Source organism: Paenibacillus sp. FSL H8-0259 (genome assembly GCF_037963255.1).
Lineage (GTDB): Bacteria > Bacillota > Bacilli > Paenibacillales > Paenibacillaceae > Paenibacillus_AQ > Paenibacillus_AQ phytohabitans.
This window is the reverse complement of record NZ_CP150147.1, coordinates 4,727,829-4,785,499: the sequence shown is the minus strand read 5'-3', so window position 1 is coordinate 4,785,499 and position 57,671 is coordinate 4,727,829. Positions and strand designations below refer to the sequence as shown.

Here is a 57,671-nt window from a genome sequence, read left to right as displayed (position 1 = left end):
TGGGCTGCGGATGGTGTGCTGGAGCAGCGCAACGGCGGTTTCACGGAGAAGGGGAGGAAGCTGATCGAGTGGTGCAACGGAAGCGGTATGCTGCTGGATGTGTCCCATCTGGCACCGGCAGGCTTCTGGGAGCTGGCGGAACGCAGTAAACGCCCGTTCATAGCTTCACATTCCAATAGCGCGGCCATCTGCGGCCATCCCCGCAATTTGAGTGACGGGCAGATTCAGGCGCTGATTGCGGTGGACGGGCGGATGGGATTAACCTTTGTCCCCTGGTTTGTACGTGACGGGGGAGGGGCGAAGATTGATGATATGCGGAGGCATATTGAACATGTCTGCGCGCTGGGAGGCTCGAAGCAGCTGATGTTCGGCTCAGATTTTGACGGCATTGAGATGTGGGTCGAGGGCCTTGAGCATCCGGGCAAATATGCGGAGTTTACTGACTTGCTGCTGAGGTACTATCCCGAGGATGAGGTGAAAGGCTGGTTGTGCGGGAATGCGCTGACTTACCTAAGAACGCATCTGCCTTCTTCTGCGGGAGTGAATCCGCTGTCCCCACCAGAGGGATTATAAAATGGCAAAACTATGACAATCCGTTTCTCGGATCGTAAAATGTCGAAAAAAAGGCGCTCATTGTGATGAGGGTCTTTTTTTTTAAGGGTAATAAGATGTATAATGTTCAGTGGCTTGTACAGATACTAGAGAAAATACAAGGAGTGACTTAAAAATGAGCAAGACTGTATCCGTAGGTGTGTCGGCCCGACATATTCACCTTACGCAGGAGCATGTGGAAGCATTGTTTGGCGCAGGTTATCAATTGACTGAGTTCAAACCCCTTTCCCAACCAGGACAATTCGCAGCAAATGAGCAAGTAGCAGTAATCGGTACCAAAGGTAAGTTCGACAAAGTGAGAATTCTCGGCCCGGCCCGTCCGGCTTCCCAGCTGGAAGTATCGCGCACAGACGCATTCAGCCTCGGCGTGAAGGCACCTGTACGTGAATCCGGCCATATTGAAGGAACACCAGGCATTACTATCAAAGGTCCAGCCGGTGAAGTTGAACTGGAGACAGGTGTCATTGTGGCAGCCCGTCACATCCACTTCCACACTTCTGAAGCAGAAGCTTGGGGCATTGCCGACAAGCAGCTCCTGAAGGTACGCCTTGGCGGCGAACGCGGCCTGGTGCTGGAGAACGTAATCGCCCGTGTATCCGACAATTTCAAGCTTGATATGCATATCGACACCGACGAAGCTAACGCTGCAGGTGCCAATAACGGCGATACTGCTGAAATCGTAGATTAGTCTTATAATATTATTGCAAGGCAACGGGCAGGGGAGAAATCCTCTGCTTTTTTTGTGCTTTTGTCGAATAAAGGGTTTTCGTTGTTGTTGTGGAATAAGAGTAGCATCTGGGAAAATATTCTTGTATGTACCAAAAGCCGGTATCTGGTGTTCAGCGGGTGGTTGCCAAAATGCATTCAGAAAGAAGGCGGAGCAATGAACCAGAAGGAATCGAGTTCAACTTCAACCGATGAGGCAGCAGCCGGAACAGTGGTGTTATCGGAATTTATGGCGGAAAGAAACAAGCGGTTTGAATTAGCACAGGTACTGGCAAATGTGGGGTACTGGGAATATGACCGGATTTTGCAAAAAATAACGTGGTCGAAACATATGTATGCGATTTATGGTCAGGCGCTGTCTTCCGGAGTGGATTTAGATAATGTATTTGCCAGGGTCCATGAGGAGGATGCAGGGCGGGTAAAATTGGCTTTCTCTAATTCCCTGGAGTCCATGCAGTCCTATCAAATAGAATATAGAATTATCCGCCCGGACGGAGAGGTCCGTTATGTCGCTGAAAGTGCGCGGTTTTGGGACAACGAGGCGATTGGGACTGTTCAGGATATCACGGAAAAGACAGCTTTGCAGCTTCAACTGATTGAAGAAGGCCAATACTACAAATCACTGTTTGAAAATAATACGGATGCGGTATATTCCAGCAATCTTGAAGGTATGATTCTGTCCTGCAATGCAGCTATGAACGGACTGTTTGGATATACCGAGGGCGAGCTGGTCCATGCCAGCTTTGAACGCCTGATTGATCCGGAGCAGGTCAGCCTCTCCAGAAAGGTTATTGCAGAAGTGATAAATACCGTAAGCCCGCGAAGCTATGAGCTGACAGCCAGGCATAAGGATGGCACGGCTATTGATATTTTTGTAACGAATATTCCTGTAATGATTGCTAATGAGCTGGTGGGTATCTATGGCATAGCCAAAAATGTAACAGAACAAAAGTCCATGGAGCGGCATCTGCTGGAAGCGGAGGCTAAATACCGGAGTATAGTGGAGCAGTCGATAGTAGGTGTTTTTATTGTTCAAAATGGAATATATATCTATGCTAATCCTCATCTTGAACGAATGCTGGGGAACGTTAATTTGATGGGACGGCAGGTATTGGATTCCATCTACCCGGGGGACCGCGATACGGTATCCACCAAGATGCTGGGTTTAACGGAAGGGCAATTTAACCGCACTATGATACATAGAGCCGTCAAGCCGGATGGCAGCCTTATTTATTGTGAAGTACATTACACCCGGATATTACACATCAATGAGGATGCAATCGTTGGCACTGTCCTGGATATTACCGAGCGGAAGGAAACGGAGCAGGAAACAGAGTATTTGGCGTATCACGATTATCTGACGGGGCTTCCCAATCGGCGGATGTTTGAAGAGCAGCTGGATCAACAGTTAAGACTGGCATCATTTTATAATAAAAAGCTTGCGGTGCTCCTGATTGATCTGGATCGCTTTAAGGCCGTCAATGATATTCTGGGGCACACTATAGGTGACACATTGCTCAAACAGTTTGCCGTCAAACTGCAGGAAAGCCTTGAAAATGGATGGGTGGCGTACCGGTTAAGCGGGGATGAGTTCTGTATTATTCTGCCGGAAGTGGAGAGCCACCGTGAAGCGATTTTTCTGTCCGAGTCCATTATCAGCCGTACCAAGGAAGATTATTTAATAGCAGGCTTTGAGCTTAATATCACGCTGAGTATGGGGATCAGTATTTTCCCGGAGGATGGGGATTCGGTTGATAGGCTCCTGCTGAATGCAGATTCGGCTCTATATCATGCCAAGTCACAGGGGAGGGACCAGGCCCAGTGCTATTCCTCATCGCTGAACATTCAGTCTTTCAAAATATTCACCATGACCAATGATCTGCGCAAAGCCCTGGAGAAACAGGAGCTGTTCCTGCAATATATGCCGCGAGTGGATACGCAGACCCGGGAAATTCTCGGTGCCGAGGCGCTGATCCGCTGGAATCATCCGGACTGGGGGCTGGTGTCGCCGGCGGAGTTCGTCCCGATTGCAGAAGAGAGCGGACTTATAGTGCCTATCGGAGAATGGGTGCTCCGGGAAGCTTGCCGGCAGAACAAGCAATGGCAGGAGATGGGGCTGCCGCATATTACGGTATCTGTTAATTTCTCGGTGCAGCAGCTGTTCCAGCAGAATATTCTGCAGACGATTGATGAAATTCTCGCCGGGTCCGGGCTGGCTCCCGAATATCTGGAGATTGAAATCACGGAGAGCTCCTTCATGACCAATGAGAGGGAAGTCATTCAATTGCTGGAGGAGCTTAGAAAACGGAAGATTAAAGTTTCACTTGATGACTTTGGAACGGGGTATTCTTCTTTATATATGCTTAAGCGGTTAGCGCTGGATACGGTGAAAATTGACAAGGCCTTCGTGGAAGAAATTTTGACTGACCCTGTAAACCAAAGCATTATTGAGTGCATTCTGAATCTGGCCAAGGCGCTAAAAATGAATGTTGTAGCTGAGGGTGTGGAGACGGAGGCGCAATATGAGTATTTAAAGGAGCAGCAGTGTGATGAGATACAGGGTTATTATTTCAGCCGTCCGGTTGAACAGGAAGCCTTGGGAATGCTGCTTCGTGAGAAGTATATAGCCAACCCGAGGCCGGGAGTAACAGAAATCCCGCCAGTCAGTAACCGCCGGGAATACTTCCGCGTAGATTTAGCCAATCCGCTTGTTGCCGGAATGACGATAAGTACGTTTAAGGGCAGGGAGGTAGATCTCGGAAGTACCGAGGTATATCTGACCAATATCGGGCCGGGCGGATTGAAATTCGTGATGGGCTATAAGCTGCCGGTGAACGACAATATTCTGCTTAAGTTTGAAACCGAGATTCTGCATCAGCCAACCCATCTGTTGGGCAAAATTGCCTGGACCCACGAATTGGAGAATGGCGCGGTGTATGAGTACGGTGTCCAGTTTCAGATGGAGGAAAGTGAACGGCTCGGGCTGATCCGGAATCTGAATAACCTGGCGATCCAAATCCGTGAAGGCACGCCTGCGCATACCCGGATATTCCTGGGCGACCCGGTGAAAAGCATTAAAGAACAGCTGAAAAAAGTCCGGCTGTAACAGATAAATATCGGTTTGGAAGAGGAGCGATGAAAGTATCGCTTCTTTTTAATGGCTAAACGTGTTATCATTATGTGTTATGACTTTGACGAGCGCTATGTGGAGACGCCGCAGATGATATATACAGTGATTAATGGCTTGCTAATATATGTACTCAAAATTAAGGAGATAAAATGACATTTAACGATTTGAACTTGATTCCCCCGATTCTCAAGGCACTGAGCCTGGAAAACTATACATCCCCGACTCCAATTCAGGAGGAATCCATCCCTGCGGCCTTGGCCGGCAGAGATATTCTGGGCTGCGCCCAGACGGGTACCGGAAAAACCGCAGCTTTTTCATTGCCGATTATTCAGCTGCTCAGTCAGCAGCCGGCCAGAACCGGCGGAGCGAAACGTATCCGTTCCCTGATTCTGACTCCGACCAGAGAGCTAGCTCTGCAGATCTCCGAGAATATTCAGGCGTACAGCAAGTTCACAACGATCCGCTCGACAGCGATTGTCGGAGGGGTATCCCAGAAGGCCCAGGAACGGGCGCTTAGCCAGGGTGCAGATATTCTGATTGCTACACCGGGCAGACTGATCGATCTGATCAGCCAGAGACATGTGGATCTGCAGCATGTGCAGATCCTCGTGCTGGATGAAGCGGACCGCATGCTGGACATGGGCTTCATTCATGACGTGAAGCGGATTATTGCCAAGATGCCGGCCAAGAAGCAAACGCTGTTCTTCTCGGCAACGATGCCGGCAGAGATCTCCCAGCTGGTGAAGACATTGCTGGTGGACCCGGTGAAAATTGAGATTACTCCGGTATCTTCGACCGTAGACAGAATCGAGCAATCGATTTATTTGCTGGAGAACGGCAATAAGCAGAATCAGCTGAACCGTCTGCTGCAGGATCCTTCGATCGTGTCCGCGCTCGTCTTCACCCGCACCAAACGCGGAGCTGACCGGGTAACCCGCGATCTGACCCGGATCAATATTACCGCTCAGGCCATTCACGGCAACAAATCGCAGAATGACCGCCAGAATGCGCTGAGAAACTTCAAGAGCGGCGCGACACGTGTGCTGGTGGCTACAGATATCGCCGCCCGCGGGATTGATATTGATGAGCTGTCCCATGTCATCAACTTCAACCTGCCGAATATTCCGGAAACCTATGTTCACCGTATTGGCCGGACCGGCCGTGCGGGAATGAGCGGAGTTGCCATCTCGCTGTGCGAAGCTGAGGAAATTCCATACCTGAAGGATATCCAGAAGCTGATCGGCAAGGTGATTCCGGAAGTGAAGGATCATGCTTACCCGATGTCCAAGAGCAATCTGGCATTGCTGGCAGACCGTCCAGGCAAAGCACCGGCCAAACCGTCGCAGAAAGCCAAAACGAATCCGGCACGCAAGCCGAAATCGGAATGGTTCTCGCAAGGCAAGCAGGGCGGCGGTAACGGCGGAGCGAAAAGCGCATCGGGCAGTGGCTATGCGGGCAGCGGAGCGAAAAGCGCGTCGGGTAGTGGCTATGCGGGCAACGGAGCGAAAAGCGCGTCGGGCAGTAGCTATGCAGGCAGCGGGGCTGGCAGCAGCCGGCCTGCTGGCGAGTCCGGCAATAGAGCAGGCTCCGGCAGCCGGCCGGGCGAAAGATCTGCTGCCCGTCCAGGCGGCAACCAGAGCAGCAAGCCGGCTGGAGGCCAATACGGCCGTTCCAGCCAGTCCGGCAACAGACCTGGCAACCGTCCTGCGGCCAAAGCAGGCAGATCTCAATAACTTTTTGAGATGAATAATGTAAAGATAAACAGCAGCCTTCCCTTGGGAGGCTGCTTTATTTGATTTGAGGTAAAACCTTTGCGGATGCGCAATGTATTCGGTTTATCGTATACAATTGGTTCGTTTACCCTTGCGGATGCGTAATGTATTCGGTTTATCGCATACAATGGGTTCATTTAGCTTTACGGTGACGCAATGTATTCGGTTTATCGCATACAATTGGTTCGTTTACCTTTGCGAATGCGTAATGTATTCGGTTTATCGTATACAATGGGCTCGTTTACCTTTGCGGATGCGCAATGTACTCGGATTATCGCATACAATGGGTTCATTAACTCTACCGTTCGTGGTTTTCTGCATACTTTAGCCATATTCCCTTCACCCATTGCGTATTGAGAAACTGTAAGGAAGCGTCTCGTAAAACATTACTTACTCGTCAATCATTATTAGTAGAAGAGCACGCAAAAACCGCCGCTTTCCAGTCCCTGACTGAGAAGCGGCGGTTTCGCCGATGTTGCCTTTATTGTTACTATAATGAGCAGAAGAAGTTACCCGGCGAGATAAGCACCCAGCTCTTCGCGCAGCGCAGCGCTGATGGAGGTCATCGGCAGGCGGAGCGTGTCGGAGGAGATCTCGCCGCGTGCACTGAGCAGCCATTTGATCGGCGCCGGATTGGATTCCTTGAACAGCAGCTTCATCAGCGGCACGAGCTGATCAAAGGCAGCCCGGGCGGCCTCTACCTGGCCGGCTCTGTACTGCTCATAGATGCTGAGATAGGAGGCGGTATGTACATTGGCCGAGGCCAGCATGCCACCGGCAGCTCCGCAGCCCAGCATATCGAAGAAGTTCAAGTCATCGCCGCAGAGCACGGGCTTGGAGCCGTGGCGGGACAGCTCGGAGACCAGCACCGGAGAGCCGGAGCAGTCTTTTAACCCGACAACGTTGTTCATCTCCAGGATCGTACGGGCGGTGTCTACGGACATGCCGACTCCGGCGCGGCCGGGAATATCGTAGGCGATGATCGGAAGGCCGACCTCAGCTGCCTTGCGGAAATGGGCGATAATGCCTTCCTGCGAAGGACGGCTGTAATAAGGGACAACAACCAGTGCGGCATCGGCACCTGAGTTCGCAGCAAGCTCTGTGCGGGTGACAGTGGACATTGTATCATTGGTACCCGTGCCAACCACGAGCGGGATGGAAGTGTTCTTCAAAAGCTCACGTGATGCATCCACGAGTGTCTGCAATTCCTGTATGTTGACTGTCGGCGATTCTCCAGTGGTTCCATTAACGACCAGACCATGAATACTGTTCTTGATGATGTTGTTCACATACCGCTGATACGACTCCAGATCAATCTCGCCGGCGGCATGGAACGGGGTTACCACGGGAACATAGATTCCATAAATCTGTTCTTCTGTTAACATGAATATCGTCCTCCAAAATTGTAAAATCCTTTTATCCTACTGTACCATGGATTATTGCATCGTCGTTAGCTATAATAAATGATGAAGGTTATCAATAATATTGATGTTAGGGTGATGATATGGACTTAACCTATATGCGGACCTTCCGCGAGGTCGCGAAGCGGCAGAGCTTCACCCGTGCGGCTGAAGAACTGGGCTATGCCCAGTCCAGTGTAACGATGCAGATTCAGAAGATCGAGAAGGAATACGGCGTACCGCTGATCGAACGGCATGGCCGGGCCTTGCGCCTGACTCCTCCGGGGGAAGAGCTGCTGAAGCTGTTCGTGGAGATTCTAGATCTGTACGACCGCTCCAAAGAAACGATCGCCCAGCAGATTGGCGGGACGCTGACGATCGGGACGATTGATTCACTTGCCGCCTTTTATTTGCCACCGTTCCTGCAGCAGCTGCGGACCATGTTCCCCGGACTGAACATTCATCTGCAAACGGAGCAGGAGGCCAATCTGGTCTCCAAAATCAGGGACGGCGAGGTCGATATCGGCCTCCTCCTGGACCGCAGCACAGCGGATACCCTGCTTGAGCGTACAATCATCCGGGAGGAGCCGCTCGTCCTCGTGGCCCCTGCCAGTCATCCGCTGGCAAGCGTGGCGCAGGTGACGCTGCAGGACCTCAACAACTGCGAGCTGATCGTCTCCGAGGAGAGCTGTATCTACCGCAGTTTGTTCGAGAACCTGCTCCGGGAGCACGGGATTGTGTTCCGGATCGGTTTTGAGCTGTCGAATCTGGAAGCGATCAAGCGTTGTGTACGCAACGGCCTGGGCATCGCGCTGCTGCCGAGAATTGTGGCTGAGGAGGAGATCGAGCGGGGGAATCTCGCCGAGCTGTCTTTTGCCCATCCGGAGATTCATTTCGATCTGCAGCTCCTGCTCCATCCGAAGAAGTGGAAGTCGCTGCCGCTCCAGTCACTGATCCAGATGCTGCGGGAGGATGCGAAGGCTAAAGCCGCTATACTGTGAAGGTGGAAGCCTGAGTAAGCGCAGTATGCAATGTTCTAATAGAGACACGCGGAGGATCATATGGACATTATTGAACTACCTATTCAGTTTGAGTATGAAGGACAGCCTTATTACATTTATCCGAGCCTCATTGTATCCGGGGAAGAGTTAACCCTGGTCGATACCGGTTATCCAACTTTCATGCCTTTGATAGAGAAGAAGATCCTGGAGCTGGGATACGACCCCCTGAATTTGAAAAATATCATTATCACCCATTACGACGATGACCATATCGGCGCCTTGTACGAGTTCGTGGAGAAATACCCGTCAGTTACGGTCATGGCGAGCGAAGTGGAGACCCCATCGATCTCAGGCTTGGTGAAATCTGAGCGTCTGGTCCAGGCAGAAGCTCTGCTAGTGGAGATGCCTAAAGAAGAGCAGGCGTCCGGTGAAGAGTTTGTACAGCTATTGAAGAATTTGCGGCATGTTCCGGTGAATCAGACGGTCCGGGAGGGCCAGTGTATTCTGGATGGTAAGTGTCAGGTCCTTGCCACCCCGGGGCATACGTCTGGTCATATTTCTTTGTATTTTCCTGAGCTAAGCAGTGTTATTACAGGTGACGCGGCAGTGAGCGAGGAGAATGAACTGGCTGTCGCGAATCCGCAGTATTGTTTCGACCTGGAGAGTGCAGAGCAGTCGCTGAACCGGTTACAAGCTCTTAACGCACGATCCTATTACTGCTACCATGGCGGAAAACTCGGCTTCTAAATTAGTGCACAGGAAAACATAACTGGCAAAGATGATTGCTGATCATATCACCTGTATATCTCTCCATAACCGGCCGCTGGTAATCGAGCTGATGTCCGCTGACGTAGAGGGCGGGGAGGATCTCCGTCCATGCTTTTTGAACTGCCTCAGTGTATGTTGTATAGTAACAACCGCATAGGTACCGCCGGGAATTTCACCGTAGTTAATAGACTTATCCGCTGGGGCATTCTCAAGCACGCTGATACAGGCATCATATCTGCAATGTTCAGGCAGGGTGGTGTCGGGGTTGTCCTGGGGAATCCCGAAGAGGATGGCTGATCCGGTAAGCAGCCGGTGTGCCCGTGCCCATTCCTTTAAGGCCCCCATAGCCTTACTGTTACCGGGACCATAGGGGCCTGTCTGGCGCACATAAGCAATGCGTGTTACAGGAAGCGTTTGGAGCTGGATTTTCATCGTTTCATTGTCCTTTCTTTCGCTGTAATGAGTACATTCCGAATGCTAACATGGACTAAAATAGAATTCATTTCTTTTTTGAGCGGACCTCTATATGCAGCAAGATATTGACATCAAAAACGAGAATATGTTATATAAAAGGTAGTGTTAGCACTCAGGTGAGTGGAGTGCTAAACGATGATCCGCAATTCGAAGGTTATTTTTGAAAGGAGATTTATTTATTCATGGCCAAAAAAGAGTTTAAAGCCGAATCCAAAAGACTGCTGGAAATGATGATTAACTCCATCTATACACAGCGGGAGATTTTTCTGCGGGAACTGATTTCTAATGCAAGCGATGCCATCGACAAAATCTATTACAAAGCACTGGCCGACGAAGGCCTGGTGTTCAATAAAGAGGATTACTACATTAAAGTGACCGCCGATAAGGCAAGCCGTACGTTAACCATTTCCGATACCGGAATCGGGATGACGCAGGAAGAGCTGGAGAACAATCTGGGGATTATCGCGAACAGCGGCTCGTTTGCTTTTAAGAAGGATAATGAAGCCAAGGACGGACACAACATCATCGGACAATTCGGGGTAGGTTTCTATTCCGCATTCATGGTGGCTGACGATGTGACAGTGATCAGTAAAGCGCTGGGCAGCGACCAGGCGTTCAAGTGGGAATCCCAGGGTGCGGACGGTTACACGATTGAGCCTTGTGAGAAGGATGCGGTCGGAACCGAAATCACGCTGAAGATCAAAGAAAACACCGAAGACGATAACTACGATGAGTTCCTGGAAGAGTACCGCCTGAAGTCGATCATCAAGAAATATTCGGACTTCATCCGCTTCCCGATCAAGATGGACATTACCGGCAGACAGCCTAAAGAGGACGCCGAGAATGAATTCGTCGATGTTATTGAAGAACAGACCGTGAACAGCATGGTGCCGATCTGGCGCAAGAACAAAAACGAGCTGACCGAAGAAGACTACAACAACTTCTATGCGGAGAAACGCTACGGCTTCGACAAGCCGCTGAAGCATATCCATATCAGTGCCGACGGCGCTGTGGTCTATAACGCAATCCTGTTCATTCCGGAGAATACACCGTTCGACTACTACACCAAGGAATATGAAAAAGGCCTGGAGCTCTACTCCAACGGTGTGCTGATTATGAACAAATGCGGGGATCTGCTGCCGGACTACTTCAGCTTCGTCAAGGGGATGGTGGATTCCGAGGATCTGTCGCTGAACATCTCCCGCGAGCTGCTGCAGCATGACCGCCAGCTGACGCTGATTGCGAAGAACATTAAGAGCAAGATCAAGAGCCAGCTCCTGAGCCTGCTGAAGGATGAGCGTGAGAAATATGAGACGTTCTACAAATCTTTTGGCAGACAGCTGAAGTTCGGGGTCTACAATGACTATGGTATGGAAAAAGAAACACTGCAGGACCTCCTGATGTTCCACTCCTCCAAGGAGAAGAAGCTGGTTACACTGGCTGAATATGTGGAAAGAATGCCGGAAGACCAGAAGTTCATCTACTATGCCTCCGGTGAATCGGTGGAACGCATCGAGAAGCTGCCGCAGACGGAAATGGTGCTGGACAAGGGTTACGAAATCCTCTACTTCACCGACGATATCGATGAATTCGCAATCAAGATGATCATGTCCTACAAAGAGAAGGAATTCAAGAACGTCTCCAGTGGTGACTTAGGGATCGAAGAAAGCGCCGAGGACAAGCCTTCTGAAGCGGAAGAGAATGAGAACAAGGGATTGTTCGAAGCGATGCAGGGCATCCTGTCCGGCAAAGTGAAGGCAGTCAAAGCATCCAAGCGGCTGAAGTCCCATCCGGTCTGCCTGTCCACCGAAGGCGAGCTGACCATCGAAATGGAGAAAATCCTCAAGGCTATGCCTAACGGCGGCCAGGATGTACAAGCGGACAAGGTGCTGGAAATCAATATTCACCATGATGTCTTCAAATCGCTGAAGGCTGCAGCCGAAGGCGACAAGGAGAAGCTGGGTCTTTACACTAATCTCCTGTATAACCAGGCGCTCTTGATCGAAGGTCTGCAGGTTAACGATCCGGTGCAGTTCACGAACGATATTTGCAAAATCATGGTCTAAACCGGCGTTCGCGCCGGCCAGAGGACCTGCGATACAAGAATACCCCGCTACTGGTGCAGACCAGTGCGGGGTGTTTTTTTATTTATTTGTAAGTAAATGAAAATAAAGTTTCACCGCTGCTGGCATCGATTACAACATTGAATTCTTTATACGTTGGCACCTTTTGCCCTCTTGCAGCATGGCCGGTACCATGAATCCCTTTGAAGGTCACGATATAAACGGGTGTGTTGTTTAGATAACCATCTGCTCTAAGGTTTGCATTCTTATTCAGCGCCTGTTCTGAGAATGCAGTCAAATATGGATAGGTTAGCAGCTGATATTCTATAATTACCTCAGGGGCTTCGGAAGCAAATTTTGGTGCACTCGTGTGCGCTAAGGAAATAGCTTGTTCCTTTGTAATTACCAAATTACTTGATGTTGGCAGATGAAGTTGAATTCCCAATGATTTCAATCGTTCTGTGTCGTGAGCGGTTATTACTCCTTCTTCCTTACTACTCAAGTCTGAAATATCTCCAGCTGCAATTCCTGAAGAGTAAAATATTACAGTGGAAATAACCGCTGTGACTAATGATCTCTTTGTGGGAAGCATTAGCTTCACTCCTCCGGATTGATTAGTTTTAAATAAGCGGAACTTAAAACTATCACTTATACAATCCTGCCCAAAATACAACAATTCCACTATAATCCCGGATATAATTCAAGATTGTTGTATAAAAGGCAGCATTTATGCTCCACCGGGCGGATTAGCGGGACAATTCTTGTATTTCTTACAACAATCTGTCTGAACACCTAGGTATCCAGGTAGCCAAGTTGTAAGATGTACAACATTTAGTCGATGCGGTGTGAAACGTCAGAATCCGGATTCTGCCAGCGGGATACAGAGTGCAGGCGGCCTGAAGGACAGGATGAAGGACAGGATGAAGGAAGCAGAAATTGGACATCCTCCAGAATGTCCGGGCCGGATAACTGCACTGCTGCCGCGAGCGGGAATGTTATGTTCAGGGTTCAGCGTGCCCGGAAAGTCTCGATAAACTTGGTAGCCAGCGACGACAAATACTTGTCCTTGATCCAGACGGCGGCTACACGGGTATGCAGCGCTTCACACCGGATCTCCTTAAAGATCAGATTGCTGTGATTCGCCAGCTCAAAAGCAGATTTGGGAATAATTCCGATGCCAAGTCCGGCGTTGGCCCAGAGCAGGGTGGTCCGCGCATCATCGTTCATGCAGAAAATTTGCGGTTCGAAGCCATGCTCCAGACAGGTCTCCCGTATGAGCTGTTCGAAACGGCGGTAGATAATAAGCGGCTTATGCTGAAGCTCTCCGAGTGAAATAGCTGCTTCGCTTGAATTCCAGTCATAATCGGGGGTCATAACGGCAATCATCGGCTCCGAATTGAGATACAGACATTCCAGATTGCTGGAATTAAAAGGGGTGCGGATAATGCCGATTTCGACGATGCCTTTGTTCAGCAGATCGATGATCATAAATGTATTACCTTCATGGATTTCAAAAGTAACGCCCAGATAGTTCTTGTGGAATTCGCCCAGCCGGTCATGCAGCAGGGTCGCTCCGGAAGAGGAGACGGTGCCGATCGAGAGACTGCCCTTCAGTCCTTTGGCAAAATCATTGATTTCTCTCGTGGTCGAATCCGTTAATTCAAGAATTTGCTGAGCCCGGTTACGCAAAATAATCCCCGCATCGGTTAGCTGGATGCTGCGCGGACCGCGTTCAACCAGCTTGACCCCTAGCTCCTCCTCCAGCAGCTTAAGCTGCTGGCTGAGCGGCGGCTGGGCCATTTGCAGCTTCCTGGCGGCAGAGGTGATTTGACCTTCCTCGGCAATCGCCAGGAAATATTTCAATTGGCGGATATCCATGTTATTACAGCCTCCCGTTCCGCGTCTTCAATCAAATGCCATATGAAATTCATATGGAAAAGATACGAAACCAATATTATTAATATGTAAGCAGGTATGACATAATCATAACGGGTCTTTTGATTTTTTCAAGAGTGAATACATACTACGTAGGTTAGGTGAGGATTACTGTGTTCAAAATTGCTGTTTTTCTAAAGCCTTACAGGAAAGAAGTGATCATCGGGCCGATCTTCAAGCTGCTGGAGGCGATTCTGGAGCTGCTGCTGCCGACGATTGTGGCCCTGATTATCAACAACGGGATTGGCAGGCAGGACAGTGCCTATGTCTACCGTATGGGCTCCCTGATGGTGCTGATGGCCATCCTCGGCTTCGGCTGCTCCATGATTTGCCAGTATTACGCAGCCAGGGCATCACAGGGCTTCGGCACATCGCTGCGCAACAAAATGTTTAAGCATATTTCATCGTTATCCTACGCAGAGCTTGATATTATCGGCACGCCATCGCTGATCAACCGGATCACGAATGATGTCAATCAGCTCCAGCTGGCCGTAGCCATGCTGATCCGGCTGGTTATCCGTGCTCCGTTCATCTGCATCGGGGCGATCATCATGTCGATGATTCTGGATTTCCGGCTGTCGCTGATCCTGATTGCGGCTACTCCGGTATTCGGAGTCATTCTGTATTTCATCATTACGCGCAGCTCACCGCTCTACCGCAAATATCAGGCCAAGCTGGACCGTCTGGCGCTGGTGCTTAGCGAGAATCTGTCCGGTATCCGGGTCATCCGCGCTTTTGCCGAGAGCCGCCGGGAGAAGCAGCGCTTCAATGAAGCTTCGGAGGATTTGACGCAGACCGCAATCCGGGTCGGACGGATATCCGCCTGGCTGGGCCCGATGACCACGCTGGTGGTTAATGCGGCGATTATCGCCATTCTGTGGGCAGGCGGCATTCATATCGATGCCGGACGGCTGTCACAGGGAGAGATTATTGCATTCATCAACTATGTGACCCAGATCCTGCTGGCGCTGATTGTGGTATCCAATCTCGTTATTCTATTCACCAAAGCTTCGTCATCTGCCAACCGTGTCAACGAGGTACTGGCAATGACGGCATCGGTTGCCGAGGTTGCGACAGATGCGCCGCCGGCTAAGCGTGATGATTCAGCGCCGGTGATCTCCTTCCGCAATGTTTCGTTCGGGTATAACACAACCGGTGAGCTTGCGCTGCAGAATATCACGGTCGACATTCACCGGGGAGAGACGGTCGGACTAATCGGCAGTACCGGCTCCGGTAAATCGACCTTCGTTAACCTCATTCCGCGGTTCTATGATGCAGTAGAGGGTGAAATTCTCGTCGAAGGTGTGAATGTGCGACAATACCGGCTGGAGCAGCTGCGGAGCAGAATTGGCATTGTGCCGCAGAAGGCCATGCTGTTCACAGGATCAATTGCCGATAACATCCGCTGGGGCAAGGCCTCAGCAACCCGTGAAGAGATTATGTCTGCAGCAGCGGTAGCCCAGGCGGAAGAGTTCATTGCCAAGCTGCCGGAGGGACTGGATACCCTTGTCGCACGCGGAGGACATAATTTGTCCGGAGGACAGAAGCAGCGGCTGACGATTGCCCGGGCGGTTGTAGGGCGTCCGCCTGTACTCATTCTGGATGATTCCTCCAGTGCGCTGGATTTTGCCACGGATGCAGCTTTGCGCCGTGCACTGAACAAGAACAGCGGAGATATGACAGTTCTGCTTGTATCCCAGCGGGTGAGTACCGTAAGACAGGCGGATCAGATTATTGTATTCGATGAAGGGCGGATTGCCGGTATCGGCAGCCATGAAGAATTGCTGGAGAGCTGCGGGGTCTATCAGGAAATCTGCATGTCCCAGCTCTCAAGCGAGGAGGCCGTACAATGAACAGTACAAAGACCTGGAAACGGCTGTTTAGATATACAAGCCAATACCGGAAGATAACCATAGGGGCAGTCATCTGCGCCATTCTGAGTGTGATTGCCAGCCTGATCGGACCGCTGCTGATCGGCCGCGCGGTTGACCATATGATCGGGCCCGATCAGGTGGACTTCCCGGAGATTTTCCGCCTGCTGCTGATCCTGGGAGCCGTATATCTGGTTGGCAGCTTCTTCGGCTGGCTGCTCACTTACTATACGAACAAGCTGGCATACCGGACAGTCTACGATCTCCGCCGCGAGCTGTTTGACAAGCTGGACGCGCTGCCGCTGAAATTTCATGATAATCATCCGCAAGGTGACAGCATCAGCCGGTTCGTGAACGATATGGATGCTGTCTCTGACGGGCTGCTGCAAGGCTTCTCCACGCTGCTGACGGGGATCGTGACCATTGCCGGGGCTATCGGGCTAATGCTCTATATCAGCCCTGTGATGACGCTGGTGGTGCTGCTGTCAGCACCGGCGACCTTCTTCGTCGCCCGCTTCATTACAATGCGTTCCCAGCAGATGTTCCGGGAGCAGGCCAAAATCCTCGGCGGGCTGAACGGTTATGTGGAGGAACTTGTCGGCGGACAAAAGGTAGTGCAGGCCTATCACTACGAGGACCGTTCTTTTGCAGGCTTCGCGGAGCGGAATAATGAGCTGTACAAGACTGGGATCAAATCACAATTCTACGGCTCTCTCTCTAATCCGACTACACGTCTGGTGAACAACATCACCTTCTCGGTGATCGCGATGATCGGCAGTGCGCTTGTGATCGGGGGACATTTTTCCGTCGGGGATTTGTCCAGCTTCCTGATCTATTCGAATCTGTTCGCGAAGCCGTTCAATGAGATTACCGGGGTCATTACCCAGCTGCAGTCGGCGACGGCATCGGCGCAGCGTATTTTCAATATTCTGGATCTGCCTCTGGAGACTCAGGATGCTCCGGGTGCTGTAGTGATGAAGGGAAGTCAGGGTACGATTACCTTCGACAAGGTAAGCTTTGCCTATACCCCGGAACGGCCGCTGATCCGGAACTTCAGTCTGGAGGTGAAGCCGGGTACACGCGTGGCGATTGTCGGCCAGACCGGAGCGGGGAAGACCACACTGGTCAACCTGCTGATGCGCTTCTATGAAGTCGACAGCGGCACCATCCGGATTGACGGTACGGACATTACTTCGATTACCCGGGACAGTCTGCGGCGTAACTTCGGGATGGTGCTGCAGGACACCTGGTTATATGGGGGCTCCATCCGCGACAATATCGCTTACGGCAAGCCGGAAGCGTCGGAGGCTGAAGTCATTGCCGCTGCCAAAGCTGCGAATGCACACAGCTTCATCAAACGTCTGCCCGAGGGCTATAATACGAAAATAAGCGGCTCGGGAGATAATCTCTCCCAGGGCCAGAAGCAGCTGCTTACCATCGCCCGTGTGATGCTCGTCGATCCGCCGATGCTTATTCTGGATGAGGCCACGAGCAGTATTGATACGCTGACGGAGGTGCGGATTCAGAAGGCTTTTCTGGCGATGATCTCCGGCCGTACCAGCTTCGTGATTGCCCACCGGCTGTCCACGATCCGTGAGTCGGACCTGATTCTGTTCATGAAGGACGGCGACATTGTCGAGAGCGGTACACATGAGGAGCTGGTGAGGAGCGGTGGATATTACGCCCGCTTGTATAATAGCCAGTTTATGGCGGTGTAGATAAGGTAAATGCAGAAAGACAGCTGCGGTCAGGACTTCTTAGGAGGAGGCTGGCTTGCGGCTGTCTTTTTTTGCAGCGGGATAAGCTGAACTTAGGAGATTTACATAATAATCAGCTGTGACTTTGGTGATCTTTGGGCTTTAGGTTACTAAGGGGTGCTACTGTTGCCATAATTCACCGGTTAACTCGCTGGTAGTGGTGGAGATCCGGCGAACCGGTGACTTTTGGATAATCCTGCACATAATACAACATTCTCCTCATTATTTCGGCCCAAATCGGAAATTGTTGTATAAAAAGCAGGATTTCCCGACCTCCAAGCGGCTGAGCGGGACAATTCTTGTATTTCGTACAACAATTCGCTTGAACACCCGGTTATTATGGGATTAAAGTTGTAATTCGTACAACAATAGTGCCCCATGCAAAAGTGAGTAAGTAGCTCATTTCGCTGTGCCACAGCTAACGAGAGATTTCGGTGATAAATTGCAGTAATCAATAGACGATAACGATGGAGGTTCATTCGAATGGCAACAATCGGTTTAATCAGGCATGGGATTACAGAGTGGAATATCGCAGGAAGGGCTCAGGGACTGGCGGATATCCCGCTTAACAGGGAAGGCAGGGAACAGGCGGTTAAACTTGCCGGACGGCTGCGTAAGGAGCGGTGGGACATCATGATTTCCAGCCACTTGTGCCGGGCCAGGGAGACTGCAGAGATTATTGCTGCTGCTGCAGGGATAGGGGAGCACCTGATTGACGAACGGATATGTGAAATGGATTGCGGACAGCTGGAAGGGCTGAATGAGGCAGAATGGCTCGGAAGATGGGGGCAGGACTGGCGGAGCCTGGAGCTCGGGATGGAGACGGCAGAGGATGTATCACGCAGAGGCGCGCTTGTTCTGGAGGAGCTGTATAACCGCTATGGTAACAAAAAAATACTGGTTGTCAGCCACGGTGCCTTAATCGGCTTGACGCTCCAGCACCTGCTGCCGCAAGTGTTCACCACCACCTACATAGATAATGCTTCGCTAACCCTGCTCACCAAAACCAATAATAACTGGGATTGCCAGCTGTACAACTGTGTGGAGCATTTGGTTTAAGTATTTGCGGGCTGAACTCGTCCGTGAAAATAACCCCATCCCCCCAAGCACACCTTCGGGTCACAGTTGAGCTGACTATTTTTCATATGTTTGGGGGTTCTGGACGTCTTATGCAGTTTGGCGTAACGGATGGAGCACGGATACGTTGCTCACTCTGCACTCCCATGCAACCGGCTCCGCATCACCCCCGGAGTCACCCCGTGCGCCTTGCGGAAGACGCGGATGAAATAATTGGTGTCCATCCCAAGGTTGAGGGCGATATCCTGCACAGGACGCTCAGGGTCCTCGGTGATCAACTGTACGGCGCGCTGCAGCCGCAGGTTCTGCAGATATTTATGCGGAGTCACGCCGTATTCCTGTAGGAACAGACGCTGGAAATGCTGGACAGAATAACCGACAGCAGCGGCCAGATTCGTAATCAGCAGCGGCTCCGTGAAATGCTCGTTGATCAGGCTGACGGCCTTATTCAGAGCTTCGTTGCGTACATTTTCGTTCTCCAGGCGGGTCGCCGTACCGGCGGAGCATTCGCTCCTGCGCAGCATCAGCAGCAGCCTATAGAGGGTTACCGACAGATCCTGCATCGACTGCTCCTCCTGGCGGCCGGTGCTGTTTCCATTTACCGTATGCCAGATTCCGCCGATCATATCCCAGCAATCCTCGAACCGTTCAGGATGGAACAGTGCAGACGGCAGCAGGCCGAGCCCCTCCAGCACAGATGCTGACTGGCTTCCATGGAAGCCGATGAAACCTACATGCCACGGCTCATGTGACAGCGGATAATACTCGTGCCCGCGGTCGGGTGGAAAAGCATAGGCCATTCCCGGCTTCAGCACGGTCTCAGTGCCGTTCTCAAGGTCGCGGAACCGTCCGCTGCCGCTGCGGATCAGGAATATCTGATGCACCGGGAATCCGGCCGGACGCACATGGTGATACTGGATATGGCGGCCGACCGAATAAGGGTATAAGGGGAACGCATTCAGGTCGCGCGGCATTTCGATCAGGGAGAAGGGGAGCATGTAAACACCTCATATTCATTTTGTGCTATGGAAACGCTATTATTATACTACCATTGGCAACTGATTATCCTTTATTATAAATAGTATAAACGGTTACAAGCTAAAGGGATAGAGCTGACGAAGAACTTATATCAGTGAAAAGTCCCATTCTAACATCGAACCCTATACGAGAGGATGAATGTAATAATATGAACAGCAAAGTTCCTGCAATCAGCAGCAAGGCTCCTGTAATGCTGCATGGTGCCGACTATAATCCCGAGCAATGGCTGAAATACCCTGAGGTGCTGAAAGAAGATATCCGGATGATGAAGCTGGCAGGCTGCAATGTAATGTCGGTGGGGATTTTCTCCTGGGTATCGCTGGAGCGTGAAGAAGGAGTATTCACCTTCGATTGGCTCGATCAGCTGCTGGATACTTTTAAGGATAATGGAATTTATGCCTTCCTGGCTACGCCAAGCGGAGCACGTCCGGCCTGGATGTCGGAGAAATATCCTGAAGTATTGCGGGTAGAACGTAACCGGGTGCGCAATCTGCATGGGGTCCGCCATAATCACTGCTTCACTTCACCGGTCTACCGTGAAAAAACCGCGCTGATGAACTCCAAGCTGGCTGAGCGTTACGCTCATCACCCGGCAGTCATCGGCTGGCATATCTCGAATGAATTCGGCGGCGAATGCCACTGTGATTACTGTCAGAATGCCTTCAGAGAGTGGCTCAAGGTTAAATACAAGGGAGATTTGGACGAGCTGAATCATGCCTGGTGGGCCACGTTCTGGAGCCATACGTACACCTCCTGGGAGCAGATCGAATCCCCGGCTCCGCACGGAGAGACTCAGGTGCATGGTCTTAACCTGGACTGGCGCCGTTTCGTAAGTGACCAGACGATTAACTTCTGCCAGCATGAGATTGACTCGGTGCGCAGCTTCAATCCTGAGCTGCCGGTGACAACCAACATGCATATGATCGACGGCATTGATTATCGTAACCTGGCGAAGATCCTTGATGTGGTCTCCTGGGATGCTTATCCGGACTGGGGGTATACCGAGGACGATGATGATGCCCGGCTGGCAGCCTGGACGGCGATGCACCACGATATGTACCGCAGCTTCAAAAAGAAACCGTTCCTGCTGATGGAAAGCACACCTTCGCTCACGAACTGGCAGATTGTCAGCAAGCTGAAGCGTCCGGGTATGCACAAGCTGTCCTCCCTGCAGGCGGTAGCCCATGGTTCAGACTCTGTGCAATACTTCCAGTGGCGCAAAAGCCGCGGCTCCAGCGAGAAGTTCCACGGCGCAGTTGTCGATCACAGCGGACATGCGGAGACCCGTGTATTCAGAGATGTGGCTGAGGTTGGCCGTACGCTGGCAGGATTAACAGATGTAGTGGGTACAACCACTCCTGCCGAAACAGCCATCCTGTTCGACTGGGACAACCGCTGGGCGGTTAAGGATGCCCAGGGTATCCGCAATTCCGGGCTGAAATATGAAGAAACCGTGCTTCAGCATTACCGTGGACTGTGGGAGCTGGGGATTCCTGTGGATGTGGTCGGCTCTGGTGATGATCTGTCCGGCTACAAGCTGGTAATTGCGCCAATGCTGTACCTGATCAGTGAAGAAAACGGCAAGCGGATTGAGAAGTATGTGGAGCAGGGCGGCACATTCCTGGCTACCTATTGGTCGGGAGTCGTTGGCGAGACGGACCTGTGCCACCTGGGCGGCTTCCCTGGACCGCTGCGCAGAACCCTGGGTATCTGGGCAGAAGAGACAGAAGGGCTGCACAGCCGCGATCTGAACGGCCTCGTGATGGACCCTGGTAACACCCTGAAGCTGACCGGAGACTATGATGCGCATGAAATCGCTGAGCTGATTCATCTGGAGGGTGCTGAAGCGCTGGGCCATTACCGCAGCGACTTCTACGGCGGACGTCCGGCACTGACCGTGAACAAGCTGGGGGCAGGCAAAGCCTATCATCTGGCCACACGTGTGAAGGACCCGCAGTTCTATGTGGATCTGTATGCTGCCATTGCCGGAAAAGAACGCATCAGCCGCTCCCTGAACACCGAGCTTCCTACAGGAGTAACGGCTCAGCTGCGCAGTGACGGCGAGCATGATTATGTATTTGTGCAGAATTTCAGCGGCAGCGAGCAAGTGGTAACGCTGGATGGTCAGGAGTATACGGACCTCGAATCCGGTGCTGCTGCACCTGCAGAGCTGAAGCTGCCGGTCAACGGGCTGGTTATGCTGAAACGCCAGACTGCAAAGGTATAATCTGCTGAAAATGTAAGCAATGAGTTAAAAAAGGCAGGACCCGCTAAAAGTCGGGTTCTGCCTTTTTGAATGATCTGATAAGCCTCCAATTTGCAGTGAAGCAGATGCTGTTTATCTACTTAATTCCCGGGAAACCATTTGCTCGAAGGAAAATAAATGTATTAAATCCATCTAAAGGATTTAGTATGTGCATTACGCCTGACATTTTGCCGTGGAAGCAGCCGAGTAAGCAAATAGGTTTTTGAAATCCGGACGTCATGCCCTGCTATAAAGAGCTTCAATTCCCTCAATAACCCGCAAATAATAAGCAATCTCATGCGGGACGAGCTGTGAGAGATCAACCTGCTCATTAATTTCTGATCGTTCACCGTCATCGGTTACCCGGAAGCCTTGCACATGTAGAGTGCTGCCAGCTCCAGCGATGAAGCTGCGGAACTCGGTGAAGCGGGCCTGGACGATCCCTGCTACCTCTTCCTGCTGCAGCGAGAAGTCACTTAGAGCATAATTGTTCTCGTAAACAAAAACATTCGCCCGCTCCCGGTCCATAAACCCGGCTGTATCCATCTGGTAGGGGATAATCCCCAAAGGCTTTAATTCGTCAAAATCCAGCTCAAGGCCCAGCTCCTCCTGTACCTCACGGACTCCATCCTCTACCGTCTCGTCAGCCAGCAGATGTCCGGCAGCGGTGATATCGAGCAGTCCGGCATAATCTCTTTTGTGCCGGCTGCGCAGCTGGAGGTAGATCATCAGTCCATTGTCAGCCTGACGGACAAACCAGCAGTGAAAGGTCTCGTGCCAGAGACCGTGGCGGTGTACCTCATCGCGGGGAGCGGTTCCGGTTCTATTACCTTGCTCATCAAATGTAGTTAGTATCTCTTCGGTCATACAGAAGCTCCTTCACCAATTGCGTCAAAGCAGGATGCGGAATGCAGCGGGTCTTGACGATTATATTTTTTACAGCTTACCATAGATACAGAAATACAGTAATATCCAAATGAAGGTGTGGTAGAGGGAATGTACAGCTCAGGAGGAGAACGATGAAATATTTGGTTAAGCTAAATCTGGCCAGCATCATCTTGGCTCTGCCGGTCTTTGCAGCCATTGAGCTGATTGGAAATGCACTGAGGATTAGCCGGATCACCGGATGGGAGTACGGGAAGGTTGAGCGTTCAGTCACGCTAATTAATATCGCAGGCTTTTTGCTGACCGGAATTCTGATCGTGTATGTAACCCGGCGAATACTGGGCAACCGGAGAATAGCTATGATTACGAGCTTGCTCTGGTTTGCCTATTTCAGCTTATTCGTCTACCTGTTCGCTGCGCTCTTTCCTATGACAGTACATGAGGACAAGCCGACGCCGGTTACCGGACTAATCTTCATAGGGATACTTATCCTGCATTTCTTGTATTTAGCCATTGTTCAGGCATGCTCTATATTCTTGACTGTCAGGGAGGACGACTAATGCAGCCAGTACCCATGGAGCGTACTACATTCTACTCGCTAAGCGATGAACGGCTCGGCTATGCCTGCATGGAACCCACGTTCATGAAGATCCGCGCCAAATCTCCGGCGGTGAAGAATGAAGCAATCGCACAGCTTAGCAGGGGACAAAGGGCACTCTGTATGTTCCGGATTCTGTATGACCATAGCTCTAAGTCCGCAGAAGAATACTACGGGTGGCTCAGTTATCTGCTGGATCAGCCGGGATACTGGAGCGGTGTGCTGGAGGGATTGCAGTTTTTTGAAGATGCTCCGCTGATTCATCTGCTGGAGGAATCGAAAGAGCTGTTCGAGGCGAGTAACCTGCGTGCAGGCACGGGCTGGGACGAAGCGGCAATTACAGATTTGGAAGCGGACCCGGAGCTGCAAGAAGCCGTAGCCACCCTGTATGCACAATATCAGGAGCTTACAGCACATACTCTGCGGATCATCGCCGGTTACATTCGTGCGAATCCTGACGAGTTCATCGTGTTCCGATAAGGGCTGGGCCGGACTGAGCATACAAAGAACCCCGGTGCCTAAGAAGCATCCGGGGTTTGATGTGTTTAGCAGCTGCTCTGAACAGCCTCCGCTAAACTATAAACAATTCTATCTATACGCGCTCAGTTTGTATATACGGCGCTTATTATCTATATAGTTGGAGCAAGCCGAATCAATTCATGGTACTGTTATTCAAAAATTCCAAGCCGGAATTATCTGGCCAGCCATCCGCCGTCTACATTAAGGATATGTCCGTTCAGGTAATCGGAAGCCGCGGATGCCAGGAACACAGCAGGGCCCTTAACATCTTCAGCAGTTCCCCAGCGTCCGGCTGGAATGCGGTCAAGGATTGAATCGGAGCGGCTCTGATCCGCACGGATTGGAGCTGTGTTCTCAGTAGCCATATATCCTGGAGCGATAGCGTTGATGTTCAGGCCGGAACCTGCCCATTCGTTAGCGAAAGCTTTAGTCAGACCTGCTACGGCATGCTTACTTGCAGTGTAGCCTGGTACGTTAATGCCGCCCTGGTAGGAGAGCATGGAGCAGATGTTGATGATTTTACCGTTGCCTCTTTCAAGGAAGTGGCGGCCGGCGATCTGGGACAGCAGGAATACAGTGTTCTGGTTGAGGTTGATAACGTCAAACCAGTCTTTTTCGCTGTGATCCTTGGCTGGAGTACGGCGGATCATACCCGCGCAGTTCACGAGGATGTCTACTTTGCCTGTGAAGGCAACAGCTTCGTCGAACATGCCCTGAAGCTTGGAATGATCGCTCAGATCAGTAGCGATGCTGAGTGCCTTGACGCCAAAAGCTTCAGCTGCTGCAACAGTTTCTTCACTTCCATTAAGGGAAGCGGAAATTACATCTGCGCCAGCTTCTGCGAAGGCAAGGGCGATCCCTTGTCCAAGACCCTGTGCGGCACCCGTTACGATTGCTGTTTTACCTGCCAAACTGAATAAAGATGACATATTATAATTCTCTCCTTTTAAGTTGCATAATTGAGTATCGCTTATAGGGCTTAAATGGTATTTAAACTACCCGCACTCGATGTTGACGCCTGCCTTGCGGAACAGCTCCACCGTCTCGGGCGCAAGCCCGCTGTCTGTAAGCAGCACATCGACTTCCTGCAGTGAAGCAAAGGTGCGCAGAGCGGTGTGCCCGAATTTGTGATGATCGCAAGCGGCGAATACCTGGCGGGCTGTGGATACCAGGGCTTGTTTGAAATCGATTAAATCTCCGGTATAGATGGACAGGCCATGCTCAATATGAACGGCTGTCGCCGAGAGAAAGGCTTTTTGAATATTAAGCTTCTGTACATAGGAGACAGCTTCAGGGCCGGCCAGCATATTGCGGACACGGTACCCTCCGGGAACGACCAGACGTATGTTGTCTTTGGGAACCAGCTCGCTGATGATATACACATCATTGGTAATGACCGTCAGGGGCATATTCTCCAGCCGCCGGGCAATCTCAAGCGTGGTGCTCCCGCCGTCGAGTGCAATGATGTCATCCTTGGCGATATGTGCCAGCGCACGCAGGGCAATCTCCGATTTCTCCTCGGAATACTTATCCAGCGGGTCTTTGGAGGGCAGAATCCCGAATTGATCGCTCTGTGCCAGCACAGCTCCGCCGTGTACACGCATGATCAGTCCTTGTTCCTCCAGCTTGCTTAAGTCCTCGCGGATTGTTTTTCCCGTTACCTGGAGCTTGTCGCTCAGCTCGTTCACTGTTACATCCTTCTGGTTCAGCATAACTTCCATTATCATCTCGTGTCGCCGTATCGGGTTCATCCGCCTGCCTCATCTTTCCGTAGTTGATTTGCTTCTATTGTAATTCTTTCATGCCTACGGGGTCCATATCGTCGTAACGTTTATTATCTCCGGCCATGCTCCAGATGAAGGTGTAGTTATGTGTACCCACGCCGCTGTGAATGGACCAGCTTGGGGAAATGACAGCCTGTTCATTGTGCATTACAATGTGGCGGGTTTCTGTAGGCTCGCCCATCAGGTGGAAGACGATAGAGTCATCCGGCAGATCGAAGTAGAAGTAAGCTTCCATCCGGCGCGGGTGAGTGTGGGATGGCATGGTGTTCCACATGCTGCCCGGTTTCAGCTGAGTCATTCCCATAACAAGCTGTGCGCTCTGCACGCCGTTCGTGTGAATGAAGCGGTGAATCGTACGTTCGTTGGAATTCTCAAGTCCGCCCATGGCTCCGGATTCGGATTCAGCCAGCGTGGTCTTGGTAGTAGGGTAGGACTGGTGAGCCGGAGCGGAATTCAGGTAGAATTTCGCCGGTTTGGCGCTATCCGCGCTTTTGAAAATAACATCTTTGGAGCCTTGGCCTACATACAGGCATTCCTTGAAGTCAACTTCATATTCAGTTCCGTCTACAACAACCGAACCTTTGCCGCCGACATTGATAATACCCAGCTCACGGCGTTCCAGGAAGTAAGTTACTCCAAGCTCCTTAAGGTCAGTTGTAAGTACAACATCCTCATTGACCGGATTAGCCCCGCCAACGATCATGCGGTCTTCATGGGTCAGGACAAGCTTCAGTTCATCCGGAGCAAAAATAACCGGAATGTGGAACTCCTTGCGCAGGCGCTCAGTGTCAAACTGCTTAACTTCATTCGGATGTGATGCAAAACGTCTTTCCATTGAATATTCAATCTCCTTAAGAAAAATGTATTTTCGTTCGTATAGGTACAATTTAATCCATTTACGTTCATTTGGCAAGAGATAATCTTTTTTAGTACGTTTATTTTAGTTTGTTTGTTAGTTTTAGAGATTGCCATCTGAACTGAAAGCGTGCACAATAGAGCTGGAAAGCAGTGAGTTCCCAGGGTGGAGTATACCTAATAGAAGAGGGATAGTTGTTCTATGTATACACACGCGGACATGACTCCCGGATTAGGGGCTCGTGATACAGAAAATATATATTGGAGGGTGAGGGAAATGGCAGACAGGCTTCAGGATCAGACTTCTTATAAAATACGCCGGCAGGAAATTATCAGTTCAATCGCACTGGAGGCGGAGCGGCGTCCGCTGCTTGCGAGCGGCCTCTGGTTCCATGATGATGTGCGGAATAACTTCTATTATGCTTCTTATTTATTTGCCGCTGCGGTAGATGATACGCTGGAGCTGCCTTTCGATAAGGAGGAAGCGAAACGGAAGGCGGAAGCTGTCATGCTGGAAACGGTCCTGCTGCAGAACCGCCAGCCCGGTACAGAACTCTATGGCCACTGGCCGCTGGGCTTGAATCCGCAGCCCAGAGAAGCGCCGCCGCATGAGCTGCCGGTGGAGATCATGGGCAGCCTGATGGTCTGGTTCTGCAAGCAATATTCGACCCAGTTTAGCGCGGGGCTGCGTATTGCCTTCCACACGGCCATCGGTCATGTGTACCGCAGCGGATTTTTCCGTAAGCCGGTAACGACGTTCGGCCACCATGAAGCGAAATATACGGCAGCCAAGCTGATCTTCGGCAACTTCTTCGAGGATGATGAGCTGCTGGAAGACGGACTGCGCAGTCTGGACATCACACTGGCGCATATCCGGGAGAAAGGGATGCCGGAGTACGGCAGCCTCCCGTGGTTCTGGCACTGGGTGCAGGCGTTCACCTGTGCCTGGGAGCTGGAGACAGACAGCGGCATTAAGCATACCCTTGGCGAGATGCTGGATTATCTCTGGAACGAGCGGAGCCAGTGGTATCTGCAGGGCGCCTGGGCAGGTGCCCATTCCAGAGGCTGGCCGCATGATGTGCCGGCTGACGGTAATGTGCTGCAAGACTATGTGCAGTTCGGAGACTTCAAGCTGCCGGCGGAGATGCCTCGCACCGAATATGCCGGTTTCCTGTTCTATGAAGCGCCGGAGCAGGTGCGTTCGAATGCACTGAACCGCGAGGCAGCGGTAGAGGTCAAGAAGCAAACCGAGAAGGTGGTTGCCGGAGATCCGGACCGCCAGCCGCCGCTCCATTCCTATGCCTACATCACAGAGGATTATGCGGCAGGCGGCATGTGGGAGCGGGTAGAGGAATTCGACAATGAGCAGCTGCGCTGGGCGTATTCGCTCCCTGTGGGTGCAGCCGAAGGCGTGAACCGGCTGTACTTCTTCCATCCGGGCCAGGGGTATAACGCGGGCGATCCGCGTCACCAAAGCCCTTATATGGAAGTCCTGTATCATAAGAACACCGTCATATCCCTGTTCCCGGTTCCCGAGGGGGAGGCCACTGCAATAGTAGGAGTGCTTCCGAAAGGGGAATGGATCAAGCAGCCTTCGGCACTGTTCGGTTATGCAGGCAATGTGTATTTTGCCGTCTACTTATCGCATGGCTATGAGCTGCTGGAACGCCCGGATTATCTCGAGGTGATCTCCGCAGGGATGCCGGGCGGAGTCGTTGTTGAAGCGCTAAGCGTCAGCCAGGCTGCGGAGCTGGGAATAAGCGGGCTTGATGAGTTTGCCGCAGCCGCCGCACAGCGGGCACCTAAGTTTGGAGCGGGAGAAATTCTGTCCGCGGAATATAGCTCTCTGATCAGCAAAGCGCATCTGCAGCTAAGCACAGACAATGGCCTGACAGAGGTAAAAGCAGAGATTAACGGCAAACCGGTTTCTTTTGACAGTTATTCTGTCTAAGCTTGTAAATAATTAATGAACCTATAGAGGACCCGGGGATGCTGAAGCGTCTGCCGGGTTCTTTTGCGCTGTCTGCAGCCAGCTTCGCTATCAAGATGGGCTGGAGCATGATATGTTAAGAATGGTAATATCTTAGTAGATCAAAGGAAAGAATAAGATAACTATTGTGAAAGCCGATCATCGACTACAGGACATGGGGGGAGCATTATGACAGAGATAGAGTACCGGCTGGAGAAGGATTTCTTAGGAAGCAAACAGGTGGAGAAACACGCCTACTACGGGATACAGACGCTGCGTGCAGTAGAGAATTTCCCGATAACCGGGTATCGGGTGCATCAGGAGCTGATTAAAGCTATGGGCATCGTCAAGAAATCTGCGGCACTGGCCAATATGGAAATCGGCAGACTCTACAAGGGACTGGGGGAAGTTATCGTTGCTGCGGCGGATGAGGTGATTGCCGGAAAGTGGCATGACCAGTTCATCGTGGACCCGATTCAAGGCGGGGCCGGCACCTCGCTGAATATGAATGCGAATGAAGTGATTGCGAACCGCGCGCTGGAGCTGCTGGGCCGGGCCAAAGGCGATTATCTGCAGCTTAGTCCCAACACGCATGTGAATATGGCACAGTCCACGAACGATGCTTTTCCGACGGCGATTCATATTGCCACGCTCTCTCTGCTGGAACAGCTGCTGGTGACTATGCGGAGCATGCATGGCGTATTTGTGCTGAAGGCGGCAGAATTTGATCCGGTTATCAAAATGGGACGGACCCATCTTCAGGATGCGGTGCCGATCCGTCTGGGCCAGGAATTCGAGGCGTACAGCCGGGTGCTGGAGCGTGATATTCAGCGGATCGAGCATACGCGGCATCATCTCTATCAGGTGAACATGGGGGCGACGGCGGTCGGCACCGGACTGAATGCGGAGCCGCGTTATATAGCGCGGGTGGTAGAACTCCTGGCCGAGATCAGCGGATTGCCGCTGGTGAGTGCTGAGCATCTGGTGGATGCTACGCAGAATACCGATGCCTACACCGAGGTTTCGGCAGCGCTGAAGGTCTGCATGATGAACATGTCCAAAATCGCCAATGACCTGCGGCTGATGGCCTCCGGTCCGCGTTCCGGCTTTAATGAAATTACGCTTCCGGCCCGCCAGCCCGGATCTTCGATCATGCCCGGCAAGGTGAATCCGGTGATGGCCGAGGTGATCAATCAGGTCGCTTTTCAGGTCATCGGCAATGATCATACGATCTGTCTCGCCGCCCAGGCAGGCCAACTCGAGCTGAACGTTATGGAGCCAGTGCTGGTATTCAATCTGATCCAGTCGATCAGCATTATGAACAATTCCTTCAAGGTGTTCACGGACTACTGCCTGGCGGGAATCGTGGCCAATAAGGAGAAGCTGCAGCGGGAAGTCGAGCAGAGCGTCGGCATCATTACTGCGGTGAACCCGCATCTGGGCTATGAAGTGGTGTCGCGTATTGCCAGAGAAGCGATTCTGACCGGCGAATCCGTGCGCGCTTTATGCCTGAAATATAATGTACTCAGCGAGGAAGAGCTGAATCTGATCCTCGATCCGTATGAAATGACCCATCCCGGGATCGCGGGGGCAGCGCTTTTGAATAAAGAATAAAGGGCAGTATCCGGGGGATAGCGAAAATTGGCTGCAGAGAACGGTATTATTTTGTAAACCCGGGGTAAAGGTCGTGTTATAATATATGGGAGCATTTACACCCGGAAGTATCATAAATTTGTAATGGCTTACTGGAGGCATAGTGTGGCGAAGGCAAAAGTAGCAAAACGTCCAACCCGCGACGAATTCGTGCTGGAAGAGCTGGGCAATCAGCTGGTCGAGGCGAAACAGGAGGATTCCGAGATTCTGCTGACGGTCTGGGGGAAGGAAGAACAGGTTCGCGGAGTGATTGTGGAGATGGATTCGCGTACCGGCAAGGTACATCTGCGATATAACGAAGAAATTATCAAGGTTCCGTTCATGGATATTATGCAGGTGAATTACCCGCGGGATTAGCCGCTGGAGGCAAGTCTTTCAGGGTAGAGTATAGCAGGACTGAAGAAAGCTCCGGCGCGCCGGAGAGTGGTTGGAGGTAGCAGGGACATGCAAGTGAACAAAACCAATGCCATGCGTATGCTAGATGCAAAAAAGGCCGGATACACCCTTCATACTTATGATAATGAGGATGGCCAGATTCACGGGAGTGCTGTTGCTGAGAAGATAGGCCTCCCGGCGGAGACTGTGTTTAAGACACTGGTATCACACAGCGGGCCGCAGCCCTATGTATTTGTTATTCCGGTGGCTGAAGAGCTTGATCTCAAGAAAGCGGCCAAAGCCGCCGGAGCGAAGAAGATCGAGATGCTCCCGCTTAAGGAGCTGCTGAAGTGGACAGGTTATGTGCGCGGCGGATGTTCGCCTGTTGGCATGAAGAAGCTGTATCCTACGTTCATACACAGCAGCGCGGAGGGGTTGCAGACCATCGCCGTCAGTGCAGGCCGCGTCGGCATGCAGATGGAGCTTGAGCCTAAGCTGCTGGCAGATGTGGTGTCAGCTGTATTTACGGATCTGATTAAAGAATAGCAGTAGAACAAGAAGCCGGAATTCCTGGAGGTCTAGGGATTCCGGCTTTTTTGGCGGTTTCGGCTAACTCCATTCTGCGTAGTGACCGGTTATAAACTGGATTTCACGCTCATAGTGTGCCAGATGCCCCTCATCAACCATTTTCATAAAAGCAGGATTGCCGCTCGCGGCCCCATTCTTGAGCGTGTCGCACATGACAGTCAAACGCTCAATGATCCACGTATGCAGATCCTTAGGGACGGGAATCCCATAAGCCTCAAAAAATAACTGTATCCGCTGGCGCCGGTCTGATGCATGTAAATGGGTTTGGTATGCTGCAGTGGACCCTGACGAGTAGTCAGGTGCGAAGCTGGCCAGCGGAACTGATGTGTAGATGGAATAGGCAATATCCCACATCCGCGGACCGGGTCCGGCCATGTCGAAATCAATCAATGCCACTGGAGCATCATTCTGAAAAACCACATTGTACAGGGCAGCGTCATTATGGCAGATCACTTCATGCGCACTGGTATCGGCATAGCTGAGCTGCCAGCTTCCCTCTGGTTGCGGGTTGAATCCTTCAGTCGCATCATGGTAATGACGTAACAGGCGTGCTACATCTGCAAGTGTCTCACCAGACCACATATATGGCTTAAGTTCAGGGTAAGCATTGCCTGGGACTTCTCCTGGAATATAGCTCAGTATTTCACGCCCGGCGTCATCGATTCCGAGAAAACGTGGCGCTCCCCCGAAGTTCTGCTTCTCCAGATGCCGCAGCAGTGCATGGACATTGGGACTCCAATCCCCTGTGGGACGGCGGACGGTGTCCGCCTTACGGACAATGTGATTCACATTTCCGCCGGTCAATATTTCTTCGTGTTGATTCACAGGCATTCCTCGCTTTCACTAAGGATGTATGTAATATAGTGCAGATACCACAGATACTACCCGGCAGCCCATCCGCAAAGTAAGGATCAACGAGGTGAATGGATGCGGTCGTTCAGAAGTATGCGGACTGAGTCCGTGGGAGTTCCCCGTCATGCCCGGTTTGCAGCTTGAGCAGTTAAGGCAACAGCTTCGCTGCCACAAGCCCCAGATACTCCTTCAGCGCCAGTCCGGTGGTGGAGACGGCCCCGGCGGAGGGAGTGAATTTGTTGAAATAGAGTGACATGGGCCGGCTGGCCAGGTAATCCACCGGGAAGGGCTGCGGCGTTAGTCCCGCGTGCTCAAATTGCACCATGCTGCGCGGCATGTGGAAGGCTGAGGTGACCAGCACCGGACGGCTAAACCCGTGTTCCTGCATAAGTGCAGCGGTGTTGACCGCATTCTGCTCGGTGTTAAGCGAGCGGTTCTCCGGCAGGATGTCTTCTGCCGGGATGCCGAGTCCGATCAGCTGCCGCCGGGCGATATCGGCTTCATTGCCGCTGTCCGCATACACCTGGCCGCCGGAGAAAATAACCGGCAGTCCGGTCTGCCGGTACAGCCGGGCGGCAGCCAGCAGCCGGTTCGCCGCCGGACCGGACATATTGCCCTGCCCGTCCAGATCCGGAGTGCCGGAGGTAGCGCCTCCGCCGAGGATAACAATAACATCACCTTCTACTGCAGAAGGCTGCGTATATTGCCGTTCCAGACTGCCGATCAGCAGGTCACTGACCACAGAGGTCATCGACAGATAGAGCAGCAGGCTCACTGCGAGCAGTACGACCGCCGGCCGGCGGCTGCTTTTCCACAGCCAGACCACCATCCCCAGCAGCAGGATCACAAAAATTCCCGGAGGCAGAACAAAGCTGTATGCGAATTTAATGAGGTAGATCAAGCAGGTCACCAACTTTTCAAGGATTATATAAGAGTCTCATGTTCACCTGCCCTGCATAGCAGGTCATTTCTGGTATTATACCATGAGTCCGGCCGGTGTTCCCAGCTTCGCCCATGCTCAGGTGCGGTACAGATGCTTCATATAGGAGGAGGGGGATTCACCGAGCACTTTTTTGAACACGCGGCTGAAGTAGTAAGGGTTGGGGTAGCCAAGCGTTTCACTGATCTCAGATACATTGTACAAGCTCGTCCGCATCAGCTCGATAGCCTTGTTCATCCGGAGCTTGGTATGGGTCTCAATAATCGTCTGTCCGGTGGCCTGCTTGAACGCGGCCGACAGGTAGCTGCAATTCATATTCAGCTGTGAAGCAAGCTGTTCCCCGGCGAAATGCTTGCCGCAGTGCTTGATCAGATAAGCCGTTACTCTCCGCACAGTACTCCCGCTTTTGCCGCTGACAGTCATACTGCTCTCCTGCTGCCCGGCCGCCTTTGGAGGTTCCCCTCTTGTATGACTGCTGCTGTTTTCTTTTATTTGTTCTCTCTCAGCCTGAATGCCGTAGACCCAAGCGGCAATATTCTTAAAAAACTGCGCTTTCCTCTTAAAAAGCTTCACCCGGCCGCCGGGGTTATCGTGATACAGTATAATTGGATGAATCTCTTCAATAACGACTATAGACTGAAACAGCCGCAATCCTGTAATAATATATCAATGACAACCATGCGGAGGTGCAGCAATGAACAGAACCATACGGGTGCTGCTTGCGGATGACGAGCCGGTTATTCTGCGCGGGCTGAAGAAGCTCATAGCCTGGGAGAGCCTCGGGCTTAATATAGTAGGGGAAGCATGTGACGGGATAGAGCTGAAGGCGATGATCGACAGCTGTCATCCCGATCTCATTATCAGTGATATCAGTATGCCGGGTTATTCGGGTATCGATATTATCCGTGAAATTCATCATTCCGGTCGTCCGATCAAAGTGGTCTTTATCAGCGCCTATCAGGAATTTAGTTATGCCCAGCAAGCGGTACAATACGGGGCGCTGGATTATCTGGTCAAGCCGGTGAATACGGGACAGCTGGAGCAGGTAGTGATCCGCGCAGTAACGGTGATCCGCCAGGAATCCGAAGAAGAGCGCAACAAGGAAATGCTCAAATCCTATGAGCGGAAGAACCTGTCTGTTACGGTTGAGGAGCAGCTGGAGCAGCTGACCGACGGCAATAAGGCTGCGGCAGCTACGCTTGCCCGGATGGGCAACACGGCGATTACCCGCTATGCCAGCGTATGTGTCATCGAGACGGATGAATACGGCGGCCAGCCTTCTCGCTGGGAGGAACGGGAACGCAAGCTGGTGGAATTCGCCTTGTTGAACATCATCAAGGAGACGGTGGACGGAAGGGGCAACGGGTATGTGTTCCGCAAAGGAGAGCGTTTCGGGGTGCTGCTCCAGCATGAGCATTTGAATGAACCACAGCAAGTAATGGAGGATCTGCATCACAAAATCAACAGCTTTCTGAAGCTGCAGGTCTCTATAGGCATCGGCCGCCCGGTCAGCGGCATTGAAGAGGCGGCGGATTCCTATCAGTCTGCACTGAAAGCGCTAAGATTCAGATATTTTGCCGGATTGAACCGGGTGATTCCTTATCCCGCCGAACCAATGGAGGCTGCTGTACCGGTATCCGCACTTGCCGCCGTCCAGAGCAGCCTGCCGGAAGCGCTCAAATCACTCGACAAGGAGCGGCTAACGGCGTTAACCGGCGAGCTGCTGGAGACCGTGCGTCTGCTCTCTGGAGATAGCCGGAACCAGGCGGTGTCCTATGTGTATAATGCCGTGATCCAGCTTGAACAAGATATGGCTGATTTCGGCGCGGATGCGGGGCTGTTGAATCAGGGAGAGAAGCCGCTGCTTGAAAAGCTGGCGGATGCCCCGACCTTCGGCGCACTGCAGCAGGAATTTGAAGCGGTCCTGTCCAAAATGTCCGAGCAGCTGAGCTGCCGGATCTCCGGCAAGGAAATGCCGCAGCTCGCGCAGGTGAAAACCTATGTGGAGGAGCATTATGCCGAGAATATTACGCTGGAGTCCATAGCCGCCATGGTGTATATGAATCCCTATTATTTCAGCAGCTTCTTCAAGAAGCATACCGGCCAGAACTTCAAGAATTATGTTACCGAAGTGCGGATGGGTCATGCCCAGCGGCTGCTGCTGCAGAGTGACCTGATGGTCTACGAGATTGCCGACCGGGTCGGCTACAACAATGCGCGGCATTTCAGCGACATGTTCAAGAAGCAATTCGGCAAGCTGCCGCAGGAATACAAGCAATCGGTCAGGAACTAAGCGGATTGGAGGGAGATCATAGAGTGAAAAGACGATGGCCCGTGCGATTCTGGGGACGGGGACCGAAGAGTATTTTTGTTAAATTTTCTGCATCCTTCCTGCTGGTCGGGCTGATTCCGCTCTTTGCGCTGAGTTTCTTCTCCGTACAGACCTTCTCGGGTTATGTGGAGCGGTATACCACCAGCAATCTGCAGCAAATGGTACTCTATATGAGCTATAATCTGAATTCAGCATTCAATCAGTATAATGAAGTATCCAAATTAATGTATACAGGGCGTTATGAGGGATTCATTGAGAGCTATTCGCAGAATCAGACACAGAATGTGAATGAGCTGGAGCAGATCAACACCATTCCGATAGAATCCTTCCTGAAGACCGTTCTGTTCAGTGATTCTTATATTTCCAGTGTCCAGTTTATCCGCCAGTCTGACGGTAAGTTGTATGTTCAGGAGCGTGGCAACCGGTCGCTGAACATGGAGACGGTTCCGAATGCGGAGTGGCTGTCCGCCATGGCAGGTGACCCTGCGAAGGTGGCTATTTTCCCCACCCATCAGGACAGTTACTTCTATGGCTCAGACCGCCAGGTGTTCACGATCGGGCGCAGCCTGATTGATACCTCCGGACGGGTGACCAAAGAGCCCAAGGTAGTCGGAACGCTTTTCCTGGATATCGATACCTCGTTATTCCAGCAGTTCTTCCGTGAGCTGAGTCTCGGGGAGAAGGATGAGCTGTACCTGCTTGACGGGGAGGGGCGGACGTATTTCAGCAACCAGCCTGCCGGTGCGGCAGGGGCTAGAGCTGCTGATCAAACTAACAATGAGATGATTGTACTCAGTGAGTCCATCCCTTTTTTGAATGGCCAGGTCATCGCCAAAATCCACCGCGGCAACCTGTTCGAACAGCTGCTGTCGGCGCGGGCAACGGTGTATATCGCCATTGGCATGTGTGCTTTTGTAATGATTGTAATGGGGGCCTGGTTCTCCAGACGTCTCGCGGCTCCCATCCGGGAGCTGATCCGGCAGATGGCCGTGGTGGAGTCGGGCAAGCTGGATATCCAGCTCTCCGTGAACAGCAATGATGAGATGGGCAGGCTGGCCCACGGGTTCAACCGGATGGTGGAACGGCTGCAGGTCTACATTGATGAGGCCTATGTGGCCCAGATCAAGCAGAAGCAGACCGAGCTGAATGCACTGAAGAGCCAGATCCGGCCCCATTACCTGTACAACACCCTTGAGGTGATCCGGATGAACGCCGTGGATAAGGAAGCGGGCGAGGTGGCGGATATGATTCTGGCGTTATCCAATGAGCTGAAGTATGTCATCGATTACGGGGAAGACCGCGTAAGCCTTGCCAGCGAGCTCGCCCATCTGCAGAATTACTTCTATATTATTTCTGTACGGTATGAGAACCGCTTCGAGCTGCATCTGGATATTGCCCCGGATGTTAATCTGGACTGGCCTATCCTGAAGCTGTCTCTGCAGCCGATGGTGGAGAATGCGGTTCAGCATGGACTGCGCCTGCAGGGAAAAGGAACCGTCGGCATTACGGTCGAACGGAGAGAGCAGGTGCTGGCGATTACGATATATGATGATGGCGTGGGGATGAGCAGGGAGACTCTGTCCCGCATTAATAAGATTCTGAAAGACCCGGAGGCTCCAAGCAAGAATGTCGGCATGAAAAATGTGCATGAGCGCATCCGCTCCAGCTTCGGGGAGGCGTATGGCCTGTCTGTGAACAGCAGAGAGTATGTCGGGACCTCCATTACGCTGACGTTCCCGGTTATCACTGAATGAGGAGGACACAGGTGGTGCAAATGCCGAGGATATCATGTATGAAAATAACAATAGTGCCGCTTGCGGCCGCGCTGATCCTGTCCGGCTGTGGAGGCAAAACCGGATCAGGCGGAATCGGAGGGAATCATGCGGCTGATCAGGGGAGCCGCCCGGATACAGCATCCGGGGGAGGTAAAATAAGCTTTACTATAGGTTATGCCTCCGGTGATCCGGCGACGAAGCAGGCTATCGAGGATACCATTAAGGCCTTCATGCAGGCGAATCCGGACATAGTCGTCCAGGATGTCAGTGAGACAAGCTCCTCTGCCTATATGGATTGGCTGAAGGTTAAGGATGCCGTGGGCGAGTTCCCCGATCTGGTAGAGATGAGGGATACCGAGGCCTTCGCCGATGCGGAGAAGATTGTTCCGCTCCCCGATGAGCTGGCGGAATTGTTCGATCAGCCGCCGCGGATCGGCGGCAAGGTATGGAATGCCCCGCTGTTTGTCGCTGCCCCGCAGGGTATTATTTATAGCAAGAAAGCGTATGCCGAGGCAGGCATTAAGACGCTTCCGGCAACCTACGATGAATTTCTGGAGATCCAGAACAGACTGCGGGCAAGCGGGATCACTCCGCTCGTTGTAGGCGGCAAGGATATTTTTCATATGGGCTTCTGGGTTAATAAATTTCTGATTGATGATGTATATGCCGCTGATCCCGGCTGGAACGCGAAGCGGACGGCCGGTGAGGTTAGCTTCACCGATGACAATGTAGTCCAGGCCATGACTGATTTCAAACAGCTGTTCAGAAGCGATGTCGATAAAGGCTGGCTAAGCACAGGGGATAACCAGACGGCGTCCATTCTGGTATCCGGCAAGGCAGCCCAGCTGTTCTCCGGCTCCTGGATGTTCTCACAAATCCAGGAAGCCGATCCCGGCTTCGAATTCGGCTTCTATGCTGTGCCGGACCGTAGAGGGAAGCTGAATGTGGTCGGCCTGCAGTCGCCCTCCGGCTGGTCGCTGTCTGCCCAGGCGGCGCAGGAGCCGCTCAAAAAGCAGGCGATCGAAGACTTCATCCGGTTCTTTTTCTCACCGGAGCCTTATGCCGCATTTCTGAGCCGGATCGATTCGGTTCCTTCGACCAGGCAGGAATTCAGGCGGGAGGCCGGTGAACAGATGCAGGTGGTGCTTGATCTGATGGCCGATCCGGCCGTTACCAAATCCCTGATGATCAACAATTGGTGGGGAGATAACCTGATTCCTCCGCAGTTCCGTAACTGGTTCTACAAGCTGCTGCAGGAAATGGTTGTTAAGGACGGGGATGTACTAGAATATATGAAACGGGCCGATACTGAATACGACAGGCAGGTACAGGAATACTGGCAGTGACATTACACTATAGCCCGTGCAAGAACGGAGGTCTCCTGGACCTTCGTTTTTTTCTGCTCAGGAGAATCTTCTTAAATTTACCGCACATCCCTCTTAAATTAGTTCATTCTAACCGTGAAGGCTGAATGCTATTCTTGGAGCATAAGGAAACGCTTACGGACGATGATGCGCACATCGGGCCGGCAGTTTCCGGGCTGTATACCCAAGGGGAGGTTACTAAAGATATGAAGAACACCATTACGAAATTATCCGTCATGCTGCTCGCAGCAACCACTGTACTTACCGCATGCGGCGGAAATAACAATAACAATGCCAGTGGCGGCAACGCAGCGGCAACCGGGGCTCCGGCAGGAAATACTGCAGCTACTGATGCTGCGAAGAAGGATGTCAGCTTCACCATCGGTTATGCGTCGGGTGACCCGGCGACCAAGAAAGCCATTGCTGATACCGTTAAGAAATTCATGGAAGCGAATCCTAACGTCACCATCAAAGACCTAAGTGAAACCTCATCGGCTGCTTATCTGGATTGGTTGAAGACGAAGGATGCGGTTGGAGAATTCCCGGATCTGGTGGAAATGCGTGACACCCAGGTATTCGCGGATGCGGGCAAAATTGTCGAGCTTCCAGCCGATCTGCTGGAGCTGTTCGAATCGCCACCGCAGGTGGACGGCAAAGTATGGAACGCTCCCATGCAGGTCAATGCACCGCAAGGGATCATTTACAGCAAAAAAGCTTACGCTGACGCCGGGATCACCGAGCTTCCCCAAACCTATGACGAGTTCATTGCCATCCAGGAAAAATTGAAAGCTACAGGTATCTCCCCGCTGGTAGTAGGCGGCAAGGATATTTTCCATATGGGCTTCTGGGTCAATAAATTCCTGATCGACGATGTCTACAGCAAAGACCCGGACTGGAACTCCAAACGTACGGCCAAGACCGTCAGCTTCGCAGATCCTGATGTAGTCCAGGGCATGACTGATTTCAAAGAGCTGTTCAAGAACTATGTGGACAAAGGCTGGCTGAGCACCGCAGATAATCAGACCGCGTCGATTCTGGTATCCGGCAAAGCTGCACAGCTGTATTCCGGCACCTGGATGTTTACCCAGATTGCTGAAGCTGATCCAGGCTTCGAATTCGGCTTCTACGCGATCCCGGACCGCCAAGGTAAAGTGAATGTCATCGGTCTGCCGTCACCGGCCGGCTGGTCGTTATCCGTTGATGCGGCCAAGGATGCCGACAAAACGGCAGCGATCAAAGACTTTATCCGCTTCTTCTTTGCACCGGAGCAATACTCGGTCTACCTGGCTTCGATCAATGCCATTCCTTCCACCAAAGAGAAAGTTACCTATGAGACAAGTGAGCAAATGCAGGTTGCACTGGATCTTATTGCCGACACGAGTGTCACCAAGTCACTGGCCATCAATAACTGGTGGGGCGATAACCTGATTCCTCCGCAATTCCGCAACTGGTACTATAAGCTGCTCCAGGATATGGTGGTGAACGATGCCGACGTAACTGAATATATGAAGAAGGCCGATACCGAATATGACAATCAGGTCAAAGCCAATTCGCTGTAAATAAAAGCGCCGGAAGGGAACCTCTGCTCCGGCAGAGGTTCCTCTTATCTAGACAAGCGCGTCCCAGGGAGGGGAGAGGAACCATGGCTACATCCATCGTTAATACAGACAAGTCTTTCATAGCCGCAGAGAAGCCGGGCAAGAAAAAGAAAAAATGGCAGTCCTACGCGCTGTTGTTCATCCTGCCGTCATTCCTTTTATACACACTGTTTGTCATAGTCCCTACAGCAGGCAGCGTCTACCTAAGCTTCACATCGTGGGACGGGATCAGCAGCGATATCCGGTATATCGGATTCGCCAATTTCGTCGAGATCTTCCAGAGTCCGCGGGTGCAGAACGCCCTGAAGAACACTTTGGTTATGACAATTACGCTAGTACTGCTTGAGAACATTGCTGCAATCGCCATGGCCTTAATGGTCGACAAGGTACGCTGGTTCCGCAATTTATTCAGAAGTATCTTCTATTTCCCGACCCTGCTCAGCGGGATCGTCATGGGCTTTGTCTGGGCAATGATTCTGAATTACAACTTCGGCGTGTTTAATCAGATCCTGACCTCCGTCGGTTTAGGCGACTATATCGTCGACTGGCTGGGCAATCCGAAATACGCTATGCTGTCGATTATTCTGTCAACGGTCTGGAAAGGCGCGGGTTATTATATGATCATCTATCTGGCCGGACTGCAGGGCATTCCGCAGGAGCTTAATGAAGCGGCCAGCATTGACGGCGCAGGCGGCTGGCAGCAGTTCCGGCATATTACGTTCCCGCTGCTTGCGGGTTCGATGACCGTGTGCATGGTGCTTTCCATGATCAGCGCGCTGAAGATATTTGACCAGATTGCCGTAATGACCGACGGCGGCCCGGGCTTTGAGACAGAGACATTAACTTATATTATCTACAAAGTAGGCTTCGGGGAGCTGAGACAAGGGTTCGGCACGGCGCTGGCTATGGTCCTGTTCCTGATTATTCTGATCATTACGGTCATTCAGGTTAAATTCCTGCAGAAACGGGAGGTGCAGCTCTAAGATGACGATGCAGACCAAGCGGAGAATCACTGAAATTGTCCTGTTTGTCATAACGCTCCTGGTAGCGGTTATCTTTTTCTTCCCGATTTTCTTTAATCTGATGTCCGCGTTCAAAAGCAACGCCGAGATTATGCGCGATGCGGTTGCTTTTCCGAAGACACTGTATTTAGACAGCTTCAAATATCTGCTTACGGAGACCGAGTTTCCGCGTGCGATTCTTAACAGTCTTATTCTGACCGTAGTGGCGATTGTCGCCCAGGTGCTGATTATTCCGATGGCAGGTTACGCGATTGAACGCAGAAATGCCCGCTGGACGCGGCTGGTCTTCATCTATTTCCTGGCAGGCATGATGATTCCGTTCCAGGCGTATATGATTCCGCTGTTCAAAGAGCTCAGAATACTCGGCCTGTACGGCAGTCTGGCGGGTCCTATCATGATTTATGTCGCCGGTGCCGTAGGCTTCGGATGCCTGCTCTATACCAGTTTCGTCAAGGGTATTCCACGGGAGATTGAAGAAGCGGCAGAGATTGACGGGTGCTCCCGATATGGGATTTTCTGGAGAATCGTCTTCCCGCTGCTCGGACCGGTTACGGCAAGTATGGTGGTGCTGAACGGTCTGGGGATCTGGAATGACTTCCTGATGCCGATGCTGGTGCTGCCTTCCGGCCAGGCCAAGACGATGGTAGTAGAAATCTACCGGTATATCGGGGAATTCTCCTCGCGCTGGGATATGATTTTTGCCGGAACCGCCATGTCGGTGGTGCCTGTGCTAATCGTGTTTATCTTCCTGCAGAAGTATTTCGTTAAGGGAATTGCGTCAGGGGCCACCAAAGGGTAAGAGGTGTGTGTTCTCCTGGGGTAAAATAAAGAAACTCCGTGGGCCATTGTTAATGGTTTGCGGAGTTTTTGTGTATAGGGATTATATCTGGGGAGTCCGCCCCCGGTGATTCGTGAGTCACTGATTCGGTGATTGGTGATGCGCTGGTTGCTAATTCGCTGGTTCGTGCTTCATGCGCCCTCCATGCGCCTTCTCGGTGACCTTGCATCTGAAGCGGACTGAGATTAACGGAATCTCAGTCCTTTTCACCGCCAGTTGGAGACTAATGCAGACCCGTCAAGTTCATGGTGACGACATACGCAGTTGATGAGTTCAGCTTTGAATCATCTTTAATGTGAAATTGTGTTCATACCGGTGTCATATAGGTGGCAGGATTCAGCGAATCACCTTCAATAATAATCGCAGTCAATCCCGAATCCGTCCGTGTCTCATGCCATTCATCCTGCGCCCAGAAGACAGCCTGGCCTGCCTGGACAGCCGTGAATTCCTCTTCCTCGCCCCGGACATATCCTTCCCCGCTCATAACCAGCAGCAGCTGCGGACATGCCGCCTGATGATAACCGATCACTCCCTGCGGGCCCAGATATACGCAGCCGATATGCGTTTTTCCATCCGTCTGGATAATCCGGGATAAAATGAAGTCGGAGCTGAAGGCTGAGATTGGCTTGCCGGTGTCCTGGTTGAAATGGTATATCTTCATTCTGTGCCTCCCTGCGTATTAGCGGATAACGCTTTGCCGTCTGTCTTCCCCGGTTCCTCCGTAAGCTGGCGGTAGCCCATGGGGGGCAGGCCGGTCCAGCGCTTGAACTGCTTGCTGAAATGGGAGACATCACGGTAGCCGAGCCGGTAGGCGATACTCTCCACTGACAGGCTGTTATCCAGCAGCAGCAGCTTGGCATGGCGGATAATCAGGTCAGAGAGATACTGCCTCGGCGGCAATCCGTAGATTTGCCGGAAGGCGCGGTTGCAGTGATTCGGGCTGTAGCCAAGCCTTGCGGCGATGTCTTCAATGCTTCCGGCCCGGCTGCCGGTTGCCGCAGCGGTGAATACGGATTCCTGCAGCAGTCCTTCGATGGCATTCGCCAGGGCAACGGTTTTCTCCGTAACACCGGGCAGTGTGCTCCGGGCAGGGGAGGGCAATGCAGCCAGCACCCAGCTGCTGAGTGCGGTGAACAGCTGCAGCGAAGCATTGAGCGTCACCAGCCGGCCCCGCTGGGCATCGCTGGCATCAGGGAGGATCGTCGAGCTGATAATTGCATCGAGCGAAGAACGGATCGCCTGCAGCTCCGGAGTGTCGCCGCTTAGGCTGACGGTGTCCATCGTCATCAGGGAACGGCGCAGAACCAGATCATCAATGTCGAAATGCAGGCAATAATAGGTCATTTCATCCTCTGACACCGTACCCAGGCTGGAATGCAGGACACTTGGGCGGATGAACAGAATGTCGCCGCTGTGCTGGATGTAAGACTGCCCGCCTACGTTCATTTGCTGCGAACCCTGCAGGACGATATTGATCTCGAACATCGGATGGGTGTGGGCCGGATATTGCCACTCCCTGTTCACCTTGCGCCAGTGGGCAGCGAATATATGAAAGGCAGCCTGTATATCCGGGGACATCCGGCCGTCCATGGAATGCTGTGTACCGGGATCTAATACGTTCATACTCAACCTCTTTTTCACTAAAAGTTGGCTCTATTATAGCATAGGCCGCCGCGTCCGATTGATTTGTCCAAATAATTGGCGGCTTTACGCCTGTTGCATAAGCCGGGCCGGCGCTAACATAGAGCTATGAGCCCGGTACTGCCGGGCCACAGCCTGGAGGGAGTGCATTTACGATATGCCGACAAATCAGTTTTTTAATGCCCATCATTCACCGATTGGTTCATTTTCCAGCTTCACTCTGGGGTTTAAGGGAGCGTCCGGCGGTTTTGACCTGGAAGCGGGTAAGCCGCCGAGACAGAATATATATATTGGCCTGGAACGCAAGGATGGCCGCGGCTTCGATACCTTGCCTTTCCATGAGCAGGGCAGTGACGATGAGAGTAAGCGCTATGACATCGAGAACCCTGATCCGAACCCGGATAAACCGCAGATTCTTTATCATTACGCGGACGAAGAGATCACCCGCGATTTCCGGCTGGCTACGGACAGCTGGCAGGCCGGGGATCTGACCTTCCGTATTCTCTCCCCGGTCCGGCCGGTTCCGGACCCGGAAACAGCTGCAGATGCGGAGCTCAAGGAAGTGCTGCTGCCTGCGGTATTGGTAGAGCTGGAGGTTGACAATACTTCGGGCGATTCTGTCCGCCGGGCCTTCTTCGGCTTCCAGGGGAATGATCCGTATAACGCTTTGAGACGCTTTGAGGGCAGCCAGGCAGAGCTGACCGGTGTCGGCCAGGGGCGGTTCCTGGCGATAGCAGCGGAACAGGGGAGTGTCAAGTCCGCTATGCATTTCACCATGGAGGATATTCTGACAACGGAGCTGGAGGAGAACTGGACCTTCGGACTGGGCCAGGTTGGAGCTCTGGTTATGGATGTGCCCGCAGGAGAGCGCAAGGTCTACCGGTTCGCAGTCTGCTTCCACCGGTCCGGCTATGTAACCTCGGGAATGGACGCCGGTTATTACTATAACCGCTATTACAGTAATGTAGAGGCGGTAGCGGAATATGCGCTGTCCCATTTCGATCAGCTGAAGCAGCAGGCAGTGCAGGCTAACTCCATGCTGGAAGGAACAGGGCTCAGCGAAGACCAGACATTTATGCTGGCACATGCCATACGCAGTTATTATGGCTCAACCGAGCTGCTGGAGTACAAAGCCCAGCCGTTCTGGGTCGTGAACGAAGGCGAATACCGGATGATGAACACATTCGATCTTACGGTGGATCAGCTATTCTATGAGCTGAAAATGAATCCGTGGACCGTACGCAATGAGCTGGATATGTTCGTGGACCGGTACAGCTATGTGGATACTGTCCGTTTCCCGGGAGACGTGGCCGAATATCCGGGCGGGCTCAGCTTCACCCATGATATGGGGGTAGCCAATGCCGTCTCGCGTCCAGGGTATTCCTCATATGAGCTGTACGGCATCGACGGCTGCTTCTCGCATATGACCCATGAGCAGCTGGTAAACTGGATTCTTACAGCGGCGGTATATCTGGAGCATACAGGTGACCTTAGCTGGATGGAACGCAACCTTACAGTGCTGGAGAGCTGCCTGCAGAGTATGCTGAACCGGGATCATCCGGACCCGGCGAAACGAAACGGTGTGATGGCCCTCGACAGCTCGCGGACAATGGGCGGCGCGGAGATTACTACGTACGACAGTCTGGATGTGTCACTGGGCCAGGCGCGCAACAATATTTACCTGGCGGGTAAATGCTGGGCAGCGTATTTGGCGATGGAGAAGATCTTCCGCGATAACGGCAATACGGAGCTGTCACAGACTGCCGGCAGACAGGCAGAGCTCTGCGCAGCAACCATTGTGGGCAGTGTTACCGAGGGCGGCTATATCCCGGCTGTAATCGGAGAAGGCAATGACTCGAAGATTATTCCGGCGATTGAAGGCCTCGTGTTCCCTTACTTCACCGGCTGCAAGGAAGCTTTGGAGCGCGGGGGGCGGTTCGGCGAATACATCGCGGCGCTAGACACGCATCTGCAGGCTGTGCTTGTTGAAGGGGTGTGCCTGTTCGAAGACGGCGGCTGGAAAATCTCCTCCACCAGCAATAACAGCTGGCTGAGCAAGATTTATCTGTGCCAGTTCATCGCCAGACAAATTCTTGGTCTGGAGTGGGAGGACAAAGGCCATGCAGCCGATTCGGCACATGTAACCTGGCTTACGCATCCGCAGCTCTCGATCTGGAGCTGGAGCGACCAGATTATCTCCGGCGAGATTACCGGCAGCAAATATTATCCGCGCGGAGTGACGGCGGTCTTGTGGCTGGAGGAGCAGCGGGTGTAATCGTATTGGAGCCTGAATCATTCCGGAATAAGATTCGTGAGGAAGCCCGAAAAATTTCAGAACGCTACTGACATAAGGCTGTCAGTAGCGTTGTTTTATTATCGGGTATGTAAACATAAAGGAGTATAGGAAGGAGGGTATTTTGTGAATTTTGCTTCTGTACGCATCATTACCGAAGATGTGAATCGTCTCGCCGAGTTCTATGAAAAAGTCCTGTGTGTTTCGGCGGTGCACCCCGCGCCTGTTTTTGCCGAACTCGTTATGCCGGCATGTACCCTGGCAATCGGCCACTCCCAAACGGCGCAGCTATTCGGCGCGGGTTTCGTAGTGGCAGCGAGCAATCACACTGTCATCATCGAGTTCCGCGTCGACGATGTCGAAGCCGAATACGTACGCTTGAAGCCAATTGTCTATGATTGGGTAAAAGAACCGACCACGATGCCGTGGGGGGACCGTTCTATGCTGTTCCGTGATCCCGACGGCAACCTGGTAAACCTCTTCGAACCGGTGACCGAGGAAGCGATTAAACGGTTTAGCGGCAGGCATTGATTAATCATGTCAGCCGAAACGCAGATAGGCTTTGAGCGATTTGGCGTCTCAGTATCATTGGTCCACCACTGGCTCTCCGGTACAAAGTCGTTAAAAGAAGGGTCATCGATTGTCGCCGAGCAGAGCAACTTTACTTTATTCCTCGAAGGCGATGCCGGTAGCTTTTAAATGTCCATAGGCAACGAGTCTGCTGAACTGAGAAGCAACTTCACCCGCAGGAATAGACAGATCGTTTTTAACCCACCAAATGATAATCCCCATGAAAGACGATACAAGGTATTCGAATAGCAAATCCTTGGACAGCACTAAAGAGAAATTTGCCGCTGTCGGATTCCACCCCTCATTTAGTTTATCTTTAATGATTTTCTCCATTTTTGCGCGGAATGGATAGATTCTATTCTCTTCAATTAGCATGGCGTAGTAAAAAGAGGTGTTATGCGAAATGTGTTCCAGTATAGTTTGCATGATTGTCTCGAGTACAGAAATATTGTAAGGATTCATGCTGATTGGACAAAGAATGACTGCATTTTTTAATTCGCCCAATAACTCATCCATATAGGTATTTAATAAGTCAGGTTTATTTTCGTAATGGAGATAAAAGGTGTTTCGATTGATCATAGCCCGATCGGCAATATCCTGGATTGTTATTGCTTCATATCCCTTTTCTTGAATAAGCGCAATAAACGCCATTCGAATCGATTGTTTAGTGCGCAGTATTCTTAGATCGGTTTTCTTGTTCATTATTTTCGCTCTCCTATATTAAATTAGAGTCGTTAAGCGACAAAGTGATATGAATTGTATGTTATCCCTCAAAACAAAAAATATTGAATATTGAACGTAAAGTTCATCTTAATTATAATGAGCGAAAGATAAATAAACAACATAACGTTCATTATTTATCTAATGCCTATAAACTCGTGATTGAAAGAGGTGAATACCATTTATTGTTAGGCCTAGTAAGGTAACTGTTGAGATAATAAGGAGGATATTCTAATGATATTAAACAATCAAAATGAGTTAGTTCTAAAGGCTAAAGCAGTGCTGGAAAGTTTAGAGAGCGGTAATCCCAAGGCGATTACGAATTACATTCATCCGGATCAATATGTTCAGCACAACCTTGCCTTATCCAATGGCCGTGCAGCCATGCTTGGTGCACTTGATCATTTAAAGGAGATAGGTACAAAGGTGAGCATTAAGCGCATTTTAGCCGATGGAGATTATGTTGCCCTTCATTCCGAATATGATTTTTTTGGACCTAAAATTGGCTTTGATATTTTCCGTTTTGAGAATGGACTGATCGTTGAACATTGGGACAATCTGCAAGATCGGGTAGAAAAGACACCAAGTCATCATACGATGATTGACGGACCGGTCATGATTAAGGATATCGACAAGACTGATGCGAACAAAGTAGTTGTCAAAAGCTATGTCGAGAATATACTGCTTGGGAAGAACCCGGACCTGCTTACCTCTTACTTTGCCGGAGATCAATACATTCAGCATAGTCCACATATTGCAGATGGCCTTTCCGGCCTCGGTGCTGCATTGCAGGGTCTTAAGGCGAAGAATATTGAGTTTCAATATACTCAGGTTCATCAGGTTATCGGACAAGGCGATTTTGTGCTTACAGCGAGTGAAGGTCTATTTGATGGTGAACCTACTGCTTTCTACGATTTGTTCCGTGTTGAGGACAGGAAAATCGCCGAGCATTGGGACGTAATCGAGGCCATATTGCCTGTGGAAAAACGAAAGAATTCGAACAGTAGATTTTGAGATTAGATGAAAACAAATGAGCTTATTAAAAAACAAACTAATAGTTACATTACCCATTATCGTTATTGCAGTCATCTTCATTTTTAGTCTGGCTATGATTCCTAGCATCAATCCTGCTCCACATAACTTGCCCATTGCCATTGTGAATGAGGATCAAGGCTTAACGGCTCCAAAAGTAAATATAGGCGAGACGATAGTGTCTGATATTCAGTCAGAAATCTTGGCAAATTCGGATGGAGATTTGGCGATCAAATGGATCGAAGTTGGTAGTGAAGTGGAAGCGAAGGAAGGACTCGATAACCAAGAATATTATGCTGCATTGGTGATTCCCAAGGATTTCAGCGAGAAGCAGGCATCACTTATGACGCTGGACCCTTCTTCACCCCGGATGCAGATGTATATCAACCAAGGTATGAATGCATCGGCATCTAGTGTGGCAGGGCAAATGCTAAACCACGCGGTTGATGCTATAAATAAGAAGCTGTGTGCTGAGCTATTAGCGGCTATTGATCAGAAGGGCGCTATGCTCTCGACAAAACAAGCCGCTGCTTTAGCTTCGCCAATCGTTAGCGAAATCATCAATGTGAATGCAACCGGTACGCATAGTGCAAACGGGAATTCACCGGTTTTGATGTTACAACCCTTGTGGATGGCCTGTCTAATCGGAAACGTAATTTTCTTGCTTGTCAAAAATAAACAAAATTACGTCAATCGTAATGATCGGCTTCGGGCGAATATAGTCCAATTCCTTTGGGGAGCAATCATTGCTTTGGCAGCTGGCTTTAGCTTCACTTGGTTTGCTGGAAGATGGGGCGTACACACTCCTCATTTCACGGATACCGCTTTATTCTTGGCAATTGCTTATTTAGCATTTTTCCTCATGATAGCTGCTGTTTTCTCCTGGATTGGGTTAAAAGGCATGATTATTTTTGTGTTGTTGCTGTTCTTCGGTGCTCCACTCCTTAGTTCCGCGCCAGAGTTATTATCTCTGTTTTACCGTGATTGGATACTGTCATGGCTGCCGATGCGCTTCATGGTTGATGGGCTACGAGAGTTGTTGTTCTTTGGACAAGGCCTGAGTATGAATCATCCGACATTCGTCTTAATCTGGATCGCATTTGGCAGCCTGTTGGTCTTACTTTCATCTACCTTTAAGGGTTCACGAAAACCAGAGCAGAAGAAAGAGGCGCCGCGATAAATGCGGCCTACTCATAACCGATGAAAGGGGCTGTCCCAAAAGCCAAGATATGGCTGGGACGCCCATTGTTTTTAGAGTCGGATAGACGGTTGCGCTAGGTGAGGACGCTGCGCGAACGGACCGTTGTTCCAATCGCTGTGCTCTCCAGATTTTTTTCATTTCCCTTAGCGGTGAAAATCCGGAGACCAAGGCGACCGCTACCGCTTTTCCACAATCAGTCCGTCCTCTCCGCTGTTTAAGCGGGAAATATACGACAATCCTTCTAAAAATCATAAAAAAAGAAACCTTTCTTTGGTAAAATGGAAGTGCGACCAACCATTTCAAAGGAGAGGTTTCTTTTGTATATTCAATATACCATGGACCAACTTTGTTTGCCAATGGATCTGGAAGAAGACATTCCGGAACATCACCTCGATCGCGCTCGTTAACACAGCCGTCAATCGACTGGACGACTCCATCTTTGACGCTGCCTATCCTGGTGGCGGCCGTGACAGCTACCACCCTAAAATGCTCACCAAAGTCATTATCTTCGCTTACACTCAGCGAATAGTTTCGTCTCGCCAAATCGCCAAAGCGGTACGGGAGAACATTCCCTTCATGTGGCTGGCCGGACGGCAGCGACCCGACTTTCGCACTCTTAATCGCTTCCGTTCCCAGCGGATGAGAAATGTCCTCGAAACGGTATTTACCGCCGTGCTTCAGTTTCTGGCTGACAAAAAATATGTGTCTCTGGGGCATTATTTTGTGGACGGCAAGTGGCAGAGCACCAAGAAGAACAGGAGTTCCAGGGAAAGGACCTCACCGAGCTCGGTGAATCTTACGAGATGAATTGTGAGAAGCTGGAAACCCTGACCCGGGGGCTGGAGTCTAAGCTCCTGGACAAACCCAAAGATAAACCCCTGAAAAAAGCCGTTCGGAAGCTTCGGAAGGATTTACTGCCCCGATTACTAAAGTACGAACACTACCAAAAGCTGCTAGGGGACCGGAACAGTTTCAGCAAGACCGACCCGGATGCGACTTTCATGCGGATACAAATCGGAACGGAAAACCAATTTATTTTAGCCTACAGTCTACACCCGAGACCGACGGACATCCGTTGTTTACAGCCACATATGGAAAAGGCGCGGCAGATCCTGGGAACTTCCCAGAACGGTGATTGCGGATGCAGGCTACGGCAGTGAAGAAAACTACGCCTACCTGGAAAAGGAAGAGATTCAGGCGGTCGTAAAATACGGCAGCTACCACAAAGAAAAGAGCAAAGCTTGGAAAGAGAATGTCGAAAAGATTGAGAACTGGACGTACGACGAAGCCGAAGACAGGTGGACCTGTCCCACCGGACGCATGCTGCATTTTCGCAAAGAAAGTATGGAACTCTTAGAGAGTGGATATGAAATTCGGAAACGTCATTACCGAAGCCAAAGCTGCGAAGGCTGTCCGTTGAAGGAACGCTGCACCAAGGCTGCAGGAAATCGGGAAGTGGTTGTCAGTCTGGAGAGGCTGCGGTACCAGAAGCAGGCTCGGGACATCCTGCGAAGCGAGGAAGGCTATGCTCTGGCTGTACGCCGAATGACGGAACCGGAAAGTGTATTTGGACAACTGAAGAATAACCGGGGCTTCCGGCGCTTTTGGCGATGCGGCATGGAAAAAGTGACGCTTGAGGTCGGTTGGCTTTCGCTTGCGCACATTCTATTGAAGCAAGCTGCAAATGACCAAAAACAAAGAGCAACAATTCTCCAGTGACCGGAGAATTGTTGCTCTTTTGAACGGTTTTGAAAATGAGAAGGATTTGCCTCTACTCGTAGAAAAACTACTTTTGGGACAGTCCCTTAAAGCGATATTCCGCGTTGAGGCCTCTAAGCAACGTTCTTCTGGAACTCAGCCATGAAGAACACTCCCGTCAAGAAACTCACGGCTATAGATGTCAGAAATCTGTCAGTTGTCCTGAACAATCGGAATAAAAACTTACAAGCTTTTTTTGAATCCGGAATGGAGCAACAGATTTTCAACAGATTGAATGCCGTATTGTTTATGGTTCAAGATGACGCTGTGCTGCGGCGCTTTATCGAGCCATCATTTTCGATTCAGTATGATATCACCTTGAAACAAGCAATTATGGATTACCACCACATGAAGCAGTATCAATTGCTAAAACCCGAATACCTGAAGATGATAGACAACTCCAATATGGAGGGGGAAATCGTTCATATTTTGCAAACCATCTCATAAGGGGGATTGAGTATATTAAAATCACAATTGATTGGCAACATAAGAATACCAATAGAGAAGGGTAGACGAGAGAACAGAGATTCACAGAGTCTAATGTCTTCGGCTTAAATCAAAAAACGCGCCTGAACCATAGTGGTTTTGCGCGTTTTGTCGGGGACGAATACGGTGTCAGGACGGAATGTTCATAGCGGTCTGAATATTATTCAGATCGAGTTGAATTTGCTCTGGAATATGGTAAGGATGGTAAAGGTTCCGCTCTATCATGTAGATTGATATTTTTTCATAGGAGTCTATGGCTTCGTCGAGCTGTTTCATCAAAATTTGCTTGATTTCTGGGGTGGCACATTCGGTCACGGCCATAGCGTAGTTTCTGACCCCGCTCTTTGCGTTCATCAGAAAATCCATTGCGATCACGTCGTCGGTTAACGTATGAAGCCCTGTCATGTGTTCTAAGATTGGGTTCATGCTATCATCTCCTATAGGTTCACTTTAGACAGAACTCCACCGAGCTCCTGAAGCTGCTGCTGTGATAATTGCACATCTTGCTGCAAAATTTGTAAGAGCTCCGGGTCGGTTACCAGAGCTTGCATAGTTTTGGATTTGGTCAAGCAAACGGTCTTGAACGCAGCTATCTCATGAACCTCCAGCATCTCATGCAAAGCATAATTGGAATTCATTTGGACTGTCCTCCCATATATCTCTCCATATTCAAGGCTTTAAGACGACTTTGATGCAATCGTCCATTTTCGTATCGAACACTTCATAGCCGCGCTTGGCCTCGCTGAGCGGAATGACGTGCGTAACAATGTCTCCAGGGTCAACTTTGCCCGAAGTAACCAACTCGTACATATACGGCATGTAGTGAATGACCGGAGCTTGTCCGGAACGGATATTCACGTTGCGCTGCATGATATCGCCGAGCGGGAATCCGTTATAGCGCCCACCGTATACTCCAGTGACTTGGATGGTTCCGCCTTTGCGGACAGCCTGAGATGCAATGATAAATGCGCTCATAGTGCCGCCCTGCAGTTTCAAACCGCTGGCTAGAAATTCGAGATCGCTCATCTTGCCGTCCATTCCTACAGCATCAATTACGACATCGGCGCCGCCTTTGGTCATTTCCTTGAGAGTGTTGCCGATATTCTTATCCTGTTCGAAGTTTACGATTTCCACATTGTTCGTTCGCTTCGCATGCTGTAAGCGATAATCGACATAGTCGACGGCAATGACCCGCTTTGCTCCTTTCAGCCAGCAGAATTTCTGGGCCAGAAGTCCAACCGGACCGCAGCCAAGCACGATGACTGTATCTCCATTTTTTACGCCGGCATTATCTACGCTCCAGAACGCCGTCGTCATGGCATCAGCGATCAAGCTTAGCTTCTCGTCCGGTTGTTCACAGCTTTCGGGAATTTTGAAGTGGGTAAAATTTGCAAACGGAACCCGTAAATATTCGGCTTGCCCTCCAGGGTATCCGCCGGTCGTTCCGGAGTAGCCAAAATATGCGCCCATATCCCCGTGTTCATTTGAGTTGTCACATTGGCTTTCAAGATGATTTTTGCAAAAAAAGCATTCTCCGCACGCGATGTTGAACGGGATAATCACACGATCGCCCTTCTTAACCTTTGTCACGCCGGGGCCTACTTCTTCTACGATCCCCATCGGTTCATGCCCGATGACATAGTTCTCCTGAAGGTTAGGGATCATCCCGTGAATAAGGTGAAGGTCAGAACCGCAAATAGCGGTACTGGTGATCTTTACGATCATATCGTCCGGTTTCTCAATCTTCGGATCCGGTACCTCTTTGACCACGACATTTTTAATCCCTTGGTACGTTACAGCCTTCATGCTCTATGTCCTCCAATATGTTCATCTGGGGTACGGTCAAACATCCCTTTACGTGACGTATCATCCGGGAACAAATTCATCTGCCCGATCATCACCGTGTTATTCGCTGAAAGTTGGTCTAATTGGTACTGTTCGTTAAGCTCGTAAGGATGGAACCATTTTTTACGAATCATGAGCTCTGTAATTTCCTGGTGCATTGCAATCCCCTGCTTAAGATGATTGTGCAGCAGCGCTCTTACATCCGGAGAAGCCGCTTCCGTTAGGGCGATGGACATATTTCGTACACCTTCCTTGGCACGAAGAAGGAAGTCCATTGCAAAAGTCATGTCTGCCATTTCCGGCATATTTAGTGAATTAATCGGGTCTAAATAATCCGCATTCATTGGCGTTCCCCTTTAATGTGTGATAGGTGTCGGGCTATTCGGAACAGGCGCTTGGAAAGGAGCTCTTGCATAGATTGTTTGCAGCTCGGAGATCTGTTGTATGGATTGAATTACGTCTTTCTGCATTAACGCTTTCAGCTCTTGGTCAAAGACCAAGCCTTGCATAAGTTTTGACTTAGCGAGGCAGAGCGTTTTAAAGTTTAAGGCTTCATGAAGTTCCATCGATTCGTGCGGCGCTAGTGTTGGCGTATTCATTGAGATAAGATCACCTCCTTATTCTTCAACGTTAGATTTTCCGACGCATCGGATTTTATACTAAAATTGATTGCCGGAAATCCATATTGCAGCAGCAAACTCATCGCACGCTCGCTTCCTTCAGACAGCAAAGTAAAAACACTTTGTCAACTTATTCGCACGTGATATTCAAATCCGAAGCTTTGGGGAATTCCGTGAAAATATTTAATTATCCAGGCACTTGAACCACATTCAGTCATATAAATAGGTGATAGCAGCTCGAACCTGTGGAGGAGGATTTTATACAAGTGATGTTACCAAGTGAAAATTATTTCGGTAAGTTTGAGGCGGTATTTTTATTTTACGGAGCCATGCCTACAGGCGTTGCTGTTTCTGAAACCGGGCGTATTTTCATTTGCTTTCCGAAATGGGGAGACGACGTTAAATTTACGGTGGCTGAAATCGTTTGTGATACATTACAGCCTTATCCTAGTTTAGACGCTAATGTAGTAAGCCCATTCGATATCTCGACGTCTTTCATTAGTGTCCAAAGTGTCGTTGCTGATGGAAATGGTACGCTTTGGGTTTTGGATACAGGAGCTCCTAATTTCTCAGAACCCATCAAAGGGGGAGCAAAGTTAGTCGCTGTAGATTTAAACTCAAATACCATAAGAAGTGTATATACATTTACGGAAGATGTTGTCCTGCCGACCACTTATCTGAATGATGTCCGATTTGATTTTCGTGTAGGTAAAGCAGGTTATGCTTATATAACGGATTCGTCTTCCCGAGGACCAGGTGCTATTATTGTCGTTGATTTAGAAACCGGTTATGCCTGGAGACGGTTAAACGGAGCAATTTCAACTTCGCCCGATCTCTGTCTCTTACCAAAAGTTGAAGGTGAAATCCTGATGAATCGAAACAAAGACGGATCTACCTCACCCTTTAGATTGGCATCCGATGGCATAGCGATTTCCCCGGACGGCAAGATGTTGTATTTTTGTCCTCTCTCCAGTCGTCAGCTGTACTCGATTTCAACGGAAGCCCTAAGAGACCGAACGATACCGGATACGAATCTACAGTACTACGTGAAGTATTGGGGAGAAAAAGGTGCTTCAGATGGAATGATCACCGATGCAAAAGGAAACGTTTACGCTGGAGACTATGAAAACAATAGTATTCGAAAGATATTTCTGAATGGAATAATGGAAACCATCGCACATGATCCGAGAATTTTATGGCCGGATACTTTTTCTATTGGTCCAGATCAATACTTATATTTCATCGTGAACCAATTAAATCGACAGGCAAGATTTCATTATGGAAATGACCTGCGGCAGAAGCCTTATAGTTTACTCCGTATGAAAATAGACGAACTACCTGCTCCTACCATTTAGTAAATATTTCTGACATTGACAAGGTGGAAGGTGTTCAATTTGAGAAATACTTAGGTCATCTATTCCGGGCGCAAAGGTATAAGGCTGAAATAACCAAAGCTGCTGGAGATTATGGGGTGGATCTCATTATTCAGAAGGATAACAACATCGAAGTGGTATAACAGAGGACTAACCCTTTGCCAGGTACTTTGAAATCCCTAGATTTGATATGTTATTTATCAAGAGAAAATAGGCTATGATATGAGACGGAAGTCGCATGCTATAGCCTGTTTTTTTTCAAAAGCATGACGATCCCGGTGATACCCATCAGATATATGTATAATTCAAAATCAGGAATTTTGATCATACTGTATCCTTTTCCTGACTAATCAAATTGTTTATATAAGGAACTCATTCATAATTTGAACTCATTCAAATTGAAATATTCTGAAGCAGAGTCTGGAAGTCATTGGAAAAAAGAACAGGGGCAAGTGGAATGGGGGAATTATTAAGTATTGCCCAGCGTCTGGTGAAAAAAGCACAAAGATTGACGCAATTAAAGAAGAGCGACATTCGTTGTTTTGAAGCAAGAACAAATCAAGGATTTAATAAATCATACCGATGTTTATGACACTCAGGTCTACCATCAGCAACTTAAACGTCTGGAAGCCATTACAGACCGGTGTATCTCTTCCATACTCAAACGACTCTTTGAAGAATGATACGGTTAAGAACTAAAAAGGAAAGGGCTTGATGCTACCAACACTTTAATTTCAAAGACCGATTTGATCCACGGTTGACGCAAACTATGCAATAAAAAAAGTACAAACCTCATGATCTGTACCCGTATGAAAATGAAAATATAAAAGCAAAGAACAAAATAATAATGGCAACGGGAATTAAACTTAACACAACCCAAAATTTAGCCTGCTCACTTCTAACGCCTGTAAACCACTTGTAATAGATAAAAAGAAGAATTATTACGGTTGGAAAGAAATACAAAGATTGAAAAATATTAAACCAGTATGTATTTATATCCCAATATGCATCTGGTACAGGATGAATATTCTTATAATCTCTATCAATTTTGTTTCTGGTTATGATAAAGAAATAGGAAATAACAGAATAATAAGCCACTAGGGTCGCCTTTATCCACCATATTAAAAACTTATTGAAAACTATTACTAAAAAGATAATTGCTAGAAATAGAAACAAACCTATGTATTTTTCTAAAATAAAAATCACCTCCAAACTATTTTATCTAATTAATGTATTTGTTTCCACTAAATTTTAATTTTTGGTTGTTGCGCCGTACGAAGATGCAGGGACAGAGAGGGGATGCAGCCCTTCTCTCCCAAAGGCAGAGTAGACGCAAAATGCGTAGTAACTAAAAAAAGAAAAGGCGTATCACCTTAATGATTACACCTGTGAGATAGATTAATCCCAAACACGTACTCTTGGAATGTTTGCCGTTCTTAAGTAATCCAGCAATTGGCCGGTATGGACTGATTCATGATATGCGACTCTTAGCAACATGTCACCCAAACTTCTTATATAACCTGAATCAGAACGATCAATTTTAATGCTTGTTAAATCTTCTTCAGAAAATAACTTAATAGATTCTAAGAAGTGATTTCTAAATGGTTCTGCAAATTTCAATTCCGCATTGACGGTAGAAAAAGGTTGTTTTTCGAAAGGAGAATCAAATACCTCCAGACTGCCTCGATTATGGATAGCGAGATGATAATAATATTCACTTTCTAGAACATGCCTAATCATCTCTATACAAGTCATTGCTTCGTTATCCGGTTTCCATATTAGTTTTTCTTGAGGAATAGATGTCCAAACTTTAATACTTCTTCTTCGTACTTCATTGAAATTTAAAATAATTAAATCAATTGAGTTCACTAATTTAGTCTCCTTTAGTTGGTGTTTAAATAATTATATACGAATGAATGTTCGAATAAAAGAAAGCAATTTTGTTTAAACATTACGTCACAGTTCGAGATTACTGGAGCGTGGACGCATACGGCACAGTAATGGTGCTAATTTATCGGAGCGTATTGGACGCAGCAGTTAAAGCTGAGTTAACCTCCGAAAGAATTGCGTGAAGTCCAATTGCCAGACAGAGTGAGCAGGTTGTTATGCTGCGCATCCTAAACAACAAACAACGGGTCCCCCAGCATGCGGGGGCCCGTTGTTTGTTGTTATCCAATACGCAGACTAGAAAATACGGTGCTTCCAGCCGTTCAGCTTGGCGACGGCTTCGACATAGTAATAGTCGCCGTAGATCAGCGATACATCGATGAAGGAGTCGCCGCTGCCTGTACCATGCAGCAGAATCGCTTCATGCTC

Annotated in this window: 52 protein-coding genes and 3 pseudogenes (2 of these 55 cut by a window edge); 33 read left to right on the top strand and 22 right to left on the bottom strand. The window is 50.3% G+C overall.

Annotated elements, in window-relative coordinates:
- The 4 genes and pseudogenes from NSU01_RS20490 to NSU01_RS20475 form a co-directional block, all read left to right on the top strand.
- Nucleotides 1-573: the 3' portion of a membrane dipeptidase gene (locus NSU01_RS20490; protein ID WP_042138073.1), read on the top strand. 417 nt of this gene lie to the left of the window's left edge; only the last 573 of its 990 coding nucleotides appear in the window; the start codon falls outside the window, past its left edge; the stop codon is at nt 571-573.
- 154 nt (nt 574-727) lie between these two features.
- Entirely contained in the window at nt 728-1,300 is a 573-nt protein-coding gene (locus tag NSU01_RS20485; protein ID WP_039294751.1) for a phosphate propanoyltransferase, read from the top strand.
- Between the two features lie 195 nt (nt 1,301-1,495).
- On the top strand, nt 1,496-4,444 hold the full coding sequence (locus NSU01_RS20480; protein ID WP_052421918.1) for an EAL domain-containing protein: 2,949 nt from the start codon (nt 1,496-1,498) through the stop codon (nt 4,442-4,444).
- 173 nt (nt 4,445-4,617) lie between these two features.
- A pseudogene (locus NSU01_RS20475) lies at nt 4,618-5,760 on the top strand (DEAD/DEAH box helicase); the annotation flags it as partial.
- Between the two features lie 989 nt (nt 5,761-6,749).
- On the opposite strand, the gene dapA reads toward NSU01_RS20475, so the two are convergent.
- Entirely contained in the window at nt 6,750-7,625 is an 876-nt protein-coding gene (dapA, locus tag NSU01_RS20470; protein WP_042138071.1) for a 4-hydroxy-tetrahydrodipicolinate synthase, read from the bottom strand.
- 119 nt (nt 7,626-7,744) lie between these two features.
- Between dapA and NSU01_RS20465 the strand changes: the two genes are divergently transcribed.
- Both NSU01_RS20465 and NSU01_RS20460 read left to right on the top strand, forming a co-directional pair.
- A complete protein-coding gene (locus tag NSU01_RS20465; RefSeq protein WP_076246895.1) occupies nt 7,745-8,641 on the top strand; it encodes a LysR family transcriptional regulator in 897 nt (298 codons plus the stop codon).
- A gap of 60 nt (nt 8,642-8,701) precedes the next feature.
- A complete protein-coding gene (locus tag NSU01_RS20460; RefSeq protein WP_076246892.1) occupies nt 8,702-9,388 on the top strand; it encodes an MBL fold metallo-hydrolase in 687 nt (228 codons plus the stop codon).
- Between the two features lie 42 nt (nt 9,389-9,430).
- Here NSU01_RS20460 and NSU01_RS20455 read toward each other — a convergent pair whose 3' ends face one another.
- Nucleotides 9,431-9,841 (bottom strand): GyrI-like domain-containing protein, encoded by a 411-nt coding sequence (locus NSU01_RS20455; RefSeq protein ID WP_305954222.1) that lies wholly within the window; start codon nt 9,839-9,841, stop codon nt 9,431-9,433.
- 224 nt (nt 9,842-10,065) lie between these two features.
- On the opposite strand from NSU01_RS20455, the gene htpG reads away from it, so the two are divergent.
- On the top strand, nt 10,066-11,949 hold the full coding sequence (gene htpG, locus NSU01_RS20450; RefSeq protein WP_042138064.1) for a molecular chaperone HtpG: 1,884 nt from the start codon (nt 10,066-10,068) through the stop codon (nt 11,947-11,949).
- Between the two features lie 82 nt (nt 11,950-12,031).
- Here htpG and NSU01_RS20445 read toward each other — a convergent pair whose 3' ends face one another.
- Together NSU01_RS20445 and NSU01_RS20440 are read right to left on the bottom strand one after the other, a co-directional pair.
- Nucleotides 12,032-12,538 carry a hypothetical protein gene (locus NSU01_RS20445; protein WP_042138062.1) on the bottom strand — a complete coding sequence of 169 codons (507 nt, stop codon included), beginning with the start codon at nt 12,536-12,538 and terminating at the stop codon, nt 12,032-12,034.
- Nucleotides 12,539-12,954: 416 nt separating this feature from the next.
- Nucleotides 12,955-13,824: a LysR family transcriptional regulator gene (locus NSU01_RS20440; protein WP_042138060.1), complete on the bottom strand. Its 870-nt coding sequence runs from the start codon at nt 13,822-13,824 to the stop codon at nt 12,955-12,957.
- Nucleotides 13,825-13,994: 170 nt separating this feature from the next.
- Here NSU01_RS20440 and NSU01_RS20435 point away from each other — a divergent pair, with 170 nt between their 5' ends.
- From NSU01_RS20435 to NSU01_RS20425, 3 genes are all read left to right on the top strand, one after another.
- Nucleotides 13,995-15,734 carry an ABC transporter ATP-binding protein gene (locus tag NSU01_RS20435; protein ID WP_076246889.1) on the top strand — a complete coding sequence of 580 codons (1,740 nt, stop codon included), beginning with the start codon at nt 13,995-13,997 and terminating at the stop codon, nt 15,732-15,734.
- Nucleotides 15,731-17,470 (top strand): ABC transporter ATP-binding protein, encoded by a 1,740-nt coding sequence (locus tag NSU01_RS20430; protein ID WP_076246886.1) that lies wholly within the window; start codon nt 15,731-15,733, stop codon nt 17,468-17,470. The genes NSU01_RS20435 and NSU01_RS20430 overlap by 4 nt, the downstream gene beginning before the upstream one ends.
- Nucleotides 17,471-17,992: 522 nt before the next feature.
- A complete protein-coding gene (locus NSU01_RS20425) occupies nt 17,993-18,568 on the top strand; it encodes a histidine phosphatase family protein (RefSeq protein ID WP_042138055.1) in 576 nt (191 codons plus the stop codon).
- 149 nt (nt 18,569-18,717) lie between these two features.
- On the opposite strand, the gene NSU01_RS20420 is transcribed toward NSU01_RS20425, so the two are convergent.
- Nucleotides 18,718-19,584 (bottom strand): AraC family transcriptional regulator, encoded by an 867-nt coding sequence (locus NSU01_RS20420; protein WP_076246884.1) that lies wholly within the window; start codon nt 19,582-19,584, stop codon nt 18,718-18,720.
- 188 nt (nt 19,585-19,772) lie between these two features.
- Here NSU01_RS20420 and NSU01_RS20415 point away from each other — a divergent pair, with 188 nt between their 5' ends.
- Complete coding sequence (locus tag NSU01_RS20415; RefSeq protein ID WP_076246882.1) at nt 19,773-21,851, top strand: beta-galactosidase; 2,079 nt, start codon at nt 19,773-19,775, stop codon at nt 21,849-21,851.
- A gap of 255 nt (nt 21,852-22,106) precedes the next feature.
- On the opposite strand, the gene NSU01_RS20410 is transcribed toward NSU01_RS20415, so the two are convergent.
- Entirely contained in the window at nt 22,107-22,736 is a 630-nt protein-coding gene (locus NSU01_RS20410) for an NUDIX domain-containing protein (RefSeq protein ID WP_076246878.1), read from the bottom strand.
- A gap of 152 nt (nt 22,737-22,888) precedes the next feature.
- Between NSU01_RS20410 and NSU01_RS20405 the strand changes: the two genes are divergently transcribed.
- A complete protein-coding gene (locus tag NSU01_RS20405) occupies nt 22,889-23,314 on the top strand; it encodes a hypothetical protein (protein WP_076246875.1) in 426 nt (141 codons plus the stop codon).
- The gene (locus NSU01_RS20400) at nt 23,314-23,832 is read left to right on the top strand and encodes a hypothetical protein (protein WP_076246872.1); all 519 of its coding nucleotides are present in this window, start codon (nt 23,314-23,316) and stop codon (nt 23,830-23,832) included. The genes NSU01_RS20405 and NSU01_RS20400 overlap by 1 nt, the downstream gene beginning before the upstream one ends.
- Before the next feature lie 212 nt (nt 23,833-24,044).
- Here the strand turns inward: NSU01_RS20400 and kduD are convergent, their stop codons facing one another.
- The 3 genes from kduD to kduI all read right to left on the bottom strand — a co-directional run bounded on the left by kduD (nt 24,045) and on the right by kduI (nt 26,490).
- Nucleotides 24,045-24,800, bottom strand: a complete 756-nt coding sequence (kduD, locus tag NSU01_RS20395; protein ID WP_042138045.1) for a 2-dehydro-3-deoxy-D-gluconate 5-dehydrogenase KduD — start codon at nt 24,798-24,800, stop codon at nt 24,045-24,047.
- Between the two features lie 66 nt (nt 24,801-24,866).
- Nucleotides 24,867-25,622 (bottom strand): DeoR/GlpR family DNA-binding transcription regulator, encoded by a 756-nt coding sequence (locus tag NSU01_RS20390; protein WP_039294698.1) that lies wholly within the window; start codon nt 25,620-25,622, stop codon nt 24,867-24,869.
- Nucleotides 25,623-25,656: 34 nt separating this feature from the next.
- Complete coding sequence (gene kduI / locus NSU01_RS20385; RefSeq protein ID WP_039294695.1) at nt 25,657-26,490, bottom strand: 5-dehydro-4-deoxy-D-glucuronate isomerase; 834 nt, start codon at nt 26,488-26,490, stop codon at nt 25,657-25,659.
- Between the two features lie 297 nt (nt 26,491-26,787).
- Here kduI and NSU01_RS20380 point away from each other — a divergent pair, with 297 nt between their 5' ends.
- From NSU01_RS20380 to ybaK, 4 genes are all read left to right on the top strand, one after another.
- Nucleotides 26,788-28,461, top strand: coding sequence for a hypothetical protein (locus NSU01_RS20380; protein WP_076246870.1), 1,674 nt, complete (start codon nt 26,788-26,790; stop codon nt 28,459-28,461).
- 207 nt (nt 28,462-28,668) lie between these two features.
- A complete protein-coding gene (gene aspA / locus NSU01_RS20375; protein ID WP_042138041.1) occupies nt 28,669-30,093 on the top strand; it encodes an aspartate ammonia-lyase in 1,425 nt (474 codons plus the stop codon).
- A 144-nt stretch (nt 30,094-30,237) separates the two neighbouring features.
- Nucleotides 30,238-30,489, top strand: coding sequence for a YolD-like family protein (locus NSU01_RS20370; protein WP_039294685.1), 252 nt, complete (start codon nt 30,238-30,240; stop codon nt 30,487-30,489).
- 87 nt (nt 30,490-30,576) lie between these two features.
- Nucleotides 30,577-31,053, top strand: a complete 477-nt coding sequence (gene ybaK, locus NSU01_RS20365; protein ID WP_039294679.1) for a Cys-tRNA(Pro) deacylase — start codon at nt 30,577-30,579, stop codon at nt 31,051-31,053.
- 63 nt (nt 31,054-31,116) lie between these two features.
- On the opposite strand, the gene NSU01_RS20360 is transcribed toward ybaK, so the two are convergent.
- The 3 genes from NSU01_RS20360 to NSU01_RS20350 all read right to left on the bottom strand — a co-directional run bounded on the left by NSU01_RS20360 (nt 31,117) and on the right by NSU01_RS20350 (nt 33,310).
- Nucleotides 31,117-31,926 carry an aminoglycoside phosphotransferase family protein gene (locus NSU01_RS20360; RefSeq protein ID WP_076246867.1) on the bottom strand — a complete coding sequence of 270 codons (810 nt, stop codon included), beginning with the start codon at nt 31,924-31,926 and terminating at the stop codon, nt 31,117-31,119.
- A gap of 169 nt (nt 31,927-32,095) precedes the next feature.
- The gene (locus NSU01_RS20355; RefSeq protein WP_039294870.1) at nt 32,096-32,848 is read right to left on the bottom strand and encodes a YdcF family protein; all 753 of its coding nucleotides are present in this window, start codon (nt 32,846-32,848) and stop codon (nt 32,096-32,098) included.
- 117 nt (nt 32,849-32,965) lie between these two features.
- Nucleotides 32,966-33,310, bottom strand: a complete 345-nt coding sequence (locus tag NSU01_RS20350) for an AraC family transcriptional regulator (RefSeq protein WP_052421917.1) — start codon at nt 33,308-33,310, stop codon at nt 32,966-32,968.
- 271 nt (nt 33,311-33,581) lie between these two features.
- Here NSU01_RS20350 and NSU01_RS20345 point away from each other — a divergent pair, with 271 nt between their 5' ends.
- The 6 genes from NSU01_RS20345 to NSU01_RS20320 all read left to right on the top strand — a co-directional run bounded on the left by NSU01_RS20345 (nt 33,582) and on the right by NSU01_RS20320 (nt 41,777).
- Nucleotides 33,582-35,180, top strand: coding sequence for a response regulator (locus NSU01_RS20345; RefSeq protein ID WP_076246862.1), 1,599 nt, complete (start codon nt 33,582-33,584; stop codon nt 35,178-35,180).
- A gap of 23 nt (nt 35,181-35,203) precedes the next feature.
- The gene (locus NSU01_RS20340) at nt 35,204-36,973 is read left to right on the top strand and encodes a sensor histidine kinase (protein ID WP_256703985.1); all 1,770 of its coding nucleotides are present in this window, start codon (nt 35,204-35,206) and stop codon (nt 36,971-36,973) included.
- Between the two features lie 38 nt (nt 36,974-37,011).
- Nucleotides 37,012-38,340, top strand: coding sequence for an extracellular solute-binding protein (locus NSU01_RS20335; protein ID WP_256703984.1), 1,329 nt, complete (start codon nt 37,012-37,014; stop codon nt 38,338-38,340).
- A gap of 224 nt (nt 38,341-38,564) precedes the next feature.
- A complete protein-coding gene (locus NSU01_RS20330) occupies nt 38,565-39,917 on the top strand; it encodes an ABC transporter substrate-binding protein (RefSeq protein ID WP_042141276.1) in 1,353 nt (450 codons plus the stop codon).
- 83 nt (nt 39,918-40,000) lie between these two features.
- A complete protein-coding gene (locus tag NSU01_RS20325; protein ID WP_039294669.1) occupies nt 40,001-40,939 on the top strand; it encodes a sugar ABC transporter permease in 939 nt (312 codons plus the stop codon).
- 1 nt (nt 40,940) lies between these two features.
- Complete coding sequence (locus NSU01_RS20320; RefSeq protein WP_171716027.1) at nt 40,941-41,777, top strand: carbohydrate ABC transporter permease; 837 nt, start codon at nt 40,941-40,943, stop codon at nt 41,775-41,777.
- 346 nt (nt 41,778-42,123) lie between these two features.
- Here NSU01_RS20320 and NSU01_RS20315 read toward each other — a convergent pair whose 3' ends face one another.
- Together NSU01_RS20315 and NSU01_RS20310 are read right to left on the bottom strand one after the other, a co-directional pair.
- Nucleotides 42,124-42,477, bottom strand: coding sequence for a cupin (locus tag NSU01_RS20315; RefSeq protein WP_042138030.1), 354 nt, complete (start codon nt 42,475-42,477; stop codon nt 42,124-42,126).
- Nucleotides 42,474-43,439, bottom strand: a complete 966-nt coding sequence (locus NSU01_RS20310) for an AraC family transcriptional regulator (protein ID WP_042138029.1) — start codon at nt 43,437-43,439, stop codon at nt 42,474-42,476. Before NSU01_RS20310 ends, NSU01_RS20315 begins: the two co-directional genes overlap by 4 nt.
- A 175-nt stretch (nt 43,440-43,614) precedes the next feature.
- Between NSU01_RS20310 and NSU01_RS20305 the strand changes: the two genes are divergently transcribed.
- Nucleotides 43,615-45,732, top strand: a complete 2,118-nt coding sequence (locus tag NSU01_RS20305) for a glycoside hydrolase family 52 protein (RefSeq protein WP_042138027.1) — start codon at nt 43,615-43,617, stop codon at nt 45,730-45,732.
- Nucleotides 45,733-45,876: 144 nt separating this feature from the next.
- The gene (locus NSU01_RS20300) at nt 45,877-46,281 is read left to right on the top strand and encodes a VOC family protein (RefSeq protein ID WP_076246858.1); all 405 of its coding nucleotides are present in this window, start codon (nt 45,877-45,879) and stop codon (nt 46,279-46,281) included.
- A 135-nt stretch (nt 46,282-46,416) separates the two neighbouring features.
- On the opposite strand, the gene NSU01_RS20295 is transcribed toward NSU01_RS20300, so the two are convergent.
- Nucleotides 46,417-47,022 carry a TetR/AcrR family transcriptional regulator gene (locus NSU01_RS20295; RefSeq protein ID WP_076246856.1) on the bottom strand — a complete coding sequence of 202 codons (606 nt, stop codon included), beginning with the start codon at nt 47,020-47,022 and terminating at the stop codon, nt 46,417-46,419.
- A gap of 252 nt (nt 47,023-47,274) precedes the next feature.
- On the opposite strand from NSU01_RS20295, the gene NSU01_RS20290 reads away from it, so the two are divergent.
- The 5 genes and pseudogenes from NSU01_RS20290 to NSU01_RS20270 form a co-directional block, all read left to right on the top strand.
- Nucleotides 47,275-48,054, top strand: a complete 780-nt coding sequence (locus NSU01_RS20290) for a nuclear transport factor 2 family protein (RefSeq protein ID WP_076246854.1) — start codon at nt 47,275-47,277, stop codon at nt 48,052-48,054.
- 16 nt (nt 48,055-48,070) lie between these two features.
- Nucleotides 48,071-49,252, top strand: coding sequence for an ABC transporter permease (locus tag NSU01_RS20285; RefSeq protein WP_076246852.1), 1,182 nt, complete (start codon nt 48,071-48,073; stop codon nt 49,250-49,252).
- A 507-nt stretch (nt 49,253-49,759) separates the two neighbouring features.
- Nucleotides 49,760-50,080 (top strand): transposase, encoded by a 321-nt coding sequence (locus NSU01_RS20280; protein WP_256703991.1) that lies wholly within the window; start codon nt 49,760-49,762, stop codon nt 50,078-50,080.
- Nucleotides 50,081-50,404: 324 nt separating this feature from the next.
- The gene (locus tag NSU01_RS20275) at nt 50,405-50,992 is read left to right on the top strand and encodes a transposase (RefSeq protein WP_256703983.1); all 588 of its coding nucleotides are present in this window, start codon (nt 50,405-50,407) and stop codon (nt 50,990-50,992) included.
- Nucleotides 50,993-51,199: 207 nt separating this feature from the next.
- Nucleotides 51,200-51,478 (top strand): annotated as a pseudogene (locus tag NSU01_RS20270) (TetR/AcrR family transcriptional regulator); the annotation flags it as partial.
- A gap of 168 nt (nt 51,479-51,646) precedes the next feature.
- On the opposite strand, the gene NSU01_RS20265 reads toward NSU01_RS20270, so the two are convergent.
- The 5 genes from NSU01_RS20265 to NSU01_RS20245 are packed head-to-tail and all read right to left on the bottom strand — an operon-like array spanning nt 51,647 to nt 53,961.
- The gene (locus NSU01_RS20265) at nt 51,647-51,943 is read right to left on the bottom strand and encodes a spore coat protein (protein WP_042138017.1); all 297 of its coding nucleotides are present in this window, start codon (nt 51,941-51,943) and stop codon (nt 51,647-51,649) included.
- Between the two features lie 11 nt (nt 51,944-51,954).
- Entirely contained in the window at nt 51,955-52,155 is a 201-nt protein-coding gene (locus tag NSU01_RS20260) for a hypothetical protein (RefSeq protein WP_042138015.1), read from the bottom strand.
- 31 nt (nt 52,156-52,186) lie between these two features.
- Entirely contained in the window at nt 52,187-53,323 is a 1,137-nt protein-coding gene (locus NSU01_RS20255; RefSeq protein ID WP_042138013.1) for a zinc-dependent alcohol dehydrogenase, read from the bottom strand.
- Entirely contained in the window at nt 53,320-53,706 is a 387-nt protein-coding gene (locus tag NSU01_RS20250; protein WP_042138011.1) for a spore coat protein, read from the bottom strand. Before NSU01_RS20250 ends, NSU01_RS20255 begins: the two co-directional genes overlap by 4 nt.
- A 12-nt stretch (nt 53,707-53,718) precedes the next feature.
- Nucleotides 53,719-53,961, bottom strand: coding sequence for a hypothetical protein (locus NSU01_RS20245; RefSeq protein WP_042138009.1), 243 nt, complete (start codon nt 53,959-53,961; stop codon nt 53,719-53,721).
- A 290-nt stretch (nt 53,962-54,251) separates the two neighbouring features.
- Here NSU01_RS20245 and NSU01_RS20240 point away from each other — a divergent pair, with 290 nt between their 5' ends.
- The 3 genes and pseudogenes from NSU01_RS20240 (at nt 54,252) to NSU01_RS20230 (ending at nt 55,947) form a co-directional block, all read left to right on the top strand.
- On the top strand, nt 54,252-55,337 hold the full coding sequence (locus NSU01_RS20240) for an L-dopachrome tautomerase-related protein (RefSeq protein ID WP_179093592.1): 1,086 nt from the start codon (nt 54,252-54,254) through the stop codon (nt 55,335-55,337).
- Nucleotides 55,338-55,342: 5 nt separating this feature from the next.
- A pseudogene (locus tag NSU01_RS20235) lies at nt 55,343-55,480 on the top strand (restriction endonuclease); the annotation flags it as partial.
- A gap of 305 nt (nt 55,481-55,785) precedes the next feature.
- The gene (locus NSU01_RS20230; protein WP_179093589.1) at nt 55,786-55,947 is read left to right on the top strand and encodes a hypothetical protein; all 162 of its coding nucleotides are present in this window, start codon (nt 55,786-55,788) and stop codon (nt 55,945-55,947) included.
- A gap of 806 nt (nt 55,948-56,753) precedes the next feature.
- Here NSU01_RS20230 and NSU01_RS20225 read toward each other — a convergent pair.
- Complete coding sequence (locus NSU01_RS20225; protein WP_042138005.1) at nt 56,754-57,224, bottom strand: DinB family protein; 471 nt, start codon at nt 57,222-57,224, stop codon at nt 56,754-56,756.
- 315 nt (nt 57,225-57,539) lie between these two features.
- Nucleotides 57,540-57,671, bottom strand: the end of a protein-coding gene (locus NSU01_RS20220) for a glycoside hydrolase family 88 protein (RefSeq protein WP_076246847.1). It continues 975 nt past the right edge of the window; only the last 132 of its 1,107 coding nucleotides appear in the window; its start codon lies beyond the right edge, outside the window — the gene reads right to left on this strand; it ends in the stop codon at nt 57,540-57,542.

Excerpts from the sequence above, each read along its gene's own strand:
- NSU01_RS20445 (WP_042138062.1), bottom strand. The coding sequence starts at position 12,538 with ATGCTTCCCACAAAGAGATCATTAGTCACAGCGGTTATTTCCACTGTA.
- aspA (WP_042138041.1), top strand. The coding sequence starts at position 28,669 with ATGACAGAGATAGAGTACCGGCTGGAGAAGGATTTCTTAGGAAGCAAA.
- NSU01_RS20465 (WP_076246895.1), top strand. The coding sequence starts at position 7,745 with ATGGACTTAACCTATATGCGGACCTTCCGCGAGGTCGCGAAGCGGCAG.
- NSU01_RS20260 (WP_042138015.1), bottom strand. The coding sequence starts at position 52,155 with ATGAATTCCAATTATGCTTTGCATGAGATGCTGGAGGTTCATGAGATA.
- NSU01_RS20430 (WP_076246886.1), top strand. The coding sequence starts at position 15,731 with ATGAACAGTACAAAGACCTGGAAACGGCTGTTTAGATATACAAGCCAA.
- NSU01_RS20410 (WP_076246878.1), bottom strand. The coding sequence starts at position 22,736 with ATGACCGAAGAGATACTAACTACATTTGATGAGCAAGGTAATAGAACC.
- NSU01_RS20295 (WP_076246856.1), bottom strand. The coding sequence starts at position 47,022 with ATGAACAAGAAAACCGATCTAAGAATACTGCGCACTAAACAATCGATT.
- NSU01_RS20325 (WP_039294669.1), top strand. The coding sequence starts at position 40,001 with ATGGCTACATCCATCGTTAATACAGACAAGTCTTTCATAGCCGCAGAG.
- NSU01_RS20480 (WP_052421918.1), top strand. The coding sequence starts at position 1,496 with ATGAACCAGAAGGAATCGAGTTCAACTTCAACCGATGAGGCAGCAGCC.
- NSU01_RS20285 (WP_076246852.1), top strand. The coding sequence starts at position 48,071 with ATGAGCTTATTAAAAAACAAACTAATAGTTACATTACCCATTATCGTT.
- NSU01_RS20240 (WP_179093592.1), top strand. The coding sequence starts at position 54,252 with ATGTTACCAAGTGAAAATTATTTCGGTAAGTTTGAGGCGGTATTTTTA.
- NSU01_RS20440 (WP_042138060.1), bottom strand. The coding sequence starts at position 13,824 with ATGGATATCCGCCAATTGAAATATTTCCTGGCGATTGCCGAGGAAGGT.
- NSU01_RS20390 (WP_039294698.1), bottom strand. The coding sequence starts at position 25,622 with ATGAACCCGATACGGCGACACGAGATGATAATGGAAGTTATGCTGAAC.
- NSU01_RS20330 (WP_042141276.1), top strand. The coding sequence starts at position 38,565 with ATGAAGAACACCATTACGAAATTATCCGTCATGCTGCTCGCAGCAACC.
- NSU01_RS20250 (WP_042138011.1), bottom strand. The coding sequence starts at position 53,706 with ATGAATGCGGATTATTTAGACCCGATTAATTCACTAAATATGCCGGAA.
- NSU01_RS20455 (WP_305954222.1), bottom strand. The coding sequence starts at position 9,841 with ATGAAAATCCAGCTCCAAACGCTTCCTGTAACACGCATTGCTTATGTG.
- NSU01_RS20350 (WP_052421917.1), bottom strand. The coding sequence starts at position 33,310 with ATGACTGTCAGCGGCAAAAGCGGGAGTACTGTGCGGAGAGTAACGGCT.
- NSU01_RS20265 (WP_042138017.1), bottom strand. The coding sequence starts at position 51,943 with ATGAACCCAATCTTAGAACACATGACAGGGCTTCATACGTTAACCGAC.
- htpG (WP_042138064.1), top strand. The coding sequence starts at position 10,066 with ATGGCCAAAAAAGAGTTTAAAGCCGAATCCAAAAGACTGCTGGAAATG.
- NSU01_RS20485 (WP_039294751.1), top strand. The coding sequence starts at position 728 with ATGAGCAAGACTGTATCCGTAGGTGTGTCGGCCCGACATATTCACCTT.
- NSU01_RS20245 (WP_042138009.1), bottom strand. The coding sequence starts at position 53,961 with ATGAATACGCCAACACTAGCGCCGCACGAATCGATGGAACTTCATGAA.
- NSU01_RS20415 (WP_076246882.1), top strand. The coding sequence starts at position 19,773 with ATGAACAGCAAAGTTCCTGCAATCAGCAGCAAGGCTCCTGTAATGCTG.
- NSU01_RS20400 (WP_076246872.1), top strand. The coding sequence starts at position 23,314 with ATGCAGCCAGTACCCATGGAGCGTACTACATTCTACTCGCTAAGCGAT.
- NSU01_RS20360 (WP_076246867.1), bottom strand. The coding sequence starts at position 31,926 with ATGCCTGTGAATCAACACGAAGAAATATTGACCGGCGGAAATGTGAAT.
- NSU01_RS20345 (WP_076246862.1), top strand. The coding sequence starts at position 33,582 with ATGAACAGAACCATACGGGTGCTGCTTGCGGATGACGAGCCGGTTATT.
- NSU01_RS20290 (WP_076246854.1), top strand. The coding sequence starts at position 47,275 with ATGATATTAAACAATCAAAATGAGTTAGTTCTAAAGGCTAAAGCAGTG.
- NSU01_RS20255 (WP_042138013.1), bottom strand. The coding sequence starts at position 53,323 with ATGAAGGCTGTAACGTACCAAGGGATTAAAAATGTCGTGGTCAAAGAG.
- NSU01_RS20405 (WP_076246875.1), top strand. The coding sequence starts at position 22,889 with ATGAAATATTTGGTTAAGCTAAATCTGGCCAGCATCATCTTGGCTCTG.
- NSU01_RS20425 (WP_042138055.1), top strand. The coding sequence starts at position 17,993 with ATGGCAACAATCGGTTTAATCAGGCATGGGATTACAGAGTGGAATATC.
- NSU01_RS20335 (WP_256703984.1), top strand. The coding sequence starts at position 37,012 with ATGAAAATAACAATAGTGCCGCTTGCGGCCGCGCTGATCCTGTCCGGC.
- NSU01_RS20320 (WP_171716027.1), top strand. The coding sequence starts at position 40,941 with ATGACGATGCAGACCAAGCGGAGAATCACTGAAATTGTCCTGTTTGTC.
- NSU01_RS20460 (WP_076246892.1), top strand. The coding sequence starts at position 8,702 with ATGGACATTATTGAACTACCTATTCAGTTTGAGTATGAAGGACAGCCT.
- NSU01_RS20315 (WP_042138030.1), bottom strand. The coding sequence starts at position 42,477 with ATGAAGATATACCATTTCAACCAGGACACCGGCAAGCCAATCTCAGCC.
- kduD (WP_042138045.1), bottom strand. The coding sequence starts at position 24,800 with ATGTCATCTTTATTCAGTTTGGCAGGTAAAACAGCAATCGTAACGGGT.
- NSU01_RS20380 (WP_076246870.1), top strand. The coding sequence starts at position 26,788 with ATGGCAGACAGGCTTCAGGATCAGACTTCTTATAAAATACGCCGGCAG.
- kduI (WP_039294695.1), bottom strand. The coding sequence starts at position 26,490 with ATGGAAAGACGTTTTGCATCACATCCGAATGAAGTTAAGCAGTTTGAC.
- NSU01_RS20310 (WP_042138029.1), bottom strand. The coding sequence starts at position 43,439 with ATGAACGTATTAGATCCCGGTACACAGCATTCCATGGACGGCCGGATG.
- ybaK (WP_039294679.1), top strand. The coding sequence starts at position 30,577 with ATGCAAGTGAACAAAACCAATGCCATGCGTATGCTAGATGCAAAAAAG.
- NSU01_RS20305 (WP_042138027.1), top strand. The coding sequence starts at position 43,615 with ATGCCGACAAATCAGTTTTTTAATGCCCATCATTCACCGATTGGTTCA.
- NSU01_RS20420 (WP_076246884.1), bottom strand. The coding sequence starts at position 19,584 with ATGCTCCCCTTCTCCCTGATCGAAATGCCGCGCGACCTGAATGCGTTC.
- dapA (WP_042138071.1), bottom strand. The coding sequence starts at position 7,625 with ATGTTAACAGAAGAACAGATTTATGGAATCTATGTTCCCGTGGTAACC.
- NSU01_RS20280 (WP_256703991.1), top strand. The coding sequence starts at position 49,760 with ATGCTCACCAAAGTCATTATCTTCGCTTACACTCAGCGAATAGTTTCG.